Origin of the sequence: Rothia sp. HMSC068F09 (genome assembly GCF_001812775.1) — a bacterium.
Lineage (GTDB): Bacteria > Actinomycetota > Actinomycetes > Actinomycetales > Micrococcaceae > Rothia > Rothia mucilaginosa_A.
Map to the genome: position 1 here is coordinate 136,052 of NZ_KV810426.1, position 50,577 is coordinate 186,628.

General features: G+C 64.8%; 34 protein-coding genes, 2 tRNA genes and 1 pseudogene. 27 read left to right on the plus strand and 10 right to left on the minus strand.

The genetic code is table 11. The features are described 5' to 3' along the window. The first annotated feature begins 376 nt into the window (after positions 1–376). From HMPREF2874_RS05535 to HMPREF2874_RS05610, 16 genes are all read left to right on the plus strand, one after another. Positions 377–451 (plus strand) — tRNA-Val (locus tag HMPREF2874_RS05535). A gap of 149 nt (positions 452–600) precedes the next feature. Beyond that, positions 601–1,464, plus strand: a complete 864-nt coding sequence (locus HMPREF2874_RS05540; RefSeq protein WP_070649262.1) for a cytochrome — start codon at positions 601–603, stop codon at positions 1,462–1,464. Positions 1,465–1,720: 256 nt separating this feature from the next. Continuing rightward, on the plus strand, positions 1,721–2,320 hold the full coding sequence (gene def, locus HMPREF2874_RS05545) for a peptide deformylase (protein WP_049333197.1): 600 nt from the start codon (positions 1,721–1,723) through the stop codon (positions 2,318–2,320). Between the two features lie 6 nt (positions 2,321–2,326). Continuing rightward, positions 2,327–3,295 carry a methionyl-tRNA formyltransferase gene (gene fmt / locus HMPREF2874_RS05550; protein WP_070649265.1) on the plus strand — a complete coding sequence of 323 codons (969 nt, stop codon included), beginning with the start codon at positions 2,327–2,329 and terminating at the stop codon, positions 3,293–3,295. Beyond that, on the plus strand, positions 3,292–5,265 hold the full coding sequence (locus HMPREF2874_RS05555) for an RsmB/NOP family class I SAM-dependent RNA methyltransferase (RefSeq protein ID WP_070649267.1): 1,974 nt from the start codon (positions 3,292–3,294) through the stop codon (positions 5,263–5,265). Before fmt ends, HMPREF2874_RS05555 begins: the two co-directional genes overlap by 4 nt. A gap of 165 nt (positions 5,266–5,430) precedes the next feature. Then, entirely contained in the window at positions 5,431–6,132 is a 702-nt protein-coding gene (gene rpe / locus HMPREF2874_RS05560; RefSeq protein ID WP_070649269.1) for a ribulose-phosphate 3-epimerase, read from the plus strand. 332 nt (positions 6,133–6,464) lie between these two features. Beyond that, a complete protein-coding gene (locus HMPREF2874_RS05565; RefSeq protein WP_070649271.1) occupies positions 6,465–7,544 on the plus strand; it encodes an ABC transporter substrate-binding protein in 1,080 nt (359 codons plus the stop codon). A gap of 87 nt (positions 7,545–7,631) precedes the next feature. Then, positions 7,632–9,041, plus strand: a complete 1,410-nt coding sequence (locus tag HMPREF2874_RS05570; RefSeq protein ID WP_070649273.1) for a hypothetical protein — start codon at positions 7,632–7,634, stop codon at positions 9,039–9,041. 150 nt (positions 9,042–9,191) lie between these two features. Then, complete coding sequence (locus HMPREF2874_RS05575) at positions 9,192–10,106, plus strand: plasmid partitioning protein (protein ID WP_070649275.1); 915 nt, start codon at positions 9,192–9,194, stop codon at positions 10,104–10,106. Between the two features lie 124 nt (positions 10,107–10,230). Next, positions 10,231–11,310 (plus strand): FecCD family ABC transporter permease, encoded by a 1,080-nt coding sequence (locus HMPREF2874_RS05580; RefSeq protein ID WP_246823782.1) that lies wholly within the window; start codon positions 10,231–10,233, stop codon positions 11,308–11,310. Beyond that, positions 11,310–12,437 (plus strand): FecCD family ABC transporter permease, encoded by a 1,128-nt coding sequence (locus HMPREF2874_RS05585; protein WP_070649277.1) that lies wholly within the window; start codon positions 11,310–11,312, stop codon positions 12,435–12,437. Before HMPREF2874_RS05580 ends, HMPREF2874_RS05585 begins: the two co-directional genes overlap by 1 nt. Before the next feature lie 44 nt (positions 12,438–12,481). Continuing rightward, complete coding sequence (locus HMPREF2874_RS05590; protein WP_049333362.1) at positions 12,482–13,285, plus strand: ABC transporter ATP-binding protein; 804 nt, start codon at positions 12,482–12,484, stop codon at positions 13,283–13,285. A gap of 529 nt (positions 13,286–13,814) precedes the next feature. Then, positions 13,815–15,218, plus strand: a complete 1,404-nt coding sequence (locus HMPREF2874_RS05595) for an enterochelin esterase domain-containing protein (protein WP_083309852.1) — start codon at positions 13,815–13,817, stop codon at positions 15,216–15,218. Positions 15,219–15,326: 108 nt separating this feature from the next. Next, entirely contained in the window at positions 15,327–17,030 is a 1,704-nt protein-coding gene (locus HMPREF2874_RS05600) for a (2,3-dihydroxybenzoyl)adenylate synthase (RefSeq protein WP_070649280.1), read from the plus strand. Between the two features lie 80 nt (positions 17,031–17,110). Continuing rightward, entirely contained in the window at positions 17,111–17,338 is a 228-nt protein-coding gene (locus HMPREF2874_RS05605; protein ID WP_070483918.1) for a phosphopantetheine-binding protein, read from the plus strand. A 183-nt stretch (positions 17,339–17,521) separates the two neighbouring features. Beyond that, positions 17,522–21,778 carry a non-ribosomal peptide synthetase gene (locus HMPREF2874_RS05610; RefSeq protein ID WP_210397973.1) on the plus strand — a complete coding sequence of 1,419 codons (4,257 nt, stop codon included), beginning with the start codon at positions 17,522–17,524 and terminating at the stop codon, positions 21,776–21,778. A 176-nt stretch (positions 21,779–21,954) separates the two neighbouring features. Here the strand turns inward: HMPREF2874_RS05610 and aceE are convergent, their stop codons facing one another. Next, entirely contained in the window at positions 21,955–24,687 is a 2,733-nt protein-coding gene (gene aceE, locus HMPREF2874_RS05615) for a pyruvate dehydrogenase (acetyl-transferring), homodimeric type (protein WP_070649282.1), read from the minus strand. A gap of 495 nt (positions 24,688–25,182) precedes the next feature. Between aceE and HMPREF2874_RS05620 the strand changes: the two genes are divergently transcribed. Together HMPREF2874_RS05620 and gndA are read left to right on the plus strand one after the other, a co-directional pair. Further along, positions 25,183–25,255: transfer RNA gene (locus tag HMPREF2874_RS05620), tRNA-Val, on the plus strand. Between the two features lie 193 nt (positions 25,256–25,448). Then, positions 25,449–26,921 carry an NADP-dependent phosphogluconate dehydrogenase gene (gene gndA / locus HMPREF2874_RS05625; protein ID WP_049333176.1) on the plus strand — a complete coding sequence of 491 codons (1,473 nt, stop codon included), beginning with the start codon at positions 25,449–25,451 and terminating at the stop codon, positions 26,919–26,921. A 173-nt stretch (positions 26,922–27,094) separates the two neighbouring features. Here the strand turns inward: gndA and epsC are convergent, their stop codons facing one another. From epsC to HMPREF2874_RS05660, 7 genes are all read right to left on the minus strand, one after another. Further along, positions 27,095–27,679, minus strand: a complete 585-nt coding sequence (gene epsC, locus HMPREF2874_RS05630; protein ID WP_049333174.1) for a serine O-acetyltransferase EpsC — start codon at positions 27,677–27,679, stop codon at positions 27,095–27,097. 297 nt (positions 27,680–27,976) lie between these two features. Then, a complete protein-coding gene (gene cysK, locus HMPREF2874_RS05635; protein WP_070649283.1) occupies positions 27,977–28,912 on the minus strand; it encodes a cysteine synthase A in 936 nt (311 codons plus the stop codon). 614 nt (positions 28,913–29,526) lie between these two features. Beyond that, on the minus strand, positions 29,527–30,297 hold the full coding sequence (locus HMPREF2874_RS05640) for a DUF6318 family protein (protein WP_070649286.1): 771 nt from the start codon (positions 30,295–30,297) through the stop codon (positions 29,527–29,529). 202 nt (positions 30,298–30,499) lie between these two features. Further along, positions 30,500–31,507: a DUF6318 family protein gene (locus HMPREF2874_RS05645; RefSeq protein WP_070649287.1), complete on the minus strand. Its 1,008-nt coding sequence runs from the start codon at positions 31,505–31,507 to the stop codon at positions 30,500–30,502. Between the two features lie 126 nt (positions 31,508–31,633). After that, positions 31,634–32,476 (minus strand): DUF6318 family protein, encoded by an 843-nt coding sequence (locus HMPREF2874_RS05650; protein ID WP_070649290.1) that lies wholly within the window; start codon positions 32,474–32,476, stop codon positions 31,634–31,636. 282 nt (positions 32,477–32,758) lie between these two features. After that, positions 32,759–33,898 carry a DUF6318 family protein gene (locus HMPREF2874_RS05655; RefSeq protein ID WP_246823783.1) on the minus strand — a complete coding sequence of 380 codons (1,140 nt, stop codon included), beginning with the start codon at positions 33,896–33,898 and terminating at the stop codon, positions 32,759–32,761. Positions 33,899–34,088: 190 nt separating this feature from the next. After that, positions 34,089–34,961: a DUF6318 family protein gene (locus tag HMPREF2874_RS05660; protein WP_070649293.1), complete on the minus strand. Its 873-nt coding sequence runs from the start codon at positions 34,959–34,961 to the stop codon at positions 34,089–34,091. A gap of 388 nt (positions 34,962–35,349) precedes the next feature. Between HMPREF2874_RS05660 and HMPREF2874_RS05665 the strand changes: the two genes are divergently transcribed. Beyond that, positions 35,350–37,176, plus strand: a complete 1,827-nt coding sequence (locus HMPREF2874_RS05665) for a dynamin family protein (RefSeq protein ID WP_070649295.1) — start codon at positions 35,350–35,352, stop codon at positions 37,174–37,176. A 76-nt stretch (positions 37,177–37,252) separates the two neighbouring features. Next, on the plus strand, positions 37,253–39,145 hold the full coding sequence (locus HMPREF2874_RS05670) for a GTPase (RefSeq protein ID WP_070649297.1): 1,893 nt from the start codon (positions 37,253–37,255) through the stop codon (positions 39,143–39,145). 165 nt (positions 39,146–39,310) lie between these two features. Here HMPREF2874_RS05670 and HMPREF2874_RS05675 read toward each other — a convergent pair whose 3' ends face one another. After that, complete coding sequence (locus HMPREF2874_RS05675) at positions 39,311–40,120, minus strand: IclR family transcriptional regulator (protein WP_168165157.1); 810 nt, start codon at positions 40,118–40,120, stop codon at positions 39,311–39,313. A 537-nt stretch (positions 40,121–40,657) separates the two neighbouring features. Between HMPREF2874_RS05675 and leuC the strand changes: the two genes are divergently transcribed. Beyond that, complete coding sequence (leuC, locus tag HMPREF2874_RS05680; RefSeq protein WP_070649299.1) at positions 40,658–42,100, plus strand: 3-isopropylmalate dehydratase large subunit; 1,443 nt, start codon at positions 40,658–40,660, stop codon at positions 42,098–42,100. 31 nt (positions 42,101–42,131) lie between these two features. After that, on the plus strand, positions 42,132–42,725 hold the full coding sequence (gene leuD / locus HMPREF2874_RS05685; RefSeq protein WP_049333154.1) for a 3-isopropylmalate dehydratase small subunit: 594 nt from the start codon (positions 42,132–42,134) through the stop codon (positions 42,723–42,725). A gap of 113 nt (positions 42,726–42,838) precedes the next feature. Here the strand turns inward: leuD and HMPREF2874_RS05690 are convergent, their stop codons facing one another. Beyond that, positions 42,839–44,341, minus strand: coding sequence for a transcriptional initiation protein Tat (locus tag HMPREF2874_RS05690; RefSeq protein WP_246823784.1), 1,503 nt, complete (start codon positions 44,339–44,341; stop codon positions 42,839–42,841). A gap of 537 nt (positions 44,342–44,878) precedes the next feature. Between HMPREF2874_RS05690 and murA the strand changes: the two genes are divergently transcribed. The 5 genes and pseudogenes from murA to HMPREF2874_RS09385 form a co-directional block, all read left to right on the plus strand. Next, positions 44,879–46,312: a UDP-N-acetylglucosamine 1-carboxyvinyltransferase gene (gene murA, locus HMPREF2874_RS05695; protein WP_049333152.1), complete on the plus strand. Its 1,434-nt coding sequence runs from the start codon at positions 44,879–44,881 to the stop codon at positions 46,310–46,312. Continuing rightward, positions 46,312–47,169 (plus strand): lysophospholipid acyltransferase family protein, encoded by an 858-nt coding sequence (locus HMPREF2874_RS05700; RefSeq protein WP_070649302.1) that lies wholly within the window; start codon positions 46,312–46,314, stop codon positions 47,167–47,169. Before murA ends, HMPREF2874_RS05700 begins: the two co-directional genes overlap by 1 nt. 108 nt (positions 47,170–47,277) lie before the next feature. Then, positions 47,278–48,396: an NAD(P)H-dependent glycerol-3-phosphate dehydrogenase gene (locus tag HMPREF2874_RS05705; protein ID WP_070649304.1), complete on the plus strand. Its 1,119-nt coding sequence runs from the start codon at positions 47,278–47,280 to the stop codon at positions 48,394–48,396. Positions 48,397–48,663: 267 nt separating this feature from the next. Continuing rightward, positions 48,664–49,782, plus strand: coding sequence for a D-alanine--D-alanine ligase family protein (locus HMPREF2874_RS05710; RefSeq protein WP_070649306.1), 1,119 nt, complete (start codon positions 48,664–48,666; stop codon positions 49,780–49,782). Between the two features lie 439 nt (positions 49,783–50,221). After that, positions 50,222–50,577: pseudogene (locus HMPREF2874_RS09385) on the plus strand (hypothetical protein); the annotation flags it as partial.

Consider the following 50,577-nt stretch of genomic DNA (forward strand, 5'->3'; position numbering starts at 1 on the left):
AGGAAAAAGCCTTGGTTCTTCGGAGCCAAGGCTTTTTTGTTTATATCTGTATCTGTCGGATGATTTTATAGATTCTATGGTGCCGCCGTGAGCCTCTCACGGCGCCGCTCCTTACGTCGCGGCACTCCGGGGCATGATGGATTTCCTCGCACGCTCGGCATCATGCCCCTCCGTCACCGTTACAAACCGGTTGGGGTCACCGCTAGGAAAAAGCCTTGGTTCTTCGGAGCCAAGACTTTTTTGTTTATGTCTTTATCCGTTAGAAGCGTCTGGCTTTGCGGTGCCGTTCCGACGGGAGAGGGTGGCAAAGTTTTTCAAAAAAGTTGGTTCCTCAATTTGACCTCCCCTCAAACCGTCGGTATAGTCTTATCCGTAAGCGTGATTGGCGCAGTGGTAGCGCGCTTCGTTCACACCGAAGAGGTCACTGGTTCGAACCCAGTATCACGCACCAAAGAACCCCCGTTTCAAGGAACGGGGGTTTTATTGTGTCCACCCCGGCCCACCCTCCGCAGCGGCCCCGCAAGACCCCGCCGACCGCTCGGTCGCCCCGCCGAGGGAACGCCAACCCCGACACGGCCCCACCACGAACGAGGTACCCCCGTGACATCACCCGAACTCGCAACCTCCACCGACTACGGACGAATGTACTCCCGCAAGCGCGGGGGAGAACTGCTCGTGCCCTCCATTACCACCGTCATCGGCCAGCACGCCACCGACCTGAGCGGCTGGCACGGATACATGGCCGCCAAGGCCGCACTCGAAGACCAGCGCGCCTACCGCGCCTCCGGATCCCACGGCCTCAAGTTCGCCATTATCCGCGACGCCGCCAACGCCTCCGAACGATACCGCGACGCAGCCGCCGCCCGAGGCGACCGCGTGCACAACTACGCCGAAAACGTCGCCCTGCGCGCCATGGGACGTGACCACGACGTCGCCGGATGCCGCGAGCTGCTCATCGCTAACGGCGAGCAAGCCTACGCCGACCGCTTCGACGAGTGGTGGGAAGCCTTCAACCCCCGCCCCCTCGCCGCCGAAATCACCATCTGGAACGACACCGTCGGCTACGCTGGCACCCTCGACCTCGTTGCAGAAATTGCGGGCCGCACCTGCATCATCGACTACAAAACCAAGGGCACCGACAAGCGCGGCCGCGTCAAGGCGCTCGACGAGAAGGTCGTCATGCAGCTCGTCGCTGGACTCAAAGCCGAAGAATCCCTCGTCGACCCCGACGCCGGCACCTGGGAACCCTGGAAGTATGGGGACGCGCCCGTGCTCATGGGCGTGGCCCTCGGCGAAACGCAGGTTCTGCCGCAGCAGGCGAACCCCGCCATCCTCGAACGCAACTGGTACAAGTTCTGCGCCCTGCGCCGCGTCTGGGAATTCGACCGCCAGCTCCAAGAATTCGAAGACCCCGCGCTCATGCCCGTGGTGCCGCCGCCCACCGAGCGACGCTCCGCCGCGTAGCATCGCGAGGCAGGGCCGACCGGAACGAACCCCCGGCCGCTCCGCTCAGCTCCCGCGGCGACGACCGGCCCGGGGGTCCGGCTCGGAGACTCCTCCCGGGGACTCAACCCGGAGACTCAACCCGGAGACCCCGGCCCGACACCCTCTAGATTTACCCACCCCGATTCGGGGACAATGGGGGAGAGCCGCACCCCGCGGCACCCCACCGAATATCCGTTAGCACATTAGACCGGCCCGGCGCCGGCAGAGGAGAACTATGACCATCCTGAGCATCCGCACCGTGGGCGACCCGGTGCTGCGCAGCGTCTGCGAACCCATCACCGTCTTTGACGACGACCTGGCGCGACTCATCGACGACATGCTGGAAACCATGTACGACGTGGGCGGCGTGGGATTGGCCGGCCCGCAGATCGGCATCTCCAAGCAGATCTTCACCTTCGGCGGCATCGACGACCGCGAGGGCTACATCATCAACCCCGTGCTCGAGGTCGGCGAAGAAGACCAGGAAGGCGGCGAAGGCTGCCTCTCCGTGCCCGGCCAGAAGTCCGCAACCCCGCGCAAGAACTGGGCGCGCGTGACCGGCGTGGACCGCCACGGTGAACCCCTAGTGCTGGAGGGCGAAGGCCTGTTCGCCCGCATGCTGCAGCACGAGACCGACCACCTGCACGGCAAGCTCTTCATCGACCGCCTGGTCGGCGAGGACCGTCGACGCGTGATGCGTGCCCTGCGCGCCGCCGACTACAACACTGTCGCCGCGAAGACCGTGACCGAACGCGCGACCCGCGTGGGTGGCGCCTTCGGCGGCGCGTTTGGCGCCGGTTCTGCAGGTTCCTCGTTCGGCAGCTTCGGAAAGTAGGTCCACATGCTCAACATCATTTACGCAGGCACCCCCGACGTCGCCGTGCCCCCGCTCGACTACCTCGCGAACTCCGATAAGGTGCGCGTGGTCGGCGTGCTCACCCGCGAGGACGCCCCCGTGGGCCGCAAGCGCGTGCTCACCCCCTCCCCGGTCGCCCAGCGTGCCGGGGAGCTCGGCCTGCCCATCGTGAAGGCAAACCGCTGGAACGACGAGGCCGCCGCAGCCATCGCAGAACTGAACGCTGACGCAGCCGCCGTGGTCGCCTACGGTGCGCTGCTGCCCCTGTCCGCGCTCGAATCCCTGCGCTACGGCTGGGTGAACCTGCACTTCTCTAAGCTGCCCGCCTGGCGCGGCGCCGCCCCCGTGCAGCGCGCCCTCATGGCCGGCGAGCAAGAGATCTTCTCCACCACCTTCCTGCTCGAGGAGGGCCTGGACACCGGCCCCACCTTCGAACAGGAATCCACCCCCGTGACCGCCGACGACACCGCCGGCAGCGTGCTCATGCGCCTGGCCACCAGCGGCGGCGCGCTGCTTGAACGCACCTTCGAACGCCTCGAAGCTGGCGAGCACGGCACCGCGCAGGTCGAGGACGAGTCGGTCAGCTACGCCTCCAAGATGAGCATTGCCGACGGCCGCCTCACCTGGACCGAGCCCGCCGAGCAGATTCTGGCACGCTATCGCGGCGTAACCCCCGAACCCGGCGCCTGGTGCGAACTGGCCGGTAACCGCTTCAAGATCGGCGGCCTCGCGGTTGCCGACGAGCGCCTGGTACAGTCCCTGACCGAGGCGAACGGCGGACCCTTGGCACCCGGTGCGGTGCGCCTGCACGCGAAGAAGGTGCTGGTCGGCACCGGTACCGAACCGCTGATGCTGCTGCAGGTTCAGCCCGCCGGTAAGAAAATGATGGATGCGCCCGCCTGGGCTCGCGGCGCTGGCAAGGACATGGCGGAAGGCCTGGTGGTACTCGCATGAGCAACGAAAAGCGCCCCTACAAGGGAGGACACGGCAAGCCCGGTCACGCTGGCAATGGCAAGCCTGGCAACGGCAAGTTCGGCCCGGACAAGTTCGGCCGCGGCGGCTTCAACCAGGCTGGCGACCAGGGTCAGGGCGGTGCGAAGCGTAAGCGCCGCCGCCGCTCCGGCTCGGGTAATGGCTCGGGTGCTGGCGAGCAGAACCGCCAGCAGAAGTGGGATAACAACTCCCGCGGCGACAAGAAGCGCTTCGAAAACCGCGGCGAGAACCGCGCAGAATCCCGCGCTAACCGCCGCTTCGACGGCCTGACCAGCGTGGAGCGCGCCGAACGCCGCGCCAAGGCCGCGCACGAGGACACCAAGCGCGGTGGCGGTGGCGCATCCCGCCGCAACAAGAGCGGCCACGAACGCAACCGCCGCTCCATGTCCGCCCGCGAGTTCTCGGCGGCGGCTCCCTCGGCACGAAGCCGCACCGCAGACACCGCCCGCGCCACCGTCTTCGAGGTGTTGCGCTCCGTCGCGGAATCCGATGCCTACGCGAACCTCGTGCTGCCCAAGGCGATTCGTAGCCACCGCCTCGACCACCGCGACGCGGGCTTCGCAACCGAGCTGACCTACGGCACGCTGCGCCACCAGGGCACATACGACGCGATCCTGCGCCACTGCGTGGACCGCCCCCTCGAGAAGGTCGGCACCACCACTCTGATCGTGCTGCGCATGGGCGTGCACCAGCTGCTGAACATGCGCGTGCCCGCCCACGCGGCGCTGAACCAGAGCGTATCCCTGGCCCGCGAAAAGATCGGTGCGGGCCCGGCAAGCTTCATCAACGCGGTGCTCCGCCGCGTCTCCGAGCGCACCCCCGAAGAATGGTACGAACTCATCATCGAGGAGGCCAAGGACGACACCGAGCGCATGGCACTGCTCGCCTCGCACCCCGCCTGGATTGTGCGTTCCATGCGTCAGGCGCTGGTCGCGCACGGTCGCCCCGCCACCGAAATCGAGCAACTACTTGAGGCCGATAACCTCGCCCCCGTGGTGAACCTCGTGGCGTTGCCCGGCCTGGGTAGCCTCGACGAGGCGCGAGAACAGGGCGCCGTCGACGGCGAGCTGGTCGAGGGTTCGGCGCTGTACGCATCCGGCGACCTGGCTCGCCTGGAATCTGTGCGTGAAGGCACCGTCCGCGCCCAGGATGCCGGCTCCCAGCTGGTGGCTCGTGCGCTCGCCGTAGCTCCCCTGGACGGCCCCGACACCGCCTGGCTCGATCTGTGCGCCGGCCCCGGCGGTAAGGCGGCACTGCTGGCCGCCCTCGGCGTGCAGCGCGGCGCATCCCTGGTTGCCAACGAGGCGGCCGCTCACCGCGCCCAGCTCGTGGAAGGCTCCCTGCGACCGTTGCCCGAGGGCAGCTACGCGGTGCTCACCGGCGACGGACGCGAAATCACCTCGACCCTGCGCGCGCACGCATCCGAGCTACCCGGCTCCGTCGAGCCCGGCCAGCTCTTCGACCGCGTGATGGTGGATGTGCCCTGCTCCGGCCTGGGTGCCCTGCGCCGCCGCCCCGAGGCGCGCTGGCGCAAGTCCCCGCGCGATATTGCCGAGCTGCTGCCCCTGCAGCGTCAGCTCCTGGATGCGGCCATCAGCGTGACCCGCCCCGGCGGAGTGATCGCCTACGTGACCTGTTCCCCGCACGCGGCGGAGACCCAGAACATTGTTGCCGAGGTGCTCGAAAGCGGCGCGGTGAGCCTGCTCGACTCGGCTGCCGCACTGCGCGAGGTCGCTCTGCACACCGAAGGCGCGGACGGCGAGCCCGTGAGCGTGCTGGCGGGGGAGAAGGACCCCGGCCACACCCCCGAGATTAAGGTCAAGAAGGGTGCGCCGGTCGTGGAGGCTTCGGAGAACCCGACCACCGCTCAGCTGTGGCCGCACGTGCACGGGACCGACGCCATGTTCCTCGCCCTGCTGCGTAAGAACTAGGCTCCGGAAGCTTCGGGTCGTAAACCTGGGCGGTTCAATCCTCCAGGCCCGGAATTGCAGACCCGAACCCGCGCAAAATTAGACCGTCACTCGCCCCGCCCGGCCCATGCTCCATTCCCCGGAGCGCGGGCCGAGCGCGGGGGAGCGCAACGTAAGGACAACACAATGGGCATTGCCATTAACCCGTCGATTCTCTCGGCGGATTTCGCGAACCTGCAGCGCGAGCTCGAACGCATCGCGACCGCCGACGCCGCGCATATTGACGTGATGGACAACCACTTCGTCCCCAACCTCACCTGGGGCCCGCCGGTGGTCAAGCGTCTGCGCGAGGTATCCCCGGTGCCGTTCGACGTGCACCTGATGATTGAGGACGCCGATCGCTGGGCACCTCAGTACGCCAGCATGGGCTGCGAGTCGGTGACCTTCCACGCGGAGGCGGCGATTGCCCCCATCAAGCTGGCGCGCACCCTGCGTGCTGAGGGCGCGAAGGCCGGCATGGCGCTGCGCCCGGCGACCGCCGTGGAACCCTACCTGGACATGCTCAGCGAGCTGGACATGCTGCTGATCATGACCGTGGAGCCCGGTTTCGGCGGCCAGGCGTTCCTGGAGGTGACCCTGCCGAAGATTGCCCGCGCCGCCAAGGCGATTGAGGGCGCGAACCTGCCGGTGACCGTGCAGGTGGACGGCGGCATCACCGAGGAGACCATTCTGCGTGCCGCAGAGGCCGGCGCGACCTGCTTCGTTGCCGGCAGCTCGGTGTACGGCGTGGACGAGGCGCTGGGCGGTCCGGAGGCGGCCATCGCCTCCCTGCGCGCCGCGGCTGCCTCGGTTAAGCGCGCCGGTTCTGGTTGCGGTTGCGGCCACTAGCGGCCCCCGCCGACGGCGGCACCCCGCCCGTACCTAGAAGGCATCACCGAAACCACGTGCGCCCCGTCTTGGGGAGGCGCCCCGTCGCGAACCCCGCGGCGGGGCGTTTGCGCGTTGTAAAGGGGCGGGGGAGAGGTGCGTCTGCGCGCTCGCTCGATTATTTTGACACTCTGTCAGCAAAATTATGACAAATATATGAAAAGTAAAAACCCCGAAAATCCGCGGCAGAGTGGGTCATTGCGTCGGGAATGTATGCGAGACTCTGAATATCTTGATGTAGCACTCAGATGTCTGTAAGGTTAGGTATAGTTTAGTGATATCTAGGGAGAACTATGTCTTTCAACCGTTCCGAGCTGACCGACCCCGAGAACCAGGGCGCATCGGGCGTTAACCGCCGCGCCTTCTTCGGCCTGGCCCTCGCATCCTCCGCTGCCCTCGCCCTCGCGGCCTGCAGCAGCGAGACCACCACGACCACCACCTCCGGCGGCTCCGCATCGGGTAACTCGAACTCCGGCGGCACCCGCACCATCCAGGACGTCGACGACGAAAAGGTTGAGGTCCCCGCCAACCCCAAGAAGGTCATCGTGCTCTCCGAGCCGACCCTCGACGGCCTGCTGGCCCTGGGTGTGACTCCGATTGGCTCCGTTTCCGGTCGCGGCCAGTCCGGTGTGCCCAACTACCTTGCCGACCGCGCCAAGGACGTTCAGATCATCGGCACCGTTGCCCAGGTGAACTACGAACAGATTGGCAACCTCGACCCCGACCTGATTCTGGTCGACTCCACCGGCGTGGACAAGCGCTCCGAAGCCTTCGAGACCCTCAAGAAGATTGCCCCCGTGGTCTACTGCGGCTACGCCGGCGGCGACTGGCGCATCAACTTCCGCAACGTAGCGAACGCGATGAACATGGTCGACAAGGGCGAAGAGGTCATCAAGGCCTACGAGGCAAGCGCAGCGGCGCTGAAGGAACAGCTGGCCCCCAAGTACGGCGACAAGACCTTCTCCATCGTGCGCTGGGCGGGTAACGGTCCCGCGCTGATTCTGAAGGAACTGCCCGCCGGCCAGGTGCTCAACGACCTGGGCCTCAAGCGCCCCGAGGCGCAGGACCGCAACGGCCAGGGCCACTCCGAGCCCGTCTCGCTTGAGAACCTGGCAACCATCGACGCGGACTACATGTTCCTGGGCACCCTCGGCGGCGCAAGCCAGAAGAACCCGAACGCGCAGGGCACCGCGGGTCTGCAGGGCGCCGAAGAAGCACTGAATAAGGCGAAGGAAACCTCCGGTTTCACCAACCTGAAGGCAGTCAAGGACGACCACGTGATTCTCGTGGACGGCTCCAAGTGGACCTCCACCGGCGGCCCCCTGCTGCTCAACGGCATTATCGAGGACGTCAAGAAGGCCCTGCCCCTCTAAATCCTCACCCCTCTCTGGCTTCCCGTAGCGGCCCCGGTCGCTGCGGGAAGCTTGCACGACTCACCACCTTCGCAAGGAACAACCACCATGACCAATCACCGCCCCGCCCGTGCCGCCGCACGGTACGGCGCTGTCGTTGCGCTTGCCGGCGCGCTCGTGGCTCCCGGTGCGGCCCTGACGGCACCGACCGCATTCGCGGATTCCAAACTGCCGATTGGAATCGCCTCGGATCCGGCGGCCAGCCCCTCGGCCACCCCCAGCGCCGAGCCCAGCAAGACCGCGGACCCCACCCAGTCTGCGGCGCCGAGCCCCACCTCCGCGTCACCGAAGTCCACCGACTCCAAGCCCGCGAACCCCGTGAAGGCGACCGTGACCATCTCCACCGAGAAGTGGCGCGAGGGTAAGCTCGTAATGCGCGGCGAGGGGTTTGTCAGTAACGCCCCCGGCCGCGGCGCTGTTTTTGCGGTCAAGTTCTTGGATGCCATTCCCGATAATGCTCACGAGGCTATTAACCCCCTGACTAACAAGGGCGGTAACTCACCCGCCAACTTTATGGCTATCGCCAAGGAAGACGGCACTTTCGAGGTTGAGGTGCCCCTGCCGACCGCTGAGAATACCGGCCTGAGCACCGAGGATTTGGCTAAGGCAGGCTGGGCGGTTGAAAACACCGAACACACCGTGCAGATTCTCTCCGGCTCCCTGGGTGGAGCGGACGAAAACGACAACAACTACGACCGTAGCGTGTCTATTCGACAGAAGATTATGCTCAGCGACACCGCCCCCGAGTACAAGCCCACCGAAGCACCCGAGGCGATTCACGCGACCGCGCTGACCGACGGCAAGGGTGTGCAGGTGCGCCGCGATGGCTCCACCGTGACCGTGACCGTTCCGGGCGCGGAACCGGGCACCTGGGTGTACGCCGCAACCTACCTGGGGGATTCCCCGCAGGCGCTGTACGCCTCCGGCTGGAAGCGCCTGGACGATAACCGCAGCTTCAGCTACGAAACCAGCGCGACCATGCCATCGGCAACCTACCGTGTGGTCGTGCACAACGGTAACCAGGGCGCCGAGAACGCCGTGCTCGGCTTTGCCGACATGACCGTCGAGCGTGCCGCGGCACCCCGCGTGGACGCATCCGATGACGACCTGGGCTCCTACGAGGCAGAGCCGACGCTCGCCACGGTGGTCACCCCCGCTGAGACCGTCGTGAACCGCGTGCAGGCCAAGGCGAAGGAAGAAGCACCGCAAAGCACCACCGCGAAGCCCGAGGCTAAGGCGACCGCCAAAGCTACCAGCTCGCCTTCCGCCTCGCCGCGTTCGACCGCCAGCGCCTCAGCCAGCCCCACGGCCCTGACCGCTCAGGGCCCGACCGTTGAGGGCACCGAGCTGACCGGCGCAACCAAGTGGTTCGTCAACAACGCGAATAATCTGCTGCTCTCCGCGGCCGGCCTGGTGATTCTGGCCCTGGCGCTGACCAGCCGACGCACGAACAAGTAACCCCCCCAAAGAGCCCGGGACCGCTCCCGAAAGGGCTCACCCGGCCTCCGCCGCCTTTTTCGAGAATGAGCGCGGCGGAGCCGGACCAGAACCAACGGGGCGCCCGGCAACGGGACCGCCGGCCGCCCCGGAGAATGTGAAAGGACCACCATGCGTGCACCTTTTTCGGCTGCCTCCTCGAAGGCACCCTTCACCCGCAAAGCCCTGACCGCCTGCGCCGCGGCCTCCCTGGCCCTGGGCCTGGGAATGGGTAGCGCCTCTGCCCTGCCCCCGGGCGGCGCGAAGGCTTCCACCCCCGGTACCTCCTCGACCGTCTCCTCCTCTGTGAGCGAGCACGGCGTGATTTCCTTTACCCTGAGCGGTTTCCCCGCGAACACCCAGGTGTCGGTGAAGGTTGACGACGGCGATCTGTGCCCCTCCGATGCCGCGCAGGGTGCCTGCGTGGTGCACCAGCAGATGAGCGATGGCAACGGTAACGTTTCCGGCTCCTTCGTGCTGCCGGACGTTGGCACCGGCAAGCACACCCTGCGATTCCTGGCTACGGGTGAGAAACACGATAAGGACGGCAAGTACCTGGGCACCGAGGCCTACACGAACCGCAGCCCCGAGTTCACCGTGACCTCCGAGGGCGGCTCCGATTCCTCGAACTCCTCGAAGTCTTCCTCGCGCCGCACTGGCTCCGAGGACTCCTCGAACTCGCAGGGCGATGAGTCGAACGGCGAGGTCGAGACCGTGTACACCGATGCCGAGGGCAACGTCATCTCCAAGGAGGAGTACGACCGCCTGAACGCGGAAGCCGGTTCGTCCGAGTCTGCTTCCGCATCGGCTGAAGCAAAGGAAACTGTGAAGGCCACCGCGAGCGCTTCGGCCTCCTCGAGCTCCCCCGCACGCGGTAGCGCCTCGGTGCCTTCGGCCTCGGCATCCGCATCGGCTTCGAGCGTGAATAACGCCGAGAAGACCGTTCAGACCGTGACCTACGGCGCCGCATTCCCGTGGGTCGGCGTGATCGTCCTGGGCCTGAGCCTGGTCGCCGCCGCAGCCGTATTGGTGATTCGTAAGCGCTAATATCTCTGAACGTCGGAGGCGGGTGGGGGAGTGCCCCCGCCCGCTCCGGCGTTTTCTCGCGTCGGCACGCACCGTGCCCGCGTCCCCTGTTTTTGTCCTCATCGAGCATGTCTATAGGAGCAATGTGACCGTCAAGAGTGCATCGCCCAGGCCCGCTCCGCACGAGATGACGACGTCCCCGGCCCACGTGAAGGATTCCGTGGTGCAGGGCCGAAAGCTGGGCCGCCGCCTGGCCTGGCTGGCCCTGCTGGCGCTCCTGCTGGTGGTCGCTGTGGTTGCCTCGTTGCTGTTCGGGTCGAATAATTTGCCGCCGGATCAGGTGGTGGGTGTGTTGACCGGGAATGCCTCGGAGGAGGCCCGGACCATTGTCATGGAGCAGCGCGTTCCGCGTACCCTGGTGGGAATTATCGTGGGTGCGGCCCTGGCGATTGCGGGTTCGCTTATGCAATCCCTGACCCGCAACCCGCTGGCCGAGCCCGGCCTGATGGGCGTGAACGCCGGCGCCTCGGTGGCCGTCATCGGCTCCGTGGTGGCGTTTGGCGTGATGGGCATTTGGCAGTACATGATTGCCGCGACGATTGGTGGCGCACTGGCCGCGATACTGGTGTACACCCTGGGCCGCGGCCGTGACGGGTCGATTGTGAAGCTGGCGTTGGCGGGTGTGGCGATTTCTGCCGCGCTGTCGGCGCTCGCGCAGGGCCTGCTGCTGGCCAATCAGGATGCGTACAACGAGTTCCGCCTGTGGGTTTCCGGTTCTCTGGAGGGCCGCGGCATGGATATCGTCTCGACCGTTGGCCCCGTGATTGCGGTGGGCGTGCTGATCGCTTTTGTGGTGGCCCCGGCCATTAATGCCCTGGGCATGGGCGAGGAGGCGGCCACGAGCCTGGGCGTGAGCGTGCGTACCACGCAGAACCTGACCCTGCTGTCGGTGACGGTGCTGGCGGGTGCCGCGACGGCCGCGGTGGGCCCCATCAGCTTTGTGGGTTTGGCCGTGCCGTTCGTGGTGCGCGCCCTGCTCGGTAACGATGTGCGCTGGGTGAACTACGGCTCGGCCCTGCTGGGACCGGTGTGGCTGCTGGGCGCGGATATTCTGGCGCGCGTGTTGGTGGCCCCGCAGGAGACGCAGGCGGGCATCGTGGCAACCCTGGCGGGCGCCCCGGTCTTCCTGTTCCTGATGACCCGTCGCAAAGTGGAGGCGCTCTGATGTCGAATAGTTCTGTTTCGGCGCGCTCCGCGTCGACTGTTTCCTCGGCTGCTGTTTCGGCGGTCGCCGGGGCGGGGTATCCCCGCCGCGGTCGCGATCTGGGTGGCCGTCCCGTTCTGACCGTGCGCGGGCCGCTCAGCGCGCAGATTCCCTGGCGCGTGGTCATCCTGAACGTAATCCTGGTGGCGGCTATCGCTTCGCTGGCCTTCTGGGGCATGTTGCAGGGCGATTACAAGCTCGCCTCCGAGAAGGTCATCCCGGCGTTGCTGGGTGAGGGCAAGCCGATTGCGGTAACCTTTGCCCAGCAGCGTGCGGCGCGCATCGTGGCGGCCCTTCTGGTGGGTGCCGCGCTGGGCCTTTCTGGTTCGATCTTCCAGGTGATTTCGGGTAACGCCCTGGGCTCGCCGGATATTATCGGTTTCACGAACGGCGCCGCGACCGGTGCCCTGCTGCAGATTATTGTGTTCAACTCCGGGCCCGTGGAGGTGGCGCTGGGCGCGGTGATTGGCGGCCTGGCGACCTCGATTCTGGTGTGGCTGATGACGCGCAACACGGGTCTGCACGGTTTCCGCCTGGTGCTGGTGGGTATCGGCGTGGGTTCGACCCTGGCGGCCTTCAATGCGCTGCTGGTCGTGCGCGCCTCCCTGACGCAGGCGCAGACGGCGGCCTCGTGGCTGGCCGGCTCGCTGAACGACATGACCTGGGAGCGCACGTACTCGCTGCTGGGCCTGCTGCTGGTCGTGACTCCGTTGCTGCTGATGCTGGTTCGCCCGCTGGGAGCCATTCGTTTTGGTGATCAGGTGGCCTCCGGCCTGGGTGTGAGCGTGAACTCCTACCGCGTCGCAGCCCTCTTCATCGGTGTGCTTTTGGTCTCATTGGCGACCGCGACGACCGGACCCATCGCTTTCGTGGCCCTGGCCGCGCCGCACATCGCGAAGAGCCTGGGACGCATCGGCGGGGTGGGTTTCACCTCCTCGGCGCTCATGGGTGCGCTCATGGTGCTCGGTTCCGACCTCATCGGTCGATTCGCCATTCCGGGCCGCATCATTCAGGTGGGTGTGGTGACCGGCGCGATTGGCGGTCTCTACCTGATTTATCTGATTTATCGTGAAAGGACGAGGAGCTAGTGAGCACGAAGACTAGCGTGACCAGCCGCCTTGAGGGCGAGCAGATGGTGGTGGCCTACGGCGAGCACACGGTGCTCAACGGGGTGGACTTTCAGGTTCCCGAGGGTGAGCTGACCGTTATCCTGGGCCCGAACGCCTGCGGTAAATCGACGACCCTGAAGGCTCTGGCCCGCGTGAATCCGCTGAAGGAAGGCGAGGTGCGCCTGGACGGCACGCCGCTGCCGCAGATGAAGTCCCGGGCCATCGCCAAGATTCTGGCGATGCTTCCGCAGACCCCGGAAGCGCCCAGCGGCGTGACCGTGGCGGACGTGGTAGCGCGCGGACGCTACCCGCACCAATCGCTACTGCGTTCCTGGTCTGAGGAGGACGAGCGGGCCTGCGTGGAGGCGATGAAGGCGGCTAACGTCCTGGAGCTTGCGGAGCGTCCGATTGAGGCGCTCTCGGGCGGTCAGCGTCAGCGCGTGTGGATCGCCATGACCCTCGCGCAGCAGACCCCGCTGATTCTGCTCGATGAGCCGACGACCTATCTGGACATCACCCACCAGATTGAAGTGCTGAACCTGACCAAGAAATTGCACGCCGAGGGTCGAACTGTTGCCGTGGTGTTGCATGACCTGAACCTCGCTTTCAGGTATGCTACTCATGTTGTGTTAATGAAGCAGGGACGGATTATCGCTCAAGGTGATCCTCGTGCAATAATTACACCGGAACTAATTCAGGAAGTTTTTGATCTTCAATCGATCATTATTCCTGATCCGTGTACTGGAACTCCTTTGGTGATTCCGAAGGAACACCAGGACATCCATATCGCCGCCGACGCTATTTCGGCGGCCCGCGAAAGCGAATAGTTTTCGCCCCTAAGCCGCGTGGGAGTTGGCGCCACCCGTATCTATACGGGAGGAAAAGCCGGGCATTGCGCTCTGCAGCTAGCGAGAGGATCTGAGGGACCCAGGATCCCCCGCGCGTAGGGCGCCTACCCGGTGCTCGCCCGTCTTTGACGCATGAACGGACCCGAGCACTGGGTAGGTTCCATCTCTCATGGGAATCCCCTGAGTAAGGCACCGAGACTGCCGCATGAGGCGTACATTGTTGCGTTTGATGCACGGTCTCGGTGCCTTATTTGTTTCTGTGCCCTATGCGATTGCCCCCGCGGCTCTTTCGGGGCGTTTTTCTCTTTCAGATGACGTCATATTTTTGTTCGCTATTTCGCTCAGGTTTGGGTTAGGGATACCATAGAGTGAGGTAGGGGAGGCTAACCAATATTGACGTTCCTCCTCACCGCTAAAGGAGTACTACATCACGCTACGTTGCTCACGCGCAATATCACCGATGAGGAGGCATGGACAGGGACCGCACGACCCCGAATCCGAAAGCACCATGGAGAGCGCAACCACCACGCAGACTGACACCGCCCCGGCGGACACCACGCTGACCGCCACCCCGCAGGCCGCCGAGAAGGCCGCCGCACAGCAGGTTCGTCCGACCCCTCCCAAGACCCCGCGCCCCGTACCTGCGCCGCGCGTGGATAGCCCCCTCATTACCGCCCTGATTGCCGAGGCCGTGAGCCCCGAAGAGCTGAACGCCCGCATCGTTGAGGTTGTCTCCGAGGGCACCCCCATTATTGAGCCGGTGGTGCGCGCCGACGGCACCGTGGACGACTCCGAACGTATCGCGACCTTCCTGTACCACCACGAGCAGGCCGAGCAGGTGCTGATGTTCATCAACCGCCTGACCGACGAGAAGAACCTCGACCGCTCCCTCATGAGCCGCATCGAGGGTACCGGATGGTGGCAGCTGAGCATGCAGATGAAGACCACCTGGCGCGCCTCCTACAACTTCCTGCCCGCGCTGCCGGGTGAGCGTCCCGTCTGGCTGGACGACGACGACCAGGTGCGCCTGCGCGCCGCCCTGGATGCCGGCGAGGGCGACCCGCTGAACCCCGAAACCGTGTGCAACCGCATCGGCCGTTGCATGGGCGTGGTGCAGCTTGAGGACGCCCCCGTTCAGGAGTTCCTGCTGACCCAGGCTGAGATTGACGAGCTGCCCGAACCCGAGTGGATGCAGACCCCCGACGGTCACCGCTACGTTTTGGGCCGCGTGGGCGAGCCCGGCCCCGACTCCCCGCTCTTCGTGCAATTCGACGGTGAGATGTGGTTCAGCCAGGGCATGGAGCAGACCCTCAACCGCGCCTACGAGGCGGGCCGTATTCCGTCGATGCACGTGTTCTTCCTGCACTCGGGCGGCCGCGAGAACCGTTGGAAGGAACTCAACGGCGGCAACCCGATTGGCGATTACCTGGCCGATGTGGCGTTCCCGCACCTGCGCAAGGTGCACGGTATTCAGACTGCCCCCGGCAACATTATTGTGAACGGCCAGTCCCTGGGCGGCCTGTCCTCGTTGCTGGCGGTGTTTACCCGTCCCGAGGCCTTCGGCGGCGCGATCGCCCAGTCCTCCTCGCTGTGGCAGCCGCAGGTCATGGACCGCCTGAAGGAGCTGGAAGCCGCCGGCGAGCTGGATCGTCTGAGCCACCTGAAGGTTGAGATTGAGGTGGGCGAGCAGGAATGGATTCTGGTGCCCCCGCATCGCGAGTTGCGCAAGTACGCCGAGGAGCACCACCTCGACAACCTGCGCTTCAGCACCTTCAACGGCGGTCACGACTACGCTTGCTGGCGCGGTGCGATTGTGCCGAGCTTGGAGCGTCTCATCTCTGAGTGCGCCGCGGAGCATCCCGAGTACGTGTCGTACTGCCTGCGTCGCGAAATCGCCCGCCAAGTCGCATAACCCTGAACTGTACCGGGGCGGGACCCCGCTCGCTCGTGTACGCTGCGAGCGAGGACCCGCCCCCGCACTATGCTCACCGTAGAGACTACAACACAGAAAACGAGAGAAATGACTGTAGTAGAACGCAGCCCGCTTGCCGAGACTCCTCTCATCCCCGAGTCTTTTGCCGCCAAGTACCGCGAGGCAGGCTACTGGATTGACCAGACCATTCCCGAGTTCCTGCTGGATGCGTGCCGCGCCAAGCCGCACTTCCCGGCGCTGGTGGCGCTTTCGCACGCGCAGCTCGATGAGAACGGCAAGCCCCAGCAGATTCGCCTCTCCTACGGTGAGCTGGAGGCGGCCGGTCGTGCCGCTGCGGCGCGCCTCGTGAAGGCGGGCGTGCAGCCGGGTGACCGTGTGCTGCTGCAGCTGGGTAACACCGCCGAGTACCTGGTGTACCTGCTCGGCATTTTCTGGGCGGCTGCGCTGCCGGTGTTCTGCCTGCCGCAGCACCGCACCACCGAGCTCGTGCACTTCGCGACCCGCACCGATGCGGCGGCGCACGTGTTCTCCTCGCTGACCCCCGGCGCGGATTTCATTGCACTGCACGAGGACGTTGCCGCCGAGCTGCGCAAGAACTCCCTGGAGCCGCCCGTTGCTATTGACGTTGCGGAGCCGCTGACCCCGCTGACCGAAGAGGAGCTCGCCGAAGAGTTCGTGCCCGGCGTCATCCAGAACACCGAGAAGACCCGCGCGAGCGAGCAGGTGGCGTTCCTGCAGCTCTCCGGCGGTACCACCGGCATTTCGAAGCTGATTCCCCGCACCCACGCCGCCTACCTGTACTCGGTGCGCGGCTCGGTCGACATCTGCAAGCTGAACAACAACACGACCATGCTCGTGGTGCTGCCCGCCGCCCACAACTTCACGATGAGCTCGCCCGGTATTCTGGGCGTCATGTGCGCCTCCGGCAAGCTCGTGTTTGCGGCGGATCCGTCCCCGCAGACCGCGTTCCACCTCATCGAGATGGAGGGAGTGACCACCTCCGCGCTGGTGCCGCCGCTGGCTCAGGCGTGGGTTGCCTCCGCGGAGAAGCGTGGCGTGTCCCTGCCGTCCCTGCAGACCCTGCAGGTGGGTGGTTCGAAGCTCGCGCCGGCGGTTGCGGGCAAGATTGAATCGGTGCTCGGTTGCACGGTTCAGCAGGTGTTCGGCATGGCTGAGGGCCTGGTGAACTACACCCGTTCGACCGACCCGATTGAGCTGCGCCTGCGGACTCAGGGCTACCCGATTAGCCCCGACGACGAGATCCTGATTGTCGATGATCAGGATCAGCCGGTCAAGCGCGGCGAGAGCGGTCACCTGCTCACCCGCGGCCCGTACACGATTCGCGGCTACTACCTGGAGGAGAACGCGAACCGCTACGGCTTCACCGAGGACGGCTTCTACCGCACCGGCGACATTGTGCGCCTGGTTGCCGGCAAGTACCTTGAGGTGACCGGCCGCGCGAAGGACCAGATTAACCGCAACGGCGAGAAGATTGCCGTGGACGAAATTGAAGAGCTGGCGCTGACCCACCCCGACGTTTTTGACGCCGTGGTTCTGGGTATCCCGGACGAAACCGTGGGCGAGCGCGTGGGCCTGGTCATTGTGCCGAAGGAAGGCGCCGACCTGGGCGAAAACCCGCGCCGCACGATGCACGAGTTCTTCACCTCGAAGAAGCTCGCCGACTTCAAGATTCCCGAGCGCGTGCAGGTTCTGCAGGAGCTGCCCACCACGAACGTGGGTAAGATTTCTCGCCGCGAGCTGCGCGCCAAGCTTGCCGAAATTTTCGGCTAGGCACTTTTCGGCTAAGCCGGCTACGCCCCGTTTCTTTGAGGGATTTTGACCGATCCCGACCGACCCCAAAGAGGAGAAAAATGTCCGCAACCGAGACCCTGCGCCCCATCCTGGCGAAGTACATTGTTGAGCCCGATTCCCTGCAGGCAGCGTTCGACGACCCGACCACCGAGCTGTTCTCGCTGGGCCTGGATTCGATGGGCTCCTTCGCCCTGCTCGATGACCTGGCCGCCGAGGGTGCCGTCATCGAGTTCACCGAGCTGGTGGAGAACCCGACCGTGGAGTTCATCGCCTCCCGCCTGGGCTAAGCCTTACCGCACCCCGGGTGCCTGCCTGCCGGTATTGCAGGCGGGGGCCCGGGGTGTTCTTTCGGTGTTCTACTTTCACCGTTTCGGCTGATTTCAGCTGAGAATGGCGGGGGAGTAGCCCCCCACCTTCACACACACCTCATCCCTAATCCAGACCCCTGTTTCAGACCTTGAGAGGCCACCATGGGCGTAGCTGATACTACCGCTTCCACCTCGTACACCGCGCAGGCCGTACCGAACGGGCAGGCCGAAACCTCCTGGCTGCCGCTGACCGCCAACGCGCGCGGCATCTATTTTGCCGCCGCGATTGACCCGGAAAACCCCTGCTACAACACGGCGGAGGTTCTGCAATGCCCCGCGGACACCGACCTCGCCCTGCTGCGTGAGGCTTTTGAGCAGCTCTACCGCGAGAATGAGGGCTTCCGCGTGCGCACCCGCATTGCGGACGGTGCCGCCTCCCAGCAGATTCTGACCGAGGATGCGTTCCTGGCGGGTATTGACCTGCTCGTGGATGGGGGCGAACTGGAGGAACCCGCCGAGGCGGGGGAGTCGCAGGAACCTGAGCTGCCCGCGCCGGTGCGCGCCTGGGCACAGCGCCTTCTCGCACAGCCACTCGCCACCGATGCGGGCGTGACCGTGCGCAGCGCCGTGGCGCGCTACGGTGGCTTCCTCTGGGTCTACCATTCCTTCTCCCACGTGGTTGCCGATGGTTTCGCCGCGTTCAACGGCCTCTCCCGCGTGGCCGCTATTTACCGTGCCCTGTCCGCCGGCCAGCCGGTTCCGGCAACCCGCCGCCTGAGCCTGCAGCAGCTGCTCGATGCCGACGAGGCCGCCTCCTCCGCCCGTGACGAAGACGTCACCTTCTGGGAAGCGAGCGGCGCCCTGGAGCAGGAGGATACCTCTCTGGCGGGCCGCACCGCCTCCCCATCGGCGCGCGCGGTGCGCCGAAGCTTCGCCATCGACCCGAAGGTTCAGCAGGCACTACTGGATGCCGCAAAGCAGCACGGCGTGTCCTGGCCCGTGCTCGCCGCCGCCGCCGTGGGCTCGTACCTGGCGCGTGTAGGCGGCTACGCGCAGGCTTCGTTCGGTGTGCCGCAGATGAACCGCATGTTCGCTCGCACCCTGCCGGAGGCGACCCGCGCCCTGGGGGCGGCAAGCGCGCAGACCGGCTGTACCGCGGTGAACGTTCTGCCGGTGCAGGTTGCGGCGACCGGCCCCATCGCGGAGTCCCTGCACTCGGTGAAGGAACAGTATGCCCGCAACGCCGAGCACCCACTGGCTCGCCAGGAAGACCTCGAGCGCATCGCGCGTAACGCCCAATCCAGGCTGTTTGGCGCGCAGATTAACGTGGTGCCTTTCGACGCGGTGCTGCCCCTGGCGGTACCCTCCAAGGACAAGTCCGGGGCCCCGGTACCGACTGCGCGCATCCACAATATCTCTGCCGGTCCCGTTGCTGACGTGACCTTCACCCTGCGCGGCATGCCCGGCCGCGGCAACAGTATCTCCTGCGAGATTGACATGAACCCGGCGCTCTACACCGCCGAGGAGCTGGAGCGCCACGCCGCCCGCCTGAGCGAGTGGCTACCCGACTACGCGGCGGAGGCGCAGCGCGAGGACGCCTCCCTGAACAACCTCGGTTTGGCGACCGAGGCTGAACTGGCGACCCTGCGCGAGCTGACCGCCCCGGCGCTTACCGAGCACCCGATGGAGTATAAGACCCTGCTGGGTCGCTTCCGTGATGCGGTGGCGGCGCATCCGCAGGCGCTCGCGGTGCTGGATTCTGCCCCCGCGCCCGGTGAGGTGCTCACCCCCGAGTCGGAGCGCGCCTACGCTTTTGACCGCGCCCTCACCTACGCCGAACTGGACGAGCGCGCCCGTGCGCTTGCCGCGCAGCTGCTGGACTGGGGCGTTCGCCCTTCCGACGCGGTGGGTCTGCGTGTGCACCGCGGCGTGGAGCAGTACGTGGCGCTGTACGCTCTGCTCTACACCGGCGCCACCTACGTGCCGGTGCTTCCGGATCTGCCCGCCGAGCGTGTGGGCGTGATGATGGAGGACGCCGAGTGCTCCCTGCTACTGCACGGCCCCGGTCTGCAGCCGCTGAGCGCGGAAGAGCTGAACCCGCAGGAACCGCAGCGTCACGCGAACCTGCCCCAGCACACCCTACCGCAGCTGACCATCGAGGAAGCTGTACAGGCACCCGCCGCAGAGGAGCTTCCGGGCACGAAAACCGGCCTGGACGAGGACGCTTACGTGCTCTTCACCTCCGGCTCCACGGGCAGGCCCAAGGGCGTTGCCATTAGCCACCGCGCGATTGATAACCGCCTGCGCTGGCAGCAGCACCAGATTCCGGTGGGGGAGGGCGACCGCGTTCTGCACAAGACCCCCATCTCCTTTGATGTGCACGTGTGGGAGCTGTACTGGCCGCTCGCCGAGGGTGCCGCCGTGGTCATTGCCGCCCCGGAGGGTCACCGCGACCCCGCCTACCTGGCGTGCGTGATTGCCGAGCAGTCCGTCACGGCGGTTCACTTTGTGCCGACCATGCTGTCGGCGCTGACCTCTTCGCCGGCGGCGCGCCGCATCCTGGCTGATGCCGGCTTCGGCCGGGATCGAGAGCAGCCCCTGCGCTACGTGGTCTGCTCGGGTGAGGCGCTGCAGAAGGACCAGGTGCAGGCTGCGGGCGAGGTTCTGGGAGTGTACCCGCTGAACCTGTACGGCCCGACCGAGGCGGCGGTGGACGTCACCTTCTGGGAGACCTCCACAGACCCGCAGCGCGAGAGCGTGCCCATTGGTGAGCCGGTCTGGAACACCGGCACCCTGATTCTTGACCCGACCGGCCACCCCGTGCCGGTTGGTGTGACGGGTGAGCTGCACCTGTCGGGTGTGCAGCTGGCGCGCGGCTACAAGAACAACCCGCAGGCGACCGCGGCGGCTTTCGTGGAGCAGGCTCCTGCCGGTGCGCTCCCGCTGCTGAACGGTGAGAGCCAGCGCCTGTACCGTACGGGCGATTTGGCGTGCTGGGAGATTCTTCCCGATGGTCGCGCCGTCATTGGCTACCGCGGCCGCACGGATTATCAGATTAAGGTGCGCGGTCAGCGCCTGGAGCTGGGCGATATTGAGATGGCTCTTGCCGCGGTTGAGGGTGTGAGCGCTTCGGTGGCTCTGCTGTACCGCGGCCTGCGTGAGCCTGCCCTGGCGGCGGTGCTGGAGGTGGGCGATGTGTCCGCCGAGCGTGCCGAGCAGCTGGTGGAGGCGGCGCGCGAGCATTGCGCGCAGGTTCTGCCGGACTACATGGTTCCGACCCTGTGGCATACCCTGCCTGCTCTGCCGGTGAGCCCCTCCGGTAAGGCGGATCGCAAGCTGTTGGCGTCCCTGGACCTGACCCCTCAGACTTCTGATGCTGAGGGTCCGCACGGTCTGCTGGAGCAGCAGCTGTGCTCGATTATTGCGGGTGTGCTGGGTCGTGAGCGTTTCGGCGTGGACGAGGATTTCTTCGCCTCGGGCGGTCATTCGCTGGCGGCTCTTGAGGTGATTGCCGCGGTTGAGGAGCAGCTGGGTCTGAGCGTGAGCATTGGTGCGCTGTTTGCGCATCCGACCGTGCAGGCTTTGGCGGCGTCTATTGCGGGCGAGCGTGGCGAGGGGGCGGAGTTCGCGCCGGTTCTTCCGCTGCGTGAGCAGCCCGTTGCCCCCGATACTACCGAGGCCCCCGCGCCGCTGTTTATCCTGCCGCCTGCGGGTGGTTTGGGCTGGTGCTATGCGGGGTACCTCTCGCATCTTCCGGCTCAGCAGGGTGTGTATGCTTTGCAGGCTGAGGCGTTCTCTGACCCGCAGGCCGACTTTGCGTCGAGCCTGCAGGAGCTGGCTGAGGGCTACCTGAAGCTGATTGAGAAGACCCTGGCGGAGCGTTCGTTGCCGCGTCGTTTTGCGTTGATGGGCTGGTCTGTGGGCGGTACTGCCGCGGTGCAGGTGGCGGCTTTGGCGCAGGCTGCGGGTGCGCAGGTTGAGCGCGTGGTTCTGTTGGATGCGTATCCTTCGGAGCAGTGGCAAGGCGTGCCTGCGCCGGATGAGCAGGAGAGCTTCCGTGCGCTGTTGCGTATGGGCGGTTTGCCGGAGCCTGCCGCCGATGAGCAGCTTGACCTGCCGGGTACGTTGGAGCGTCTGCAGAAGGCGGGTTCGGCGATGGGTTACCTGCCGGAGGAGAAGCTGGGCGTGTGCCTGGGTAGTATGCGTGCTTCGGCGGCACTGATGCGTGGTGCTGAGCAGGCGTTCTTTGAAGGGGACGTGTTGCTGGTGGGTGTGCCGCACGAGGATCAGCCGTACCTGGACGCGGCGGGTTGGGCTGCGCACGCGTCGTCGTTCCGTGCGGTGCTGCTGGAGGGTACGCACCCCGACCTGGTGAATCCGGCGCGTCTGGCGGAGGTGACCGGCCACTTCACCGGCTAAACTCGCCAACGCCCACAAGTAACTGAATTAGCCCGGAGGTAATAGTCGTTACCTCCGGGCTAATTTGGTTAAAACATGCAGTTGAGTTAAAACACGAAAGCCCCCGGTTGATGAATCATCAACCGGGGGCCTTCGTTTAGCGTCTAACGCAGAACCGGGGTTCTACAGCTAAATGATTAGTGCTGCTCCAGCTCGGAGTTAGCGTTCACGTTGAGCAGGTCGTACTTAGCGAATGCCTTCGCGGGAACGTCTGCTGCAACCTCGCCGCGCTTTGCCAGCATCTGCAGGGTGCGGACAACAACCGACTCTGCATCGATGTGGAAGAAGCGACGTGCACCCGGGCGGGTGTCTGCGAAGCCGAAGCCGTCGGCACCCAGGGTTGCGAAGTCGTTCGGAACGAACTGGCGGATCTGGTCGGGAACATCCGAGGTGTAGTCGGTGGTCGCGATGATCGGGCCAGCGGCACCTGCCAGCTTCTGGGTCACGTAAGGAACGCGAGCGGGCTGGTTCGGGTTCAGCAGAGCCTCTTCCTCAGCGGCAATGCCGTCGCGGCGCAGCTCGGTCCACGAGGTGACGGACCAGAGGTCTGCGGAGACGCCCCAGTCCTCAGCCAGCAGCTTCTGAGCCTTCTCAGCCCACGGAACAGCAACGCCGGATGCCAGCAGCTGTGCCTTGGGACCGGAGGTCAGCGGGGACTCGCTGATCTTGTGGATACCCTTGATGATGCCCTCAACGTCAACGTTTGCCGGCTCAGCAGGCTGGTGAATCGGCTCGTTGTACACGGTCAGGTAGTACATGACGTTGTGGTCTTCGTCCTTGGTGCCGTACATCTGCTCGATACCGCGCTCCACGATGTGAGCGATCTCGTAGCCGTAAGCCGGGTCGTAGATCTTGAAGGCCGGGTTGGTGGAGGCCAGAATCGGGGAGTGGCCGTCGTTGTGCTGCAGACCCTCGCCGGACAGGGTGGTACGACCAGCGGTTGCACCGATGACGAAGCCGCGGCACATCTGGTCGGCAGCAGCCCAGAAGCCGTCGCCAGTGCGCTGGAAGCCGAACATCGAGTAGAAGATGTAGATCGGGATCATCGGCTCGCCGTGGGTGTCGTAGGACGAACCCAGAGCGATGAATGCAGCGGTTGCGCCTGCCTCGTTAATACCCACGTGAACGATCTGGCCCTCGGGGGACTCGGTGTAGGTCAGCATGAGCTGGTGGTCAACGGGCACGTAGTTCTGGCCGTTGGGGTTGTACAGCTTAGCCGAGGGGAAGAAGGAGTCCATACCGAAGGTACGTGCCTCATCGGGGGTGATGGGAGCGATACGGTGACCGAAGCCCTTCACGCGCATGAGGTCCTTCATCAGGCGGACGAATGCCATGGTGGTAGCAGCAGTCTGCTTGCCGGAGCCCTTCTTGGTCTGTGCGTAGACCTTGGAATCGGGCAGGGTAATCTCGGGCTGGACGTTCGGACGACCGGGGATGTAGCCGCCGAGTTCCTTACGGCGTGCCTGCATGTACTGCAGTGCCGGGTGGTTTGCCTCGGGCAGGTAGTACGGCGGGTTGTACAAATCCTTCTCCAGCTCCTCGTCGGAGATGGGGATGTTCAGGTGGTCACGGAAGCCCTTCAGTGCTTCCATGGTGAACTTCTTGATCTGGTGGGTGGAGTTACGTGCCTCGAAGTAGGGGCCAAGCTCTGCACCCTTAATGGACTGTGCCAGGATGACGGTGGGCTTGCCCTTGGTCTCCATAGCTTCCTTGTAGGCTGCGTAGAGCTTCTTGTCGTCGTGGCCACCCAGGCGCAGGTTGAAGATCTGCTCGTCGGTCAGGTCTGCAACGAGTTCCTTGGTTTCGGGGTACTTGCCGAAGAAGTGCTCGCGGATGTAGCCACCGTCTTCGCCACGGAAGGTCTGGTAGTCACCGTCGAGGGTCTCGTTCATCAGCTGGATAAGCTTGCCGCTCTTGTCCTTCTTGAGCAGCTCGTCGTAGTCGGAGCCCCACAGGACCTTGATGACGTGCCAGCCTGCGCCGCGGAAGAATGCCTCGAGCTCCTGAACGATCTTGCCGTTACCACGAACGGGGCCGTCCAGACGCTGCAGGTTGCAGTTGACGACGAAGGTCAGGTTGTCCAGGTGCTCGTTTGCAGCCAGCTGCAGTGCACCACGCGACTCGGGCTCGTCCATCTCGCCATCGCCCAGGAATGCCCAGACGTGCTGCTCGGAGGTGTCCTTGATCTTGTGGTTGTGCAGGTACTTGTTGAAGGATGCCTGGTGGATAGCGTTCAGGGGGCCCAGACCCATGGAAACGGTCGGGAACTGCCAGAACTCGGGCATGCAACGGGGGTGCGGGTACGAAGGAATACCGTTTGCGCCCTTGGTCTTCTCCTGGCGGAAGCCGTCCATCTGCTCTTCGGTCAGGACGCCCTCAACGAATGCGCGGGAGTAGACACCGGGGGAGGAGTGACCCTGGAAGAAGACCTGGTCGCCGCCACCGGGGTGGTTACGGCCGCGGAAGAAGTGGTTCTGGCCCATTTCGTAGAGGTCAGCGACACCCGCGAAGGTGGAGATGTGACCGCCCACGCCGATGCCCTTCTTCTGGGCACGCTGCACCATGATTGCTGCGTTCCAACGGATCCATGCGCGGTACTGGCGCTCGAGTTCCTCATCGCCGGGGTACTCGGGCTGCTGATCAACGGGAATGGTGTTGATGTAGTCGGTCTTGGTCAGAGTCGGGACCTTAACACCCTTCTCGCCAGCTTCCTTGAGCAGTGCGCGGAGGATGTACTCTGCGCGCTCGGTGCCGTGGGTCTTGATCAGGTCTTCGAGGGATTCAGCCCACTCCTGGGTCTCTTCGACGTCGATGTCCTTCAGGCCATCGAGAAGGGTGCTCAGGGAGTGCTCGTTCGGTACGTTAGCCAAACTAATCCAACCTCTCTTCTGTGCGGTTGTTCAGATGGTTCATGACGCGATTCTGCGTCGTTTGAATCATCTCTATGTTTAAGCGCGGCAGACCGTTAGACCTGCTGCGCTTCTTTCTCTACTATCTTAGACCTAAAAATGGCCTTCATGGCATCAAAATGATGTTTTTGTGATGTTGTTTTCGCACTCTGGGCATCATTGAGGAAAACGGGGCTCAAAAGAGGGGGTGTTAGGGTCTAAATGAACCTATATATCAAGGGAAAACGGGTGACATGGAATTGCCGCGAAGTACCGCTTTTTACCGGGATTTTGGTTGGGGTGAAGGTGTTGTGTTCCGTGGGGTTGTGTGGGATTGAGTAGGACGCAATGAATCCTGGTTCGCGAGCCGGTCAAAAACAGTGAGATGTATAACACGCTTAGATGGTTTGCGTACCCAGAAGTCGGTCTGTATAGTATTACCTTGTGTTCGGCTGACATTCGCTCAGTAAGAACTACGGGTCTTTAGCTCAGCTGGTAGAGCGCCACGTTTACACCGTGGATGTCATCGGTTCGATCCCGGTAGGACCCACCGCTAACCCCGGTACCGCACGGTACCGGGGTTTTGTTTACCCTCAGCGATTTACCCGCCCAGCGTATTCCCCCGCGCGTATCCCGATGCGTGCCCCGGCGCATTTCTCCAAGAGTGAGAAGAACAGCTCATCAGGGTATAAAAGTACACTCCACCTGTATATAGCCTGCCCTCAGCGCGTATCCTTATATACATGACTGAAAACAAGAAGGCACAGATTGGTGTTACCGGCCTTGCTGTCATGGGTGCAAACCTCGCCCGCAACCTGGCACGCAACGGCTACACCGTGGCACTGCACAACCGTTCCGCTGAGAAGACCGACGCCCTGCTCGCCGAGCACGGTGCAGAGGGTGACTTCATCCGCACCGAGTCCCTGCAGGAACTCGTCGACTCCCTCGAATCTCCCCGCCGCATCCTGATCATGGTGAAGGCGGGCGCACCCGTCGACTCCGTGATCGAGCAGCTCACCCCCCTGCTGGACGAGGGTGACATCATCATCGACGGCGGCAACTCCCACTTCCCCGACACTATCCGCCGCGAGCGCGCACTGGCCGAGAAGGGCCTGCACTTCGTGGGCGTCGGCGTGTCCGGCGGTGAGGAAGGCGCCCTCTGGGGCCCCTCCATGATGCCCGGCGGCTCCGCCGAGTCCTACAAGCACATCGGCCCCATGCTCGAGAAGATTGCCGCTAAGGCTCCCCAGGACGGCGCACCCTGCTGCGCATGGATCTCCACCGACGGCTCCGGCCACTTCGTGAAGATGGTCCACAACGGCATCGAGTACGCCGACATGCAGGTGATTGGCGAGGCCTACGACCTGCTGCGTTCCGTGGCCGGCATTGAACCCGCCGAGCAGGCAGAGATTTTCAAGGCCTGGAACAAGACCGAGCTGAACTCCTACCTGATCGAAATCACCTCCGAGGTGCTCGCACAGGTGGACGCCAAGACCGGCAAGCCTCTGGTCGACGTAATCGTTGACGCCGCCGGCCAGAAGGGTACCGGCCTGTGGACCGCTAAGGCCGGCCTGGACCTCGGTTCCCCCGTCTCCGCCATCGCAGAGTCCGTTTTCGCCCGCGCCCTGTCCTCCGTCGATCGTGAGCAGCGCGAGCAGGCTCAGCGCGAGCTGTCCGCCGGCCTGATTGCCACCACCGGTGTGGGCGCCGGCGACCCCGAGTTCGTTGAGGACGTGCGCCGCGCACTCTTTGCATCCAAGCTCGTGGCCTACGCACAGGGCATGGACCTGCTCACCCGCGCAGGCAAGGAGTACGGCTGGGACCTGAAGCTGGACACCATCGCATCGCTGTGGCGCGCCGGCTGCATCATCCGCGCCGAGCTGCTGGGCGACATCATGGCCGCCTACGCTGACGAGGCCCCCGCGAACATGCTTCTGGCACCCGCCTTCAAGAACCTCATGGAGGAGCTCGTTCCCTCCTGGCGTCGCGTGGTGGCTAAGGCAACCGCACTGGGCATCCCCGTGCCGGTGTTCGCTTCCGCACTGTCCTACTACGACGGCCTGCGCCGCCACCGCCTGCCCGCCGCCCTGATTCAGGGCCAGCGTGACTTCTTCGGTGCGCACACCTACGGTCGTATCGACGAAGAGGGCGCCTTCCACACCATGTGGAGCGGTGACCGTTCCGAGGTGAACGCAGCGGATATCCACGTTCACTAAGCTCCCGTAGCTGAACGTGAAAGGCCCGCCCCGGCCGGATTTCACATCCGGCGGGGGCGGGCCTTTGCTATGTCTTCTTGATGTCTCGGCTATGCGCCGTTGTTCACGGCGCCGAAGAGCACCGCAGGGAGCCTCCCAACGCGCCGCTACGGGGCGCAGAAAGCGGGGAGGAGCTAAATCCACATGGCGGGGTCAATATACTCCACGGCGTCCACCAGGGGCTTCTTCTTCTCGGGGGTGCGCGGGCGGTGCTTCGCGGGAATACCGGTAATAATCGAATCGGCCGGGTGATCGTTGACGACCACGGCGTTCGCACCAATCGCGCTATCGGAGCCGATCTCCACCGGCCCCAGCACCTTCGCGCCGGCACCAATGGTCACGCGGTCACCAATCGTGGGGTGACGCTTCACCTTTTCGAGGGAACGGCCGCCCAGGGTTACGCCGTGGTACAGCATCACGTCGTCGCCAATCTCGGCGGTCTCACCAATCACGATACCCATGCCGTGATCGATGAAGAAGCGGCGGCCAATCGTGGCGCCCGGGTGAATCTCCACGCCGGTCAGAAAACGGGCGAACTGCGAGAGCGTACGCGCCAGCGACTTCGTCTCTTCCTTCTGCCAGAGCTTATGCGTGAGGCGGTGCGCCCAAATGGCGTGCATGCCCGAATAGTTCAGAGCGATCTCGACAGCGCCACGGGCAGCGGGGTCGTGCTGGCGGACGTTCTCAATATCTTCACGCAGGCGCGCAATAAAACTCATGGGGTTCCCTTTCCCTCAACGGTCGTGCTCTGTATGTGTGCGACCTTTCCAAAGGTACCAACAACGGTGCTCATTCACCTATTCCCGAACTCTGTCGTCGTCATAGTGAGCGCTCTCTTTAACATCTCGGTCACAATTGCGTGCGGAACGTAATATTCGGGCTCGGGCGGGCCCTAAGCGGGGGAGCATCGCGGGGGAACGCAAACGCTCCGCCCCGGCGTGCAACCGGGACGGAGCGTCGAACACTGCGTACTGTTCTAGACGGCGGCCCCACGGGGGCCGAAGACCGGGGGTCTACTAGCCGCGGATGTCCTCGTAGAGGGCGGTGGAGATGTAACGCTCACCGAAGTCGGGAACGATAGCCACGATCAGCTTGTCCTTGTTCTCGGACTTCTTGGCCTCTTCCAGAGCTGCCCAGACGGCCGCGCCGGAGGAGATGCCGCCCAGGATACCTTCCTGGGTGGCCAGCTGGCGGGAGGTGCGCATAGCGTCCTCAGCGCTGACGGCGGTCACGGAATCGTAGATGCCGCGGTCCAGGGTCTCGGGAACGAAGTTGGCGCCCAGGCCCTGAATCTTGTGGGGGCCAACGCGACCCTCGGAGAGCAGCGGGGAGTCCTTGGGCTCCACGGCGACAACCTTAATGTTGGGGTTCTGCTCCTTCAGGTACTTACCCGAACCGGAGATGGTGCCGCCGGTACCGATGCCGGCCACGAAAATGTCGACCTTGCCGTCGGTTGCTTCCCAAATCTCGGGGCCGGTGGTCTTGTAGTGAATGGCGGGGTTAGCCTCGTTGGAGAACTGCGAAGCCAGGATAGCGTTCTCGGTGTTGGCAACGATTTCCTTAGCCTTCTCCACAGCGCCGCGCATACCCTCGGTACCGGGGGTCAGCACGATCTGCGCACCGTATGCGCGCAGCAGGACGCGGCGCTCAGCGGACATGGTCTCGGGCATGGTCAGGATGACGCGGTAGCCACGAGCCGCACCGACCATGGCCAGGGCGATACCGGTGTTACCGGAGGTGCCCTCGACGATGGTGCCGCCGGGCTTCAGAACGCCGGACTCCTCGGCGGCGTCGATGATGGCGCGGCCGATACGGTCCTTGACGGAACCTGCGGGGTTGTAGAACTCGAGCTTGACGGCGACGTTACCGGGCAGGCCCTCGTCCAGACGGTTCAGGCGGACCAGGGGAGTCTCGCCGATAGCCTCGACGATGCTGTTGACAATCTTTGCCATGGAGGTGCTCCTTCTGAGCATGGGGGAGGGGACTACCGGAATAGCTGGGCCTCCCCAGTGAATAATTTGGGTACGTGGACACTCTACTACTCGGCGGCGGCAGGTTTAAACCTGCGGTCACAGTTCGTAACATGACTTTTCGTGACCGGGAAGCCTACACGAGCGCGCATCAACGGGGTGCCCCGGCGGTGCCTCCACGCCGGATCCCTCGAGGCTTTCGCCGGATGCATCGCCTCAACCTATGCCGTGACCGGAACCTCGGCGGGTACCTTGAGTGGGCAAAAAGAAAAGCACCGCGCCTCACCTTTGTCCTAAAGGCTCTCCCTCACGGAGAATGCGCGGTGCTTTCTTGAAACATTATGTAGCCCAAAAAGACAACCTCTGTATATAAGAGTAGTGGTGAACCCCGTTCACCGCAAGTCTAGGCGGGCCATTTTATTGCTACTGGATGAAAAAATATTTGCGGCTCGCGTTACGGCTCCTGTTACGGAGGGCGCAAACCTCTCACATACACTCCGCGGACGACCCAAAAGCGCATCCGCGGAGCGCCCCCGGAACGAACATTCGAGTGAACAACCGGTCCGAGAGCGAGGACAAACGCGAGGGCAAACCGACTAGTTGATGTCCATGTGGAGGTCCCACTTATTGTTCAGGTAGCGGCCCACGGCCTCACCGAACATCTTCACGTGACGCTTATCAGCCGCCACGGTCTGCTCCTTGCCGTCCTTGAACAGCTTCTCACCCAGATCCACGTTCAGGGTCACGGTCCAGTTGTACGCACCCTGAGCCAGAACCGGCTGCTTGGTTTCAATGGTCAGGGTAGCGGTCGGGTTCACGTACCAGGTCTTCTTCGCATCAATACCGGACTTGGTGGAATCTGCGTACTTCTTCATCGCGGCCAGGGTCTCCTGGTCGGTACTGACCTCGTTCATGTAGTGCATATCGCCGGTGCGCAGCAGGTACTCAAACGCCGCACCAAAGTAAGCCAGCGCCGAGGCAAAACCGGCCACCGAATTCTGGTGCATGGTCTCCGGCACGACCGGGGAGGGAACATTCTGCGGCGGGTGCTCAGCGTTACCCGGCTGGGACTCACCGTGGTCTTCCATCTTCTCCAGCTTTGCTACACCGCGGTAGTCCTTATCGTCGTTGGGCAGCGGCGAGTTCGTTGCGGTTGCCGATGCGCTCGCCGAGGGCGAAGCGGAAGCGCTCGGAGAGGCAGTCTCGGAGGCGCTAGCCGAAGCAGTCGTCTCGGAGGTAGCGGAGGGGGAACCAGAGGGGGATGCGGAGGCCTCGGAGGAAGCCTTCGAACCGCAGGCCGCCAGTAGCGCCATGGAGCTGACGCCCAGCACACCCAGCGCCGCGCGGCGGGTCAGAATCTCGGACATAGTGATACCTTTCAAACATTCGGTGATTGCAACCAGTTTAACCGCAAACGCGCCTCAATACAGAGTCCGGACCGGCCCGAAGACGCGGCCGCGTGAGAAGTATCTCGTTCGGCGAGGAACGAACGAAAGCCCGGCCAAACGGCGAACCAGCTCACGAACGCGGGACGCAATCCGGGCTAGGGCTGGCCAGGGCTGGCTCGAGCTAGGAAGCGGAAGGAGAGCCCGCCGCGGAGCTCTCCACGGCGGAACCCGCAGAGGCGCTGGCCGAACCCGCAGGGGTGCTGGCAGAACCCGCAGGGGCGCTGGCAGAAGCGGAAGCCGCGCCTCCCTGCAGAGTGGCACCGTACGCAACGCTCAGCTCCCACATCTTCGAGTCGGCGTGGTAGCGTCCGCGGAAGTCGCACTCCTGAACCGTCACCTGAGAAGCAGGGCCCGCGGCGGAAGGAGAAGCCGAAGCCGTGGTAGCCTCACCGGAAACCAGCGCGTCCTCGGAAGGCTCGGTAGCCTCGGCCGATGCGGAGGCGCTCGCAGAAGCAACCACCGGCTGCACCTTGCCCTCGGCCACCGCCTCCGCGCCAAAGTCAAGGGTGTACTGACCCTTGAAGAGCAGGTTGCCGTCACTCATGATGGACGGCTGCGCGCTCGAAAGAGCGTAAGAAGCCGAGGGGTTCACGTACCAGGAGCCCTTCTCAACACCCGCCAGAATCGACGCCGAGAGGGCGTCCACCTCGGAGCGGGTCTTCGAAGCCAGGGTGATACCCGTCGAGAACGCCTCAGTGCTACCGGTCTTCACCAGGTAATCCATCGCCGCCGCAAAGTATGCAATGGCCTCGTGAAAACCCGTCACCGTATTCATCGAAAGCGCGTCGGTCACCTGCGGCTTAGGCGCGTTACGCGGCGGATGATCAACGGTGCCCGGCTCATAGTCCAGAGCACCCTCAAAGTGGGTGTACTCCACCGTTCCGGAGTAGTTCTTACCGTCGTCGGTGTAACCGTTCGGGTTAGCGCTCGACTTCGAACCCGAAAGGCTACCACCCTGGTTGCCGCTTCCCTGCGACCCCGAATTTGAGGAACCGCAAGCGCTCAGCAGGAGCGCGGCGGCGGCTGACCCCGAAAGGCCCAGACCCGCGTGAATGAGAGAACGGCGGGAGACACCGCGCGAAACCCGAGCGGACGCGGGGGAAACGGAAGAATCGGAAGGGAAAGTCATCGGAAATACACCTCACGTAGATGGGGTATGGGGCGTGACGTAATGATCCATAATTACAGGCCCCGACTAGAAGTCATGCCCTAACCCGACGGGCAGGCTAGGGCATGGGCGCCATTCGGCAAAGATTTAGAGCTTATCATCGGAACCGCTACCACCGGAGCTACCGGTGTTGCTGTTGCCGGAACCGTCGTTACCGCCGGTCTGCGAGCCCGCGCCGCCACTTGCCGGCGCCGAGGCCTGAACCTCGTACTCGTCCTGGATAGTCAGAGCCCAGTCGTTCTCCTGGCGCACACCCGTGACAACCAGACCGCGCTCAATGCGACGTTCCTTCTCGGAAATCGACACCGGGGCACCGTCCAAGACCATGGTCGGGCCCAGATCAATCACCAAGTCGAAGGTCCACTGAACGCTCTTCTTCACCAGGGTCGGAAGAGCCGTGTATGCCTTCAGAGTCACCTTCGGCGATACGTACCAGTCGTGTGCCTGGGTGCTTGCGTTGCTCTCGTCCACGAACATCGAAAGGGAGGAAATAAACTTCTCATCGACCTTCGATTCGCGCAGGGGAGCGGGGTCACCGGTCAGCACCAGGTAGTTGATGGCCGCGTAGACAAAACCGATTGAATCGTACAGGCCCTGCACCGAGTTCTGCGCCGCGCTCTCTGGACGCTTGGGCACCGGCACGTTCTGCGCCGGGGCAGACTCCGTGGCCGCAACAAATTCGCCCTTGGACTCGAAGTGATCGAAGGTTACCTCGCCGCTAAAATCGGTGCGAGCCGACGCGGAGGGAGTCACCACCGGCTCATCGGGGTCAGCCGACGCGGAGGGGTCGGAGCTACCACCGCAGGCGGCCAGCAGAGCACTCAGCGACACGCCCGCAACGCCAACACCGGCATACCGCAGGGCGGCTCGTCGGCTCAGACCGGACGCGGAACGGGGGGACTGCCCGGAGGCATGGGGGAAAAGTGCCACGGAGTACCTTTCGCGTGAAACTCTCGTATGAGAGGAGTGAAGGAGTGAGAGGAAAGCCCGTCGCCGACGGCGCGAGACGCCGGATGGCCGTACCGAATCGTCGTCAAACGAGACAGTCCTAAGTATAACGCGCACGCGCACCCGCGGCCGGGCACATCACCGACGCACAGGGGGTGATATGCCGCCCATCGTAGGCTCGGGTCCGTCCACACTCCGACCCGTGTAACGTTGGTAGGGTGGCCGGGACTTGCGGACCGCTCACTCGTTCGTCCTCTCGGCGGGCTATCGGGTCGCCGGAGCCTCGGCCGCAGCGGGGTTGGCAGCGTCGCCCGCGGGATGATCCGCGGCACCACCGGCGGTCGGAGCCGCGGGGTTCTGCTGAGTCGGGTTTTGCTGGGCCGGATTCTGCTGGGCCGGATTCTGCTGGGCGGGGGCCTCAGCGCTCTGCTGGCCGGCCGGAGCCGCGGGGGTTGCAACATTCTGCGCGGGGGCGTTCTGTGCACCACCGTTCTGGGCCGTGCCGTTCTGCGCGCCGGTATTCGCACCGCTTCGCGCGGAACCACCCGCGTTAGCGCCAGAACCGGCGTTGGAACCCGAACCGGTGTGAGCCGCCGCGGTGCTGTCATCGGTCACCGTCGGCGTGTAGGTCGAGGAGGGCTGCGGGCGCGAGGTATGCATCGGCTTAGGCGTCATCGACGGATCGTATTGCTGCGCCGAAATCACCGTCCAGCGCTTCGCCTCTTCGTCGTACTCGGCGTAGAGGGCCGTGATATCCTGCGCCTCGGTGTTCTCGAGAGGCTTGGTCGTATTGGTGGCCTTTTCCACCACCAGACCGTGCTCCTGCGTCACCGAGCAGGCCCACGAGTACTTCGTACCGCGCGTAACCGGCTGCTTCTCGGTCAGACGGTAGGTCCAGCCGCCGTCCACAAGCCAGTTCGTGCCCGGTGCGTAGAAGGCGCGTAGCTTCTCGAGCGAGGCGCGCTGCGGGGCGTTGTCGGGATGCACAACCTGCAGGGCCGGACCCGTGTCACCCGTGGTGCGCGCATAGTTCACGGCCGCCGCGAAGTACGCGAAGGTCGCGCGCAGGCCGCGAGCGTTCTTGTCGTACATGGTCTCATCCTCGATGGGAATCGGCACCGAGCTCGCCTTGGCATCCACCGAAGCCGGGCCCGCGGTCGGCTCGATCGTGTACACCTCGCCGGTGGTCGGGTCGGTGCTACTGATCGCGGAGGCGCCGTGGCCTGGAACGAACTTGGTCCACTTCAGCTCGCCGGAGAGGTTATCGTACGCGCCGGCAATCGTGGCGGAGGCAGTGGCGGAGGCGGTGGCCGTCGAAGTGCTCTTCGACCCGCAGGCGGCAAGCATCGCGCCCAGGGCTGCGGTGCCCGTGACGGCGAAGAAGCGGCGGCGGCTGTGAATCATGATGATCCCCTCGAACATGATGTGAAACGGAAGTATCGGTGGTGTGTTGTGAGGCCCGCACGCGATGCCCCCGTCGATGCTGAAGGAAGCACAGGCGCGAAGCCCGTATAGCCCTAAGCCTATAGAGTTCGCGCCCGGCACACAAATAAACCCCCACGTCCGTGCCCTATGTCACCTGCAACGGGAGGATTTACTTGGAGCCCTGAAGATATCGGGTGGCCTTCGCCGTGGCCTGCGGTGAGGGGGTCGCGTTAGGGGTTGGCTGAGCACTCGAACCGGTCGAGGGGGTAGCAATCGCGCTGGGGGAAGCCTGCGGATCCTCTAGCATCTGCCAACCCTCCTCGCCAAAGTACACGTAGACATCAGCCTGAGACTTGTGACCGTACACCTTGGTGAGAAGCTCGCGCTGAAGCGTCTCGTGATTGAAGAGGAACGCCGACTCATCCACCTTGAGCGTGGCCTTCCAGCAGTACACGTCTGCCGTCGAAACGGGAACCGGCTGGGCGCTGTCCAGGTTGATGCACAGGGGAGCGTTGCTCTTCGACACGAGCCAACCGATGTTGTAACGGTAAATATCGCGGTACATGTTGGTCATGTGGTTGAACCGTTCCTGGCCGGGCAGATCCATGAAGGGTTCGGTGTTGCCGGTGAGGAACATGTAGTTCTGCGCGGCGCTCCAGTACTGCAGGAACGAGTGCAGACCCTCGACGCTACGCTCACCCAACTCCTCGGGCTTGAGGGGACGGGGAACGTTGACGGCGCGGTGGCTGAGCGTTCCGGAGGAGAAGACACCCTCGCGTTCAAAATAGCGGTCGGGGAGAATCACGGGGCCGCGACCGTCCAACGCCGAAGCCGGCAGCGGCTCGGCGCGACGAATACTGCGAGAAACGGCAGCCGAGGTCGGGCCGGTCGAAGCGGTGGGCTCGGGTACCGAGTCGTCCGACGCCTTACCGGTGGACTCCTTAATATCGGAAGAGGATGCGCCGCAGGCAGTTGCGAGTACGCTAAACGCCGCCCCGGAGGAGAGCGCCAGAAGGCGGCGGCGAGAGAGCGATTCGGGCATGCAGACCTTTCGCGGTGAGAGTACATGGGCAGGTGGAGCCCCCTCGGTTCGGCGGGCCGGTGAGAACCTCGCGGCGAACCGTAGGGGAACCGGGTGTGCACCGGACGGTCATAAACCGGTGCGCACCGTATGCGCGGGAAGGCGAACGCGGGAGTGAACCGCGACCCGACCCGAAAAGTAAATGCGTCGTGTCAGACGATTTTAGGGACTTTTTTGGGGCCCTCACGCGAGTATATGCCTCTCAGCGTAAAAAGTTATCAAATCTTTATTTTTCTCCTCTCAGTAGGGCGGGAGCGAACGAACCAATGTGTTCGGAACAACCCCTATAAAATTGCCCCCGCTGACCTCCATAACGGTGTGACGGCGCGGGCTGTGGGACAATAACGCTGTGACTACCACCGATTATGCGCAGCTTCAGGCAGTGCGCGAACTCCTCACTCGCATCCCCCTCTCACTGGACATCGACCCCGAAGAAACCGGCCTTCCTCGGGAGGGGCACGACGGCGCTCGCGAGGCCGCCTCCGCAACGATAGACACCGCCTCCGCCCGGGCCCTGATCGCCTCCATGACCCGGCAGCTTGACGACTACATCCTGCCCCGCAGCGCCAGCATGGACAGCCCGCTTACCATCGTGGTCGGCGGCTCCACCGGCGCCGGCAAATCCACCCTGGTCAACACTCTGTTGGGCGAGCCCCTCACCCAATCCGGCGCGATTCGACCCACCACCCGCCACCCCGTGCTGCTCTACCGCGCCGAAGACGAGGCCGCCCTGGCCCCCGACCGTTTTCTGCCGACCCTGCCCCGCACCCGCACCTCCGGCATGAACGCCGGATCGCAGGCACTACCCGGCCTCGACCCGAAGATTGCGCGCGCCCTCATTCCTATTACTACCTCGGCGCTGCCGCAGGGCATCGCGCTCATCGACGCGCCCGATATCGACTCGGTCTCCGAAGAGAACCGCACCCTCGCCAAGGAACTGCTTTCCGCCGCCGATCTGTGGCTCTTCGTCACCACCGCCAACCGCTACGCCGACGCCGTGCCCTGGGAACTGCTCCACGCGGCGGCCGCGCGCTCCATCGCAATCGCCGTGGTGCTCAACCGCGTGCCCGAAGGCGACGAAGAAGCCATCGAGACCGACCTGCGACGTATGCTCGACGAGGCGGGGATCGAGGCCGTGCTGATCCACACCGTGACCGAGCAGCCGCGCGACGATCGAGGGCTTATCAACCCCATCAGCCTGGCCCCGCTCACCCTGTGGATTCGCGAGCTCGGGGCCGACGCGCCCGCCCGCGCCGCCATCGCCCGCACGACACTTGCAGGAACCGTCGAGACGCTCGCCCGGAACCTGCGCACCCTCGCCCTCGAGCAGGAGGGGCAGCAGGCCTCCCACCGCGCCCTGGCCCAGGTCGCCGCCGAAGAGTACGAAAAGGCCCTGGCGGGTATCGACGTGGCGCTCTCGGACGGCTCGCTGCTACGCGGCGAGGTGCTCTCGCGCTGGCACGACTTCGTGGGCACCGGCGACTTCTTCCGCTCTCTGGACAGCACCATCGGCCGCCTGCGCGACCGTGTGGGCTCGGCGCTGCGGGGCCAACCTGCCGCCGCGCAGAAGGTCGAGGACGCTCTCGAAAGCGGCATCTACGCCGTGGTCGTGGACGCCGCCTCCCGAGCCTCCGAAGGCACCCGCGCCCGCTGGCGTTCAACCCGCGCCGGCCGCTCCCTGCTGCACCGGCTGGACGCGGCCCCCGACCCGACCGCCGGCGCCACGCCCGAGGAAGAGTTCTCGGCCGCCGTGGCCGCGGAAATCCGCCTCTGGCAGGCCTCGGTGCTCGACATGATCCGCGAGGAGGGCGCCGGCAAGCGCCAGCGCGCCCGATTCCTCTCGCTGAGCGTCAACGCCGTGGCCGTGCTCATGATGGTCGCCGCGTTCAGCCTTACGGGAGGTCTCACCGGCGTGGAGGTCGGCATCGCCGGCGGTAGCGGCGTGGTTGGCGCCAAGCTCCTCGAATCCATCTTCGGCGAGGACGCCGTGCGCCGCATGGCCACCCGGGCCCGCACCGACCTGCTCGAACGCATGGGTGCCCTGCTGCGCGAGCACGGACGCCCCTTCACCGAATTGTTGGCGGAAACCGAACCCGAAGTGCCCGCCGAAACGGTCTGGGACGCGGCCCGCGGCGTGCAATCGCTTGCCGAGGCCATGACCGCTGAGAGCGCCTAGCCACAGGAACCACCTCTTCCCGGCAGCGGGTCTTAGCCCCCAGCCAACACCCACCAGACCTTCCAGAAAGCCCACTATGACCACCCACAACCCCCGAGGTGACCGCCCGAACCCGCCGGCGGAACCCCAGGCTCCCCGGGCCGTCTCAACCTTTGCCCGGGCCGTCGCGAGCCTCAACGACGCGCTGGAATACGGCCGCGACCGCCTCCCCGAATCCGTGGTGCTCGAAGCCTCCGAGGCCCTCGAACGCCTGAGCCGCCGCCGCGAGCTCTCCACCGAGCACACCATCATCGGCTTCTTCGGCGCGACCGGCAGCGGCAAGTCCACGCTCTTCAACGCCGTGGCGGGGTACCCCATCGCCCGCTCGGCGCCCACGCGCCCCACGACCTCCGCGGTGCAGGCCGCCGTCTGGGGTGCCGAGGACAGCGACGAACTGCTGGACTGGCTGGGCATCGAGAACCGCGTTTACCCCCAGAGCACGGAATTTATCCGGGACGTCGAGGGGCAGACGCAGAACGCCGCGAGCGCGCAGCCCGCACCCAACGCGGTGACCGAGCCGGCCCCGGGCCTCTTCAACCGCATCCGGCGCATGGTGGGCCGCGGCGAAACCCGCACCCGCACCGGCGGCCTAATTCTGCTGGACATGCCCGACTTCGATTCCGTCACCACCGCCAACCGCGAGCTTGCCGCCCGCATGATGCGCTACGTGGATGTGCTCGTCTGGGTTGTCGACCCCCAGAAGTACGCCGATGCGGTGATTCACAGCGAGTTCATGGTGCCGCTGGCCGCCTCCGGCGCGCAGACCCTCTGCGTTCTCAACCAGGCCGATAAGCTTGAGCCTTCCGAGGTGCCCGCCGTGCTGGCCTCTCTGACGCACCTGATGCAGGCCGAAGGTACCGACCGGCACCTGCTGGCTCCGCCCCTGGCCGTCTCGGCCCGAACCGGTGAGGGAATGGACGCGCTCCGCGATCTGCTGGCTCAGGTGGCCGCCGCGAAGAGTGCCTCGCTGCAGAGCACGGACGCCCAGCTGCACGCCATCGCCAACGATTTGCGCGCCTACGCCGGGGGAGAGGGGACGGTCCTGGCCGGAACCTACGCGCTGAACGCCGAGCGGGAGCTGACGCAGGCCTGCTACGATGCGAGCCCCGCCGCCCAGGTTTTGAAGGCGGCCACCGAGTCGTACCGCCGTGCGGCCCGCACCCGCACCGGCTGGATCGCCACGCGCTGGGTGGGACGCCTGAAGGCCGACCCCCTGCGCCGCCTTCACCTCGGAACCGGTTCCGAAGGAAAGAACGGCACAAAGAGCGACGCGAAGGGCGGGCGCGAGAAGGGTGCCGGGGCCTCGAACCCCGGGATGCTGGGCGGGTACGCCCAGGATTCCGCGCCCGAGCTCGTGGCCCCCTCGCTGCCCCCGCTGAGCGCCGCACAGAAGGCAAACATGGCCAACGCGGTGCGCCGCTACGGCTCGCGCATGGGACAGAACGTGAGTGAACCCTGGAAGCGTTCCCTCGGCGAGGCAGCCCTCTCGCGGGAGTCCGAGCTGCCGACCCTGATTGAGCGTGACATCGCGCGCATCGACTACACGCGCGGCCGCCAGCGTGCCCCGTGGGCGGTCTTCAACGTGTTGCAGTGGCTGGCCCTGCTCAGCGCCCTGGTGGGCGTGGCCTGGCTGACCCTCATCGCGGGGCTGGGCTATCTGCAGATTCAGCTGCCGCCGCCTCCCGCCCCCGAGGGGTTCCCGGTGCCCCTGCCGACCCTGCTCGTCATCCTGGGCGTGCTGCTGGGCATTGCCGCCGCCGGACTGGGGCGGCTACTGACGGCCTGGGGTGCCCAACGCTACGCTCGCCGCCTGCGCGTCCGCCTGAACGCTGGGGTCGAGGAGGCGGTCCGCTCCTGCGTCATCGAGCCCGTGCGGGCGGAGGCTCAGCGCTTGCAGGCCTACCGTTCGGCGCTCGAGATTCGGCCCTAGCGGGATAGTCGGGACCTCTCAGGCCGGCGCCCATGCCAGGGGGGGCTGACTCGGAGCCCAGCCCCGGCGCGCGCCAGCCCGAATACAAATAGTCCCTCCCCGCCGGAAAAGGTGGGGAGGGACTATTAGTCTGTGAGGTGCTGTTGCTGCGAGGCGCCGCTGAAACTAGCCGACCTCGTTGGGGTCGGCGGGGGTTTCCGCCTCGCTGTCAACGTGTCCGTGCGAGGCCGAAAGCTCGCGCAGGCCCTCGGTGATGGCGTGCGCGGCCTTGAAGACCAGCTCGGGGTAGTTGCGGTTGGGCTGACGGGTCATGCGGTCGATCGGGCCCGAGATGGACACGGCCGCAATCACCTTGCCGCCGGGCGCGCGCACGGGGGCCGAAACTGAGGCGGTGCCGCGTTCGCGCTCGCCCACGGACTGTGCCCAGCCGATGCGGCGCACGGCCGCGAGCATGGCGGCGCTGAAGTGGGCGTCACGCAGGCCCTCGACGATGCGGTTCTGGTCTTCCCACGCCAGCAGCACCTGTGCGGCGGAGCCGGCCTGCATGGACAGCTGGGTGCCCAGGGGGATGGACTCGTGCATGCCGGAGGGGCGGGGAGCGGTCGCGACGCATACGCGCCAATCGCCCTGACGGCGGTACAGCTGGGTGGACTCGTCGGCGTCGATGCTGAGCTGCTGCAGAATCGGGTTGGCCACGGTGGTGAGCTCGTCAGAGATCGTGGCGGAGGCCAGCTCGGTCAGGCGCGGGCCGAGCATGAAGCGGCCCTGCACGTCGCGGGCCACGAGGCGGTGGTGGGCCAGGGCCACGGCGAGGCGGTGTGCGGTGGGGCGTGCCAGGCCGGTGGCCTTGACGAGATCGCCCAGGGAGACGGGGCCGGCCTCGAGGCAGTCGAGGATGAGCGTGGCCTTGTCGAGCACACCCACGCCGGAGGAACCGTGGGAGTGTACCTCTACCACTTGCTCATCTGCGTTCATATGCTCGGGCGGCTTGACGGGGTCGATGATCGGTGCGTTGTGTTGTGTGGATGCGTTGACGTGACGCATTCCGTGTGCGCTGAAACGTGATGCGGAAGGAGTCATTCCTTCATTCTATCTCAGAATATGAAAGATAACCCGGACTTTGTGGACTCATAGGTGTGCAGAGTCGAAGATTGAAGGACCGCCTTCGGTGTAAATTATGAATGTTTCATAATAAGTGTTTGTGTGGGTTTATCGCCGAAAATATGCGAAAATCCCCGCTCGATACCGGGAAAATTCGTGAATTTTTGATAGGTTCACGGATGAAGCCCACACAAAAACACGGGGTGTTCGGAGTGAGTTTCGGTCCGTCTCACGGGCTAAGAACTCATGAAAATTTATGCGACACGCCGCAGGAAAATACTGGTTTGACGGTAGTTGCGGGTACATAATCCGCTCCCCACCTGCCGTTCCGGAAGTCCGAGCCCAAAAGCCCGAACCGCCTCTCGGTCGTCGCGCCCCACACCGCAGCAACGCATCACAGCAGGAGAAACTATGACTAGCGAACAGAACGCACACCCCGCGGACGCTCGTCCGCGCACCCTCGCCGAGAAGGTCTGGGACGCCCACGTTGTCGTCCCCGGCGAAAACGGCAAGCCCGACCTGCTCTACATCGACCTGCAGCTTCTGCACGAGGTGACCTCGCCCCAGGCCTTCGAGGGCCTGCGCATCGAGAACCGCCCCCTGCGCCGTCTCGACCTGACCATCGCCACCGAGGATCACAACACCCCCACCGACAACATCTTCGGCACCATCGCCGACCTAACCAGCCGCACCCAGATTGAGACCCTGCGCCGCAACGCCAAGGAATTTGGCGTGCGCATCCACTCCCTGGGCGACAAGGAACAGGGCATCGTGCACGTGGTCGGCCCGCAGCTCGGCCTGACCATGCCCGGCATGACCATCGTCTGCGGTGACTCCCATACCTCCACCCACGGCGCGTTCGGTGCGCTGGCCTTCGGTATCGGCACCTCCGAGGTGGAGCACGTCATGGCCACCCAGACCCTGCCCCTGGCACGCTTCAAGACCATGGCCATCAACGTTGAGGGCACCCTTAAGCCCGGCGTGACCGCTAAGGACATCATCCTCGCCGTCATCGCGCAGATCGGCACCGGCGGCGGCCAGGGCTACGTGCTCGAGTACCGCGGTTCCGCCATCCGCTCCCTCTCCATGGAGGGCCGCATGACCATGTGCAACATGTCCATCGAGGCGGGTGCACGCGCCGGTATGGTCGCCCCCGACGAGACCACCTTCGAGTACATCAAGGGCCGCCCGCACGCCCCCAAGGGTGAAGAGTGGGACAAGGCCGTGGAGTACTGGAAGACCCTGCCCACCGACGAGGGTGCCGTCTTCGACAAGGAAATCTTCATCAACGCCGACGAGCTCGAGCCCTTTGTTACCTGGGGCACCAACCCCGGCCAGGGCGTGCCGCTGAGCCAGTCCGTGCCGTCCCCCGACGACTTTGAGGACGAGAACGACAAGGTTGCCGCAACCCGCGCCCTCGAGTACATGGGCCTGGAGGCGGGTACCCCCATGAAGGAAATCCCCGTGGACGTCGTCTTCCTGGGCTCCTGCACTAACTCCCGCATCGAGGACCTGCGCGCCGCGGCCGACATCGTGCGCGGCCGCACCATCGCCGAGAACGTGCGCATGATGGTCGTGCCCGGCTCCCAGAAGGTGCGCGCACAGGCCGAAGAAGAGGGCCTGGACAAGGTCTTCAAGGACTTCGGTGCCGATTGGCGATTCGCTGGCTGCTCCATGTGCCTGGGCATGAACCCCGACCAGCTGGCACCCGGCGAGCGCTGCGCCTCCACCTCGAACCGTAACTTTGAAGGACGCCAGGGCAAGGGCGGCCGCACCCACCTGGTCTCCCCGGTGGTTGCCGCCGCAACCGCCGTGCGCGGTACCCTGTCCGCACCGTCCGACGTTCTGGCGTAATACGCCACCGACGCTATAAAGGAGAGCCATTATGGAACCCATTATTAAGCACACCGGTATCGGCGTACCGCTGCGTTCTTCGAATGTTGATACCGACCAGATTATCCCCGCGGTCTACCTCAAGCGCGTGACCAAGACCGGCTTCGACGACGCGCTCTTCGCCAACTGGCGCAAGGACCCCGAGTTCATCCTGAACCAGGAGCCCTACAAGCACGGTAGCGTTCTGGTGGCCGGCCCCGACTTCGGCACCGGTTCCTCGCGTGAGCACGCCGTGTGGGCGCTGCGCGACTACGGTTTCAAGGTCGTTATCTCCGCTCGCTTTGCCGATATTTTCCGCGGTAACTCGGGCAAGCAGGGCCTGGTGACCGCCCAGGTCGCCCAGGATGACATCGAGCTGATTTGGAAGGCCCTGGAGCACGAGCCCGGCACCGAAATCACGGTTGACCTGGAGTCGAAGACCGTGACCGTGGGTGCGCTGGTCGTTCCCTTCGAGATTGACGACTACGTGCGCTGGCGCCTCATGGAGGGCCTGGACGACATCGGCCTGACCCTGCAGAACATTGACGCCATCGAGGCGTACGAGGCGAAGCGCCCCTCCTGGATGCCGCGCACTCAGGAGCTCTAAACGCCTTCACCTCGCTGCCGCGAGAGTACCGAATAGCTAAAAGCTCGGGGCGGTCACCGAAAAGGTGACCGCCCCGAGCTTTTGTCATGCGCGTGGAATACCGCGGAATAGCGTTAGGCGGCCTCTCCCGTGATGGGGGAAGCGAGGGATGCGTTCTCCGAGCAGTTGTACAGCTGCACCGAGCCGGGGGAGCGCACGCCCACCTGCGAGTTCGCGTTCTTTGCGGTGGACAGGCTGAAGTCGCTCACCAGCTCGTGGTTGATGTAGCTGCCGCCCGCACCGCCGCCGCTGCTCATCGCGGTGACGGAGGTGATGCTGCCTCCCTCGTTGAACTGCACCTGGCGGCCGAAGACGTCATCAAAGTAGGTGGCGGCCGTCCAGATGTTCAGGGCCGCACCGCCGCCGCCGTATCCAGCGCCGCCACCCGAGGCGATGCTGGTCAGGCTGAACCTATCCTGATCGTGGGCGATGAGGGCACCAGAGCCGCCTCGACCCTTGTACCCGGAGGTAGCCTCGGAGCCTCCGGTGCCCTTGACGCCGGTGACCACGGAGTCGCCGTCGTAGCTGTAGTAGGGCGGGAACTCGACGTTCTCAAACCAGGGGGTCTTCATGTCCTTGAGCGTCAGCTGGCGATCGGCGCCGAGTACGCCGATGAGTGCCTCTCCGGTCGTGCCGGGTACGCCCGCGCGGCCCGGGGTGCCTCCGGTGACGCTGATGCGCAGGTCCATGTCTTCGTCCCAGGTGGTGACGGGGTGGAGAATCTGGTAGGGTCTCGCCATGAGCATGCCGCCCTGGCCGTCGTTATCCTGGCTCGCGTCGGCCCCGGCGTTGCCGCCGCCGATAGCGGTACCGGCACCATCCGCGGCAATGCGCATGGCCGGGTTGAGCTGGTCATCGGGGGCTTCTGAAAAGACCGCGAAGTGGCTTGCGAGGGTCGCGAACTGCGCGCCGCCTCCGCCAGCGCCAGCCACGGCTACCACGGTGACGGTGCCGTTGCGGACCAGCTCGATAGCGGAGGAGCCGCCGCCGGAGGCTCCGTAGACGATGCCGGAGGTGCTCTCGGGGGTCTGGGCCTGGCCGATCTGCGTGCTGGAGCCGGTGGAGTCGCCGCCCGCCGCGTAACCGCCGCCGCCGAGTGCGGGGCGGGTGCCGGATGCGGCACCGACGCCGCCGTTGCCGGCCCAGACGCGCAGGATATCGCCCTCCGAGACCTTCAGGATGCCGCTGAGCTGGGCACCCGCGCCTCCACCGATGAGGTAGGAGTCAGTCTCTTGGGCAAGGTACGAGGGGGTAAAGGAGGAGGTGGCTCCGCCTGCGCCGCCGATCAGATCGAAACGCACGCGGCCGGTGCCCTGCGGAACGATCCATTCGCTGTAGGCCCCCTTCACGTCGTCGTAGCCGGTGGCCGCGGGCTTGAGGGAGAGGGCGGGGGTGCAGGCCTCGACGCTAGCTGCCCACGCCGGGATGGCGGAGCTTGCAAGGATGACGGGGGTGCTCCAGGCGGCTCCCCGAACGAGGTTGCGGCGCGACATCTTCGGCGATGCTACGGCTCGGGTGCCGGTGGTTCGGGAGTCGGCGTGATGCACGGTGGTGTGTGATTTGTGATGGTAGTTCATTGGGTTCTTTCGGTGTGTAGCGCGCAGGTGCAGCTGCGCACGTTATTGTAGGGGCGAAACGCGAGTAAGGTTCAAGTTCTGGGTTACGCTCAGGGTTTTCGACGATATATTTAGCCCCAATCCCGTATTTATTTGCGGTGTAATGAATTTTCAGGTATGTTAAATTATTTTTTTACGCGTTTCTCAAGTATTTTTCGGGGCGAGGCCTTGACCGCATCCATGCGCCTCAGAAACGTCAAGCGTCAAACCCGCGAGGTGGTATCCGCGCCGCCAAGCACCACAATCTGTCTGGCGGGGCGGGGGAGCGAGGTTAGCGTAGCGTCGCGTACTAGAGGTGCACCCTCCGCATAGTGGGCCCACTACGGGGGAACGTCCTTCCTTGTTTGGAGCACCTTTACACTGGGGCTTAGAATAATGATGAATATATGCGCCCGTTTCACCTTCGCGCTCGAAGGCACGGCACGTACACAACGCTGGCGCAGTTACACACGGTTTTCCGGTTCGGGTCGCACCGACCGACGCTCCAAAGGATTTTTAATGACTGAGAACATCAGCAAGCTTCGCATCGAAGGTGGCACCCCGCTCGTCGGTGAGGTTCACGTACGCGGCGCCAAGAACCTGGTGCCCAAGGCGATGGTCGCAGCACTACACGGTTCGACCCCCTCGACCCTGCGCAACGTCCCCGACCTGAGCGACGTGGAGATCGTTACCACCCTGGTCGAACTGCACGGTGCGAAGGTTGACTACGATCCCGAGTCCGGTGTTCTCACCCTCAACCCCGCCCAGGACGCGACCACCGCGGCCAAGAACGCGGAGGAGATTCAGCTCTTCGGTGGTAACTCGCGTATTCCGATTCTGATGGTGGGCCCGCTGCTGCATACCCTGGGCACCGCGCGCATCCCCAACCTGGGCGGCTGCAAGATCGGTGACCGCCCCATCGACTACCACATGGCCGCGCTGCGTAAGTTCGGCGCCGTCGTCGAGAAGGACGACGAGACCGGCACCACCCTGATCGTGCCCGAAGAGGGCCTGAAGGGCGCCGAGATCGTGCTGAACTACCCCTCCGTGGGCGCTACCGAGCAGGTTCTGCTCACCGGCGTGCGCGCCAAGGGCAAGACCGTTCTGCGCAACGCCGCGATTGAGCCCGAGATTATTGACCTCATCGCCGTGCTGCAGAAGATGGGCGCCATCATCTTCATCAACGAGGACCGCACCATCGTCATCGAGGGCGTGGACGAGCTGACCGGCTACGACCACACCTCCCTGCCCGACCGCAACGAGTCCGCTTCCTGGGCCTCCGCGGCCCTGGCCACCGGCGGCGACATCTTCGTGCGCGGCGCGGCTCAGAAGGACATGACCGCGTTCCTGAACCAGTTCCGCAAGATGGGCGGCCTGTACGAGGTGACCAACGAGGGCATCCGCTTCACCCACCCCGCCCGCCGTACCCCCGGCGCAGAGCTCAAGCCCATCGTCTTTGAAACCAACGTGCACCCCGGCTTCATGACCGACTGGCAGCAGCCGCTCGTCGTGGCGCTGACCCAGGCCAAGGGTGCCTCCATCGTGCACGAGACCGTGTACGAGGAGCGCTTCGGCTTTACCAACGCCCTCAAGCAGATGGGCGCCGACATTGTGGTGATGCGCGATTGCGTGGGCGGCGCACCCTGCCGCTTCGAGGGTAAGGGCTACGGCCACTCCGCCATCATCTCCGGCCCCACCCCGCTGACCGGTGCCGACATCGAGGTTCCCGACCTGCGCGGCGGCTTCTCCCACATCATCGCGGCGCTGACCGCCAAGGGTACCTCCCACGTGAGCGGTGTTGAGCTGATTGCCCGCGGCTACGAGAACTTTGAGCAGAAGCTCAAGAACCTGGGCGCAAACTTTGAGGTGCTTAAGCGCAAGGCTTCCAAGGCCCCCAAGCCGGACGCCGCCATCGTCGTGGTGGAGCCCGAGGAAGTTGAGGTTCAGGGCTAATGAGCGGGCAGCAGGGAAAGAAGGCACTGCCGGAAATTGAACCCACCGCCTACGGCGATGCGCTCTACAAGGTGCTCGGTAACGCAGCGCGCGGGGTGTACAAGCTCATCGCGCGCGTCGAAATTACCGGCCGCGAGAACCTGCCGAAGAATGGCGGGTACATCATCGTTGCCAACCACACGACCGAGCTCGACCCGGTCACCGTGGCTTTCCCCGCGTTCGTCGACGGAGCCCTGCCGCGCTTCTTGGCGAAGGACTCGCTCTTCCGTGCTCCCGTGCTCGGCTACATCATGCGCAAGCTCGCGCACATCCCCGTGGTGCGCGGCTCGGTGGATGCCCGCAAGTCACTGATTACCGCTCGCAAGGTCGTGGAGGCCGGCGGCGCCGTCGTGATTTTCCCCGAGGGCACCACCACCCACGACCCGCAGCTGTGGCCCATGCAGGCCCGCACCGGCGCGGCTCGTCTGGCCCTGTCCACCGGCGCGCCCGTCTACCCGGTGGCGCACTGGGGTGACGAGCAGATTCTCGGTTACGTGGATGAGCCCGGCGAGGACGGCCGTGTGAAGGAAAAGCGCAAGATTTCGCTCTTCCCCCGCAAGACCGTGCGAGTAAAGGTCGGACCGGCCCTCGACATCGCTTCCCTCGTGGCCGACCCAAGCCCGGAGGCGAAGCACACCCGCACCGAGCTGGGCGTGGTCACCGACGCGATGCTGGACGCCATCACCGCCGAACTTGAGGAAATCCGCGGAGAGAGGGCCCCCGAGGGACGCTGGAACCCGCGCACCAAGCGCCGCGAAGCCCCCGGCACCCCCTCGGGTCCGGTCGGCGGCGCCCTCGGCGAACCGGACGCGAAGTAGACCTTCGCCCCGGCCGCCCGCGCGATCCCGGCTCGCACCCTCCCCTTACCAGCCACACCAATGCCCGCACCCCGCATCAGCGGGGAAGCGCGAGAGAGACAGATTCCCATGAGCTTCTTTGGACGAACCCCGGCACCGAGCCCCGAGTTCACCCTCTCACCCACCGTGGAATCCATTGCGATTCTCGGCGCGGGTAGCTGGGGCACAGCCTTCGCCAAGATCGCGGCGGACGCCGCTCGCGAGCGCGGCGACGACACCCGCGTGACCCTCATCGGTCGCGACGAGCAGGCCATGGCCGAGTGCGAACGCACCCGAGAGAACTCCCGCTACTTCCCGGGCATTAAGCTCCCCGACAACCTGCACTTCACCGCGGACGCGCCCTCGGCGCTGACCGGGGCAGACCTGGTGGTCCTGGCCCTGCCGGCACAGGTTTTGCGCTCGCAGCTGCAGAACTACGCCCGCTTCATCGAATCGGATGCGCTGCTGGTCTCCCTTGCCAAGGGCCTGGAAACCGGCACGGGCCTGCGCATGTCGCAGGTCATTACCGAGGAGCTGGAGGAAGCCCTCGCGATGCGCGGCGCGGATGTGCGCGCGATCGGCCACATTCCGCACCGCGTGTGCGTTCTCTCGGGACCGAACCTGGCGACCGAGATTATGGGGGAGGAGCCCACGGCATCCGTCGTGGCGGCCCGCACCCTGCCCGTGGCCGAGGCCGTGGCCCGCGCCATTGCCTGCGGCTACTTCCGCCCCTACACCAACACGGACGTGGTCGGCACCGAAATCGGCGGCCTGGTCAAGAACGTGATTGCCCTCTGCGTGGGTATCTGCGAGGGTCGCAACTACGGCGATAATTCGAAGGCCTCCATCATGACGCGCGGCCTGGCGGAGATTACCCGCCTGGCGGTGGCGCTGGGTGGCGAGGCCTCGACCATGAGCGGACTGGCCGGCATGGGCGACCTGATCGCCACCTGCTCCTCGCCGCTGTCCCGTAACCACACGGCCGGCCGCCTGCTGGCCGAGGGTATTGCGCCCGACCGCCTGCACGAGCACATGAGCCAGACGGCCGAGTCGATTAAGTCGGCTCCCGTGGTGGCCGAGCTGGCTCGCCGCCACGGCGTGGAAATGCCCATCGTGGAGGCCGTGGTGGCGGTGCTTTCGGGCCGTATCAGCATCGAGGACCTCGCCCCGAAGCTGCTGGGCCGCCGCCTCAAGCACGAGGGGCACTAGGGGCCGACAGAGGTGCGGGTCGCGTTGCGATCCGGGCCCCGAGGCTGGCCTGGCCGTTGGCCCCTTGCGCGCGGGCCCTCCGCGCGGACATACTAGAAAAAGATTTGCATCCAACGACGGATACCGTTGCGAACCCCGAACGTACGATGGCCGGGTGAGTCGCGGCGGTATTCGCGCGTTTGATGCTCAAACCCGTGACGTTCCAACCGACGCTCACCGTTCTGCCCTTCCGCCCGCGGTAAGGGGAACACCGACTAGGAGAAACACATGACCGAGAAGAAGACCGTCGCCCTGCTGTGCGGTGGCCGCTCCTCTGAGCACCCCATTTCGCTCATCACCGCCGCCGGCGTGCTGGGCGCTATTGACCGCACCGCCTACGACGTCATCACTATCGGCATCACCCGTGACGGCCGCTGGTACCTGACCGACGAGCAGCAGCTCGCCGAGCTGACCGCTGGCACCCGCGGTACCGCGGAGTTCCCTGCGGGCACCCAGCAGGTGTTCCTGCCGATGGGTGCAGGCGATTCCCGTCTGGCCCTGATTGACGAGGACGGTAACGTGACCCGCACCGCGCCGGTGGACGTCGTCTTCCCGCTGCTGCACGGCCCCTTTGGCGAGGACGGCACCGTGCAGGGTCTGCTGGAAATGGCCGACCTGCACTACGTGGGTTGCGGCGTGACCGCCTCGGCCGTGGGCATGGATAAGCACTTCATGAAGGTTGCCTTCGAGTCCGCCGGCCTGGAGGTCGGCCCCTACGAGGTCGTCACCAACCGCCAGTGGGAGCACGAGGATCGTGAGCAGATTCTGGAGCGCGTGCTGAAGTTGGGCTTCCCCCTGTTCGTCAAGCCGACCCGCGCCGGTTCCTCCTTCGGCATTACCAAGGTGGATTCGGTGGAGGAGCTCGTGCCCGCGATTGAAGAGGCACGCCGCCACGACCCGAAGATCATCATCGAGGCCGGCATCGTGGGCCGCGAAATCGAGTGCGCCGTGCTGGACGGTCACCACGGCGAGATGCCGCGCGCATCCTACCCCGGCGAAATTGAGGTTGTGGATCAGGATCACGGTTTCTACGATTTCGAGGCGAAGTACGTTTCTGAGTCTTCCGCTGTGACCGTGTGCCCGGCGAACCTGCCGCAGGATGTGCAGGAGCGCCTGCGCGAGCTGGCTGTGAAGGCATTCCTGGCACTGGACGGCGAGGGCCTGTCTCGTGCGGACTTCTTCTACACCGAGGACGGCCGCCTGGTCATCAACGAGGTGAACACCATGCCCGGCTTCACCCCGATTTCGATGTACAAGACCATGTGGGAGAACACCGGTATTTCCTACACCGACCTGATTAGCGAGCTGCTGACCCTGGCGATGGAACGCCCCCTGGGCCTGCGCTAGTTTCTGCATTAGCCGGGGCGCCGTATTCTGTCTTCCGTACGGTGCCCCGGCTTGTGTGCGCTCTCTCGGAGCCATTGCCCCCCACCGGCCGAGCCGTAGGGGGATTCTCTAGAATATATGAGAGACATTCTAATTTCTCTAGTGTGAAAAATCACTTGACGGTTATACTTTTAGGATGTCTTTGCGATTTATTGAGTAAAAGTGCATACCGATTAGGGGCAATGCAAATTTTCGCACAAGTGAATGTAATGCCCGCAAAGGGTAATAAACCCGAATAGGCGGTCGTAAAAATTCCTGACAAGCCCCGAAAGCATACCCAAAAGCGATAAGATAGACGGGAAAGAATCCGCTAATTCGGTAGAATAACTGATGGTGTTCCGTCGCTCGCTGATGGGATACCTATTCACTCACGAAATATCAGAAAGTCAAGGACAACCTTTTGGGAAAACGAAACCGTAAGGTGGTCTCTGCGAGTCTGGCGACAGCACTGGTTGCTTCCGGAAGCCCCTTTGTAGCCTCGTTTGCGCAGGATATACAGGATGCCGCCCAGGTACCGGTGCACCCCGAAAACGCTGCAGACCAAACCCTAGACCCCGCCGTTGACGAACATTCGCAGACGGCAGTTCCTACCCTAGCTACGGTGAGTGCGTGGCCTACCACCGAAGCTACTTCCTCCGCGACGGCCGATGCTGAGGCATCCCCTCGCGCTAGTTCTGATGCCCAGCCGACCCCGTCCGAGAGTGCTGCGCCGACCAAGGAAGCCACTCCGGCACCTTCTGAGAGTGCGGACCCCAC

Coding starts and splice junctions, on each gene's coding strand:
- HMPREF2874_RS05570 (WP_070649273.1), top strand. CDS start 7,632: ATGACCAATCACCGCCCCGCCCGTGCCGCCGCACGGTACGGCGCTGTC.
- HMPREF2874_RS05705 (WP_070649304.1), top strand. CDS start 47,278: ATGAGCTTCTTTGGACGAACCCCGGCACCGAGCCCCGAGTTCACCCTC.
- HMPREF2874_RS05585 (WP_070649277.1), top strand. CDS start 11,310: ATGTCGAATAGTTCTGTTTCGGCGCGCTCCGCGTCGACTGTTTCCTCG.
- HMPREF2874_RS05670 (WP_070649297.1), top strand. CDS start 37,253: ATGACCACCCACAACCCCCGAGGTGACCGCCCGAACCCGCCGGCGGAA.
- HMPREF2874_RS05660 (WP_070649293.1), bottom strand. CDS start 34,961: ATGCCCGAATCGCTCTCTCGCCGCCGCCTTCTGGCGCTCTCCTCCGGG.
- HMPREF2874_RS05690 (WP_246823784.1), bottom strand. CDS start 44,341: ATGAACTACCATCACAAATCACACACCACCGTGCATCACGCCGACTCC.
- HMPREF2874_RS05575 (WP_070649275.1), top strand. CDS start 9,192: ATGCGTGCACCTTTTTCGGCTGCCTCCTCGAAGGCACCCTTCACCCGC.
- HMPREF2874_RS05555 (WP_070649267.1), top strand. CDS start 3,292: ATGAGCAACGAAAAGCGCCCCTACAAGGGAGGACACGGCAAGCCCGGT.
- HMPREF2874_RS05655 (WP_246823783.1), bottom strand. CDS start 33,898: ATGATTCACAGCCGCCGCCGCTTCTTCGCCGTCACGGGCACCGCAGCC.
- murA (WP_049333152.1), top strand. CDS start 44,879: ATGACTGAGAACATCAGCAAGCTTCGCATCGAAGGTGGCACCCCGCTC.
- HMPREF2874_RS05675 (WP_168165157.1), bottom strand. CDS start 40,120: ATGAACGCAGATGAGCAAGTGGTAGAGGTACACTCCCACGGTTCCTCC.
- def (WP_049333197.1), top strand. CDS start 1,721: ATGACCATCCTGAGCATCCGCACCGTGGGCGACCCGGTGCTGCGCAGC.
- HMPREF2874_RS05600 (WP_070649280.1), top strand. CDS start 15,327: ATGACTGTAGTAGAACGCAGCCCGCTTGCCGAGACTCCTCTCATCCCC.
- HMPREF2874_RS05590 (WP_049333362.1), top strand. CDS start 12,482: ATGGTGGTGGCCTACGGCGAGCACACGGTGCTCAACGGGGTGGACTTT.
- HMPREF2874_RS05565 (WP_070649271.1), top strand. CDS start 6,465: ATGTCTTTCAACCGTTCCGAGCTGACCGACCCCGAGAACCAGGGCGCA.
- HMPREF2874_RS05645 (WP_070649287.1), bottom strand. CDS start 31,507: ATGACTTTCCCTTCCGATTCTTCCGTTTCCCCCGCGTCCGCTCGGGTT.
- gndA (WP_049333176.1), top strand. CDS start 25,449: ATGACTGAAAACAAGAAGGCACAGATTGGTGTTACCGGCCTTGCTGTC.
- leuC (WP_070649299.1), top strand. CDS start 40,658: ATGACTAGCGAACAGAACGCACACCCCGCGGACGCTCGTCCGCGCACC.
- epsC (WP_049333174.1), bottom strand. CDS start 27,679: ATGAGTTTTATTGCGCGCCTGCGTGAAGATATTGAGAACGTCCGCCAG.
- HMPREF2874_RS05640 (WP_070649286.1), bottom strand. CDS start 30,297: ATGTCCGAGATTCTGACCCGCCGCGCGGCGCTGGGTGTGCTGGGCGTC.
- HMPREF2874_RS05710 (WP_070649306.1), top strand. CDS start 48,664: ATGACCGAGAAGAAGACCGTCGCCCTGCTGTGCGGTGGCCGCTCCTCT.
- HMPREF2874_RS05605 (WP_070483918.1), top strand. CDS start 17,111: ATGTCCGCAACCGAGACCCTGCGCCCCATCCTGGCGAAGTACATTGTT.
- cysK (WP_070649283.1), bottom strand. CDS start 28,912: ATGGCAAAGATTGTCAACAGCATCGTCGAGGCTATCGGCGAGACTCCC.
- HMPREF2874_RS05700 (WP_070649302.1), top strand. CDS start 46,312: ATGAGCGGGCAGCAGGGAAAGAAGGCACTGCCGGAAATTGAACCCACC.
- HMPREF2874_RS05595 (WP_083309852.1), top strand. CDS start 13,815: ATGGAGAGCGCAACCACCACGCAGACTGACACCGCCCCGGCGGACACC.
- HMPREF2874_RS05610 (WP_210397973.1), top strand. CDS start 17,522: ATGGGCGTAGCTGATACTACCGCTTCCACCTCGTACACCGCGCAGGCC.
- leuD (WP_049333154.1), top strand. CDS start 42,132: ATGGAACCCATTATTAAGCACACCGGTATCGGCGTACCGCTGCGTTCT.
- fmt (WP_070649265.1), top strand. CDS start 2,327: ATGCTCAACATCATTTACGCAGGCACCCCCGACGTCGCCGTGCCCCCG.
- rpe (WP_070649269.1), top strand. CDS start 5,431: ATGGGCATTGCCATTAACCCGTCGATTCTCTCGGCGGATTTCGCGAAC.